The organism is Halomonas denitrificans (assembly GCA_019800895.1).
Classification (GTDB): Bacteria; Pseudomonadota; Gammaproteobacteria; order Xanthomonadales; family Wenzhouxiangellaceae.
Window position 1 is genome coordinate 633,130 of record JAHVKF010000002.1, and the last position, 57,671, is coordinate 690,800.

The window sequence follows — 57,671 nt, forward strand, 5'->3', positions numbered from 1 at the left end:
ACATCACTTCGTCGGCGCCGTCGTGGGCGGCCAGGTCGGCGGGCTTGCCGAGCTTCTCGCGGTGGCGCGAGATGTTCTCGAGCATCACGATCGCGTTGTCGAGCAACAGGCCGACGCCCAGCGCCAGGCCGCCCAGGCTCATCACGTTGAGGGTCAGTCCTGCCGCGCCCATCAGGGCGAAGGTGGCCATGACCGCCAGCGGGATCGACAGGCCGATCACGAAACTCTTGCGCAGGCTGCCGAGGAAGGCGAGCACCACCAGCATCGCCAGGACCCCGCCGAGGATCGCGGCGGCCGAGACCGATTGCACCGAGCCGCGGATGAAGTACGCCGCGTCTTCGGTCACCTTGTAGTCGATATCGGGGGGGATGAACCCCGAGGCCTTCAGCGAGGCAACCCGATCGGCGACCTGCCGGACCACGCCGACCGTGTTCGCATCGGGCTGCTTGAACACCGAGACCTGCACCGCCGGGGTCCCGTCGAGGCGCACGAACAGGCGCTGCTCGCGATAGCCGTCGCGCACTTCGGCCACTTCGTCGAGGCGGATGCGCCGGTCCGAACCCGGAACGGCGAGAAGCACGTTGGCGATCTCTTCGGGCGATGCGAAGCGACCGTCCGTCCGCGCCATCACGTCGAGGCTGCTCGACGTGACGTTGCCGGCCGCCACGTTGAGGTTTTCCTGGGCAAGCTGGTCGGCGACCCCGGCCAGGGTCAGGCCGTAGGAGCGCAGGCGCTGCTGGTCGACGATGACCTCGAGCTCGCGCTCCTGGCCGCCGACGGCTTCGACGCCGGACACGCCCTGGATCGCCTGCAGCTGCGGCGCCAGCCGATTGTCCACCCAGTCGCGCACCTCGCGCGGCGTCCTCAGTTCGGACGAGAAGCCGGCCTCGAACACCGACGAAGCGCCGGGGTCCCATTTCCTCAGGCGCGGCGGCTCGACGTCGTCGGGCAACTGGGCACGGGCCCGCTCGAGCAGCCGCGACGCGTTCTGCAGCGCGGTGTCGAGGTCGGTGCCGTACTCGAAGATCAGGCTGACGTCGGTCCGGCCTTCCTCGGCCTCCGACGACATCCGGACCAGGTCCTCGGTCGAGGCCAGCGCGCGCTCCAGCGGGCGCGTCACCTGTTCTTCGACGACCTCGGGTGCCGCGCCGGGGTAATCGACGTTGACGCGGATCAGCGGATAGACGACTTCGGGCAGCAGGTTGACCGGAAGGCGATCGACAAAGAACAGGCCGAGCACCAGAACCACCGTGGCGACGGCCGTGGTGCCGACCGGGCGGCGGATCGCCGCGTGGGTCAGGCCGCGGTAGTACTTCGTGCCACGCGCCGGATCGTTGTCGGTCGCGCCGCGGCGCGCTTCGTCGGCGCTCATCCGCGCACGCTCACGGTGTCGACCACGCGCACCGTGTCGCCCTCGGCCAGCTCCAGCGGATTCGACGAGACGATGCGATCGCCCGGCTCGAGGCCGCCGACGATTTCCCTCCAGTCGCCGCGAATGATGCCGGTGGACACTGCGCGCCGGACCAGCTGGTTGTTCTCGTCGATGACCATGACGTAGGACGGATCGCCCATACCCACCGAGCCGGCCGGCACCGCGAGCACGCCCTGCTTGTAGTCCACCAGCAGGTCGGCACGGGCCAGGAAGCCGGGGCGCACGCCCCGCGCGTAGGCATCGGGCAGCGCCACCTCGACCGTGATCAGCCGGCTCGCATCGTCGGCGGACGGGAAAATCCGGCGGACCGTACCGTCGAACGGCGGATCGTCGTCGAGGGCATCGATCCGGATCGGCACCGCATCGCCGACCCGGAGCTCGGCCACGTCGAGCTCCGAGACCCCGATGCGGGCGACCATTTCGTTCAGGTTGGCCAGTTCGAAGGCCGCGGCCAGGCGGCCGATCGCGGCACCGGGCTCGACCATGCGGCGGATGATGTGGGCATCGACCGGCGCGACGATCCGGCCGAACGCAACCCGGGTCTTCCACAGCTCGACGTCACTGCGCGCCACGTCGAGCTCGGACTGGGCGGTCACGAAGCTGGCCTCGTCGATGTAGTCGCGTTCGCGCAGCCGGCTCAGGCGTTCGAAGTTGGCTTCGGCCTCACGCAGCGCCGCCTCGGCGCGGGCCAGCTCGGCGCGTTGCTCGCTGACGTCGATCTGGGCCAGCAGCTGCCCGGCCTCGACCCGGTCACCGGCTTCGACGAAAACCTGTTCGACGATGCCGTCGGTGCGCGCGGCCAGCTGGACGGATCGCAACGGCTCGACGGGCGCGGAGACCTGGATGCGCCTCGACAGGTCGCGGCGGGCGACCTCGAAGGCGCGCACGGGCAGCGACGGACGCTCGAAGGACCGCGCCTGTGATTGCGCTTCGCCCGACTCGCCGCTGCAGCCGGCGAGAAGGCCGACCAGGAGACCGACGGCCATCACCGGGGCGAGACTCCGCAGGACTCGAATACATCGAAGGAATCTGTTCATGGCGCGGAGTCTGCGCCAAGGCGATGAATTTCCTGCGAAGTCCATCGCTCGCGGCGGACGCCCTCGCGAACCGGTCCCGAACGAGGATCAGGCCTCGTCGCGCACTGGAACGATGCGCATCAGCTCGCCGTTGCCGTGGTCCGTGACCAACCAGAGCGTGCCGTCCGGCGCCTGCTTGATATCGCGGACCCGACGTCCGATATCGAGCCACTCCTCGGCGGCCACCCGGCCGTCGTCCATCACCAGCCGGACCACCTTTCCGGTGCCCAGGCCGCCGATGAACAGGTCGCCCTGCCAGGGCCCGAACAGGTCGCCGGTGTAGAACGTCATGCCCGAAGGCGCGATGACCGGGTCCCAGTAATAGACCGGCTGGACCGTGTCGTCGGACTGCGTGTTGCCGCCGGTGACCGGGCTGCCGTTGTAGTTGATCCCGTAGGTCACCGCCGGCCAGCCGTAGTTGCGGCCGGCTTCCGGACGGTTCAGCTCGTCGCCGCCGCGCGGTCCGTGCTCGATCGTCCACAGCTCTCCGGTCCCGGGGTGGAGGTCGGCGGCCTGGATGTTGCGGTGTCCCCAGGACCAGACTTCGTCCGCCCCGGCGGCGTCGCCGACGAAGGGATTGTCCTCGGGCACGGATCCGTCGGGCCACAGGCGGATGACCGTGCCGATGTGGTTGGTCGGGTCCTGGGCCTCGGTCCGGGTCTCGTCCATGCGGTCGCCGAAGGTGACGTAGAGGGAGCCGTCGGTATCGAACACGATCCGCGAACCGTAGTGGCCGCGCGACTGCCACTCCGGCCGCTGGCGGAAGATCACCTCGGTACCGACCAGCGCATCGTTCGCCTCGCTGAGCGTGGCCGTGGCGACCGCGGTCCGGCTGGCGTCGGCGGTGGGCTCGGCGAAGGTCAGGAAGACGCGCCGGTTGGTCGCGAACTCCGGGTGCAGCGCCACGTCGAGCAGGCCGCCCTGGGCCACGGCATGGACTTCGGGCACGCCGCTCAGCGGTCCGGACACCACGCCGTCGCGGGTCACGTGTCGCAGGGCGCCCGGCCGCTCGGTCACCAGCAGCGATCCGTCGGGCAGGAACTCCAGCGACCAGGGGTGATCGAGGCCGTCGGTCACCGTTTCGACGGACCAGGCCGCGGTGAATTCGGGTCGCGGTGCGCGGGTCTGGCCCGGAAACGCCGGTTCCTGATCCTCGGCATTCGGCGGACGGGTCTCCTCGGGGCCGCGGCCCTCGACCGCGACCCGCCCAGCGGGACGGTACGGCGATCCAGCATGCGACGATCGATCGCCTGACGAACTGTCCGTCGAGAATCCGTCCTTCGAGGACCGAGCATCGGCCGTTCGAGCTTCTGCCACCGGCTCGATGACGGCATCGGCCGCGGGGTCGCCGGGCTCCGTTCCGTTCATGCAGCCGGACAGTGCCAGTAAGGCGGCGGGAAGCAGCAGCAGGGGTGTACGCATGATCGTTCTCCTTCGGCGGTTCAGGGCGACGAGCGTACGCGATCGCTCGTCGAGATCGATTGCAGCGCCTGCCGGCACTTGCGCTTGCGTGCAGTGCCTGGCCGGTCAGTCGACGCCGTCGGCGTCGCGGATGAACGCCGCGAGATCCGCTCGGTACGCGGCCAGCGATTCGTCGTGCAGGTACATCATGTGACCGGCCGGATACAGGTCGTAGCGGATTCGCTCACGCGCCTCGTCCGGAATGTCGAGCGCGCGCAGGTAGTAGCTCGTGGCCGCGAACGGCGTCGCCATGTCGTAGTACCCCTGCTGGACGTGGACATGCAGCCCGGGATTCGTGGTCATCGCCACGGACAGGTCGGGCAGCACGCTGACCGCCGGTTGGCGTCCGCCGTCGGGGCCGCGGTGGCTCCAGTCCCAGTCCAGCGGCCAGGCGCTGGTCCGGTAGTCCTCGCTGCGGCCGAAATCCAGGTCGTTGTGCAGGTAGTCGAAGAACGCGGCCGTGTAGGCCGGCCCGACCGACGGGAAGAACGGGTCGTAGTTCATCGTCTCGGCCAGCGAGTTGGTGGCCGGGCCGATGAACCGGGAATCGATCCGGCCGGTGATCAGGCCGTCGTCGCGCTTGAGCTCCTGCAGGAACTGCTGGTGGTCGACCCGCAGGTCGGCCAGCTCCCAGTAGCGCGCGGTCGTCCCCGTGTATTCGGCGAGCTGTTCGGCGATCGCGCGCTTGCGTTCGGCGTCGATCGTGTAGCCGGCCATCAGCGCCGGCAGGTAGTCGTCCATGGCGAAGGTCTCGACCTCGTCGATGAACCGGTCGAAGTCGGCCGGTTCCGGATCCAGCGCATCGTGGTACCAGGCGGTGGCTGCGAAGGACGGCAGGAACAGGGCGTGGGGAAGCTCGATGCCTTCGCCGTCGCGGCCCGCATGAACGGCCATGAACGGGGACACCAGGATCAGGCCGTTGAGGTGCATGCCGTGGGCGCTCTGCAGGTGGTGCGCAAGCCCCGCGCCACGGATGCCGCCGTAGCTTTCGCCGAGGATGAACTTCGGCGAACCCCACCGGCCGTGTTCGCCGATGTAGTCCTTGATGAACGCCGCGACCGATTCGATGTCCTGGTCCACGCCCCAGAAGTCCTTGCCTTCGCCATCGCCGATCGGGCGACTGAAGCCGGTGCCGACCGGGTCCACCATCACGATGTCGGTCACGTCCAGCACGCTGTAGGCGTTGTCGACGCGCCGCACCGGCGGCGGCGGCGCGAAATCGCCGTCGTTGATCACTGCGCGCTGCGGCCCGAGTACGCCCATGTGCAGCCAGATCGACGACGACCCGGGTCCGCCGTTGAAAGCGAACAGGATCGGGCGTTCGCGGAGGTTGTCGATGCCGGTCCGGTGATAGGCCGTGTAGCCGAAGCGAGCAACGGGCTTGTCGTCCTTTCGCTGGATCATCCAGCCGACCGTGGCCTCGTAGTCGATCCGCTGGCCGTCGATCCGGATCGAATGCGAGGTGGTCCGGGCGACCGGTTCCGGATCGCCTTCGATGCTCGTCGGTTCCTCGGAAACCGCGCCGGCGTCCTCGTGATCGTCCGCCGCAGCCGGCGTGGCGAGCAGCGAAAAAAGACAGATCAGGAACGGGAGAAGTGGGGCGGTTCGACCGGACGTGCGATCGGGCGCGAAAGCGGTCATCGAAGCCGAGCTCGAAACTGACATCGGATCGTTCATCGGGTCGGTCCTGTTCTGGCTATCCAAGAAGCATAACGCCCCGGATGCGCTGTCCGAGTCGATCGCGTTCGTTCCAGTTCGGCCCGGCGGCTTCGAGGCCGTCGAACCGACCTGGATCCGGTGCCGGAGATCTAGCGGTCGCGCCGGGTCGGCTTGCCGTGGCGCTCGACGTCGAGGACTTCTTCGTGGGGTTCGCCGTGGCGGAACTCGATGACCGTCAGGACCAGGCCGATCAGGAGCAGGGAGAACACGATGATCGCGGCGATCAGGAAGTAGGACTCACTCACGGCGCGCTCCCTTCCGGCTCATCAGGCTGGAGAGTTTGAAGTAGATGCCGAAGGCGAGAATCGAAGGGACCCAGATCGCGGTGAACAGCGCGTGCTCGGTCAGACCGTTGAACCAGAAGAAGGCCGATAGCGCGAAGGAGATGCCGACCGCGATCAGGATGAACACATCCGAGAGCTTGAACATTGCCCGGACTCCATGAATAGGTGAGACGCCACGATGACCGCAGGCCCGTACAGGTCCCGTGAACGCAGAACTGTCTTCTCGGGGAGGACGACTTCAGGGGGCGGAAGACTCCATGGGGCGGACTACAGATCGTCGACTACATGTCGTGGAAGCCGATCGCCGCGAGCATCAGGCCGCCGACGGCCACGCCGGCCGGCGTTCGAAGGCCTTCGATTCCGAACACCTCGATCATGTCCGGAATGCCGGGGACGAAACCCAGGGGAAGCCAGAGGGCGATCGGCGCGACGATGGCCAGGCCGAGCAGGCCGAGCGCGCGGCGGCTGCGCCGGCGCAGCAGGCGATGGGACGGATCGAAGTTCATGCCGGAGGCTCGAGGCGAGTGAGCGATGATCCTACCGGTCCGGCGCAAGCGGCCCGTCGACGGGCCGGATCAACCGCTCGCGCGTAGCGCCTTGTCGGCCGGCACGTAGTCGTAGCCGAGGTCCTTGGCCACTGCTTCGTAGGTCACCTGGCCGCGGTGGACGTTGAGCCCGCGCAGCAGGTGTTCGTCGTCGAGCATCGCCCGCGCCGCACCCTTGTTGGCCAGCTGGACCGCGTGGGCCAGGGTGGCATTGGTCAGGGCGAAGGTGGACGTGCGGGCGACCGCACCGGGCATGTTGGCCACGCAGTAGTGGATGATGCCCTCGACTTCGTAGGTGGGATCCTGGTGGGTCGTCGCCTTGCTGGTCTCGAAGCAGCCGCCCTGGTCGATGGCCACGTCGACCAGCACCGACCCCGGCTCCATGATCTTCAACTCTTCGCGAGTGATCAGCTTCGGCGCCGAAGCGCCGGGAATCAGCACCGCACCGATGACCAGGTCGACGGTGGCCAGATGCTCGTCGATCGCCTCGTCGGTGGAATACAAGGTGTTGAGGCGGTCGCCATAGAGTTCGTCGATGTACTTCAGCCGGGTCAGCGATCGATCGAAGATGGTGACGTCGGCGCCCATGCCCATCGCCATCCGTGCGGCGTTCAGGCCCACCACGCCGCCGCCGAGCACCATGACCTCGGCCGGCCGGACACCCGGCACGCCGCCGAGCAGCACGCCCGAGCCGCCCTGCGCGCGCTCCAGCGCGTGCGCCCCGGCCTGGATCGACATCCGGCCGGCGACTTCGCTCATCGGCGCCAGCAGCGGCAGGCCGCCGCGCGCATCGGTCACCGTCTCGTAGGCGATCGCGGTGCAGCCCGATTCGACCAGCAGCCGGGTCTGCTCGGGGTCCGGCGCCAGGTGGAGGTAGGTGTAGAGCACCTGGCCCTCGCGCAGCATCCGACACTCGTTCGGCTGCGGTTCCTTGACCTTGATGATCATCTCGGCGGCTTCGAAGATCTCCTCCGGCGTGTCGATGATCGTGGCGCCGGCGCGTTCGTAGAGGTCGTCGGTCAGGCCGATCGCCTTGCCGCCGTCCTTCTCGACCAGGATCTCGTGGCCGTGACCGGCCAGTTCGCGGACGCCGGCCGGCGTCAGGCCGATCCGGTACTCGTGGTTCTTGATTTCCTTGGGTACACCGATGCGCATGCCGTCGTCCTTGTCGATCGTTGCAAGACTGGTCGTGGAGGCCGGCGGCCGACTGCCCGGAAGCAGACGCCTCGACAACCGAGCTACCCTCCAGGCCGCCCGGTTCGTACCGGCACGAAGCGATTCTAACTCCCGGCGCCTCCCGGGCAGCGTCCGCGGTCCGTCCGTTGTCCGTGTTTCGCCCTCCGTTCCTTCGCTCGTCCTGCGGTGGTCGCACGTTTTCCGCCGAATCGTCGCTCAGTCATGCATGGGTCGAACCCGGCTTCTCAAAGAATCCCGCGAACCAGCCGTGATATTGAGAATCATTCGCGTTTGTTGTATGTTTCGCTCATGGGACAGCCTTCGTCATCCCATGCAGGCCCCAGCCAGCGTTTCGTGACGCCAGCCAGGTCCTGTCCGATCCCGCGATGCGAACGCCGAGGCCGTCGCCCGATCGACCATCCGGTGAATTCGTCGATGTACGTCGAACCCAGGACTGAAGCCACAGTGAGCCACGCTACCTCCTCCGACTCTCGCACGATCGACGCCCGGCGCTCGGGCGCGCGCGGAACCCGACCCGGCCCGGAAGAAATCGACAGCCTGCTGCTGCTCGGTTCGAGGAAGCGGGTACTGATCCAGCACCGAGGTCAGACCTACGAACTGCGCGAAACGCGGCTTGGGAAACTGATTCTGACCAAATAGCGCATAAGGATTCTTCGCGTTCGGCCAATCGCCCCTTGCCGCGCCAGGCCCTGCTCTTTCCGATCGACGAAGAACCCCGCATACGCCGAGGCGATCGGCAGGCCATCCTGATGATGGTCGGAGCGTTCAGCGCCGCCTTCACCGTTTCCGAAACGCTCTTCGAGGAACGGGGCATGCACGACCACATACGCTCGGGCACCGCCGAAGCGGTGTTTCTCGTCGAGGCCAGGAACGATCGATCCAGGTCTGTTGCGCCGGTCCGGCGCCATGCTATCTTCGCGACTCCCAACGATTGGAAGGAGAGCCCTGATGATCTCGACGATGCTCAGAAACACGGTTCTTGCCCTGGCCCTGGCTGCGCTCGTGATGCCGGCCCAGGCATCGCTGATCTCGACCGGCGACGCGCTGGCGATCGAACAGGGGCAGTTCGAAGACCGGATCGAGGCCTACCTGCTACGCGACGACGTGGCCGCGGAGCTGTCGCGGCTGGGCGTTAGCCACGAGGTTGCGATGGCGCGCGTGGCTCGCTTGAGTCCGGCCGAAGTCGAGCAACTGGCCGACGGTCTCGAAGACCTTCCCGCCGGGGAGGGCGTCGTGGTGATCGCCGGCGTGGTGTTCATCGTGCTGCTGCTGCTCGAAGCCGTGGGCGTGACCGACATCTTCAAGTCGACCTGATCGCGCGCGCCGCCCCTACTCGACCCGCCGCCCGGCGGCGGGTCGCAATGACGTTGCTCGACCCCGTTCGAATCATCCACCGCCTGGCCTTCGCCACCGCACTCGTGCTGCTCGGCGGCTGCGCCACCCTCGACGCGCAGTTTCCCGACGGGCTCGATGACCGCGTCGACCTTGCCGACGTGCCCTTCCACCCCCAGCTCGACCACCACTGCGGGCCGGCCGCGCTGATGACGGTGCTCGGCGCGACCGGGATTCGTCCCGAGTACGACCGGCTGGCCGAGCGGGTCTACGTGCCGGGCCTCGAAGGCAGTCTCCAGGTCGAGATGCTGGCCGCGGCCCGCGACTTCGGACGCATTCCCTTCCGCGTGCCGGGCTCGTTCGATGCGGTGCTCGGAGAAGTCGCCGCCGGGCGGCCGGTCCTGATCCTGCAGAATCTGAGACTGCGATCGCTGCCGGCGTGGCACTACGCGGTGGTCGTCGGCTACGACCGGCCGACGGAGCGGATCCTGATGCGCTCCGGCCAGGAGCGAACGATGTGGACGCCGGCCGGAACCTGGCTGCGCCAATGGGACTGGGCCGGCCGCTGGGCGGCGGTCGTCCTGCCGCCCGGGGAACTGCCGATCGATATCGAACCGGCTTCGGCGTTTCATGCACTGGCCGATTTCGATGAACAGGCCGATCCCGTCGAGCGCGCCGCCGCCTGGCAGGCTGCCGTCGAACGCTGGCCGGATTCGCCCATCCCGCGCCTGGGCGTGGGAAACGCGGAGTTCGCAGCCGGGCGGATCGATGCTGCCGCGGAGGCCTTCGAGCACGCGATCGCGCTGCAGCCCGACCACTGGCCGGCTCGATTGAATCTCGCCCTGGTCGATCTCGAACGCGGTCTCGAATGCGCCGTGCGCGATCGCCTCGAAGCCGAACCCCTCGAACCCGGCCACGCGCTTTCGGCCGTGTATGAAGACGCCCTTGAACGCGCCCGGTCGGCCTGCGAGGCCGAGCGGTCGAACCGGCTCGATCAGTCCTCGCCGTCGTCCGGGGCGCCGCCGGTCACGAAGACCTTGCCGGTCGACTCGGAGATCGCCGTCCGGTAACGCGCCTCCAACTGGGGTCGGCGGATCTTCAGCGTCGGCGTCAGCAGCTCGTTGTCGACGGTCCAGCGCTCCCGGATCACGATCAGCCGATCGAGTCGCTGGTGCGGTTCGAGCTCGCCATTGACCTGCTCCAGCGTCTCGACCAGCCGGGTCCGAACCTCCCGAAGCGGCAGCTCGATCTCTTCGGGAAGCTGGATCAGCGCCAGCGGCTGGTCGCGTCCGTCGCCCAGCACGCAGGCCTGTTCGATCAGTTCGTTGCGGGCCAGCAGGGATTCGATCGGCACCGGGGCGATGTACTTGCCCTTGGTCGTCTTGAACACTTCCTTGACCCGGCCGGTGATCGAGACCCAGCCGTCGGCGTCGATCGATGCGCGATCCCCGGTCCGGAACCCTTCGTCGACCATGCACTCCCGGGTCAGCGCCTCGGCCCGGTAGTAGCCCTGCATCATGCAGGGGCAGCGGATCAGCAGTTCACCGTCGGCGGCGGTCTTCAACTCCACTTCCGGCAGTGCGCGGCCGATGCTGCCGATGCGCGGCCGCTCGCCACGGCCGGTCTGGGTGCCGTAGGCGAAGGTTTCGGTCATGCCCCAGCCTTCGCAGATCGTCACGCCGACCCGGTCCCACCATTCCAGCAGCGCCGGCGCGATCGGCGCCGACCCGGACGCGAACCAGTCGGCCCGGTCGATCCCCAGCCCCTTCTTCACCTTGCGCCGGATCAGTCCCGCGACCCCCGGAATGCGCAGCAAGGTGTCGAGGCGCTTCTGGGGCAGCTTCTCCAGGACGCCGAGCTGGAACTTCTTCCACAGGCGCGGCACCGAGCCGAACAGCGTCGGACGCGCGTGCGCGAGGTCGTCCATGAAGGTCTCGACGCCCTCGACGAAGTGCAGCGTGCTGCCGGCGTGGAAGCTTCCGGCCTCGACGTAGGCGCGCTCGGTGCAGTGCGACAGGGGCAGGTAGGACAGCACGCGGTCGCCGTCGCGAACGCCGATCGCCTCGGCCAGCGCCTTGCCGACGAACAGGAAGTTGCCGTAGGAATGCATCGCGCCCTTCGGTTCCCCGGTCGATCCCGAGGTATAGAGGAGCGTGGCCAGGTCGTCGTCCGCGCGCGGCACGGGGATGAATTCGGGGCCGGGGTGGTCGATCCAGTCGTTCCACTGGCGGACGCCGTCGGCGCCCGGGTACGGCATGGCGATCGTCAGCACGTCGTCGGGAACGCCTTCGAGCTGCTCGGCCGGGTGCTCGAGCTTGCCCACGAATGCCGCACGACAGCCGCTGTGTTCGAGAATGCCCCGGATCGTCGCCGCACTCGCGGTCGGGTAGACCGGCACGCTGACCACGCCGGACAGCAGCATCGCAAGGTCGGCGAGGATCCAGTGCGCGCAGTTCTTCGAGATCAGCCCGACGCGGTCACCCGGCTCGATGCCTTCGTTGCGCAGCATCGCCGCCACCCGCTGCGCTTCCTCGACGGCTTCGGCCCAGGTCCAGGTGATCCATTCGCGATCGATGGGCTGGCACAGGTAGGGCTGGCCCGGCGTTGTCTTCGCACGATCCAGGATCAGCTGCTGCAGGGGATGGAGCATTGCGGCACTCGCGGGAACCGGACTCGAGTATGGGAGCGCGGTCGAGCTTGCGTCAAATCGTCCGGTGATCGGGCCGATTGCCGGATCGAGCACCGGGTCGTGAACTCGCCGGACTCACTTGCCGATGCAGAACGAGGAGAAGATCCGCCCGAGCAGTTCGTCCGAGTGCAGCGTGCCGGTGATCTCGCCCAGCGCCTCGGCGGCGTCGCGAAGCTCTTCAGCCAGCAGTTCGCCGGAGCGGGTCGCCGCGAGTTCGTCGCGTCCCGTTTCGAGATGGACCCGGGCCCGTTCGATGCAGTCGACGTGCCGGGCGCGGGCGGAGGTCACGGCTTCGGCCGCGCCCTCCAGGCCCAGGATTTCGGCCAGCGCGGCGTCGAGCTCGGCCAGCCCGCTCCCGGTGGCGGCTGACAGGCGGACCCGCGGGCCGTCGCGCGCCGGCGCTTCGCCGACCGCGTCGATCTTGTTGCGGATCTCGATCAACGGCCGGTCCGTCGACGGCCGCTGTTCCGGGCGCGGGTCGGTGGCATCGCGGACCCAGAGCACCACGTCGGCCTCGGCGAGTTCGGCCTCGGCCCGCCGCACCCCTTCGCGCTCGACCGGGTCCTCCGTATCGCGTAGCCCGGCCGTGTCGGCGAGCACCGTGGGGATTCCGGCGAGGTGGACGGTTTCGCGGACGACGTCGCGCGTCGTGCCTGGAATGTCCGTGACGATCGCTGCATCGCGCTTGACCAGCGCGTTGAACAGGCTGGACTTGCCGGCATTCGGGCGACCGACGATCGCGATTCGCAGGCCGTCGTTGAGCACCTGCCCGGCTCGTGCGGCCTCCAGCAGCGTGCGGCTCGCTTCGATGCAGCCGTCCACGGCCGCCGCCACTTCGCCGTCGGCGAGGAAGTCGATGTCTTCGTCGGGGAAGTCCAGCGCGGCCTCGACGTGGACCCGGACCCGCGTGATCCGCTCGGCCAGGGCCGCAACCTGTTCGGAGAAGCGACCCTCGAGGCTGCGTCGCGCCGCCCGTGCGCTGCGCTCCGACGTGGCCGCGATCAGGTCAGCGACCGCTTCGGCCTGGACCAGGTCGAGCTTGTCGTTGAGGAATGCTCGCTGCGAGAACTCCCCGGGACCGGCGCGGCGGGCGCCGAGGGCCACGCAGGCGGCGACCACGCGCTCGAGCACCACCGGCGAGCCGTGCAGCTGTAGTTCGAGAACGTGTTCACCGGTAAACGAGGCCGGGGCCCGGAAAAACAGGGCGAGGCCGTCGTCGATCACCTCGCCGGTTCCGTCGCGGACTTCGGCGCGCGCTGCCGTTCGTGGTGCCGGGCGGCGTCCGAGCAGCGCCTCGGCGATCGCGGGCACTGCGGGGCCCGACATCCGGACGATGCCGACGCCGCCCTGGCCGGGCGGCGTGGCGATCGCGCAGATGGTGTCGGTCATGGCGTTCCGGTCGGGTCAGACTCGCCGATTCGGCGAAGCGCGTCGATGCCGGGCACGTCAGGCCCGGGCGCGCGCCTCCTCGGCGTCGATCTGGCGCAGGATGATCCACTGCTGCAGCAGCGAGATGCCGCTGTTCGACGCCCAGTAGAGCACCAGGCCGGCGGGGAAGAACGCGAACAGCACGGCAAAGGCGACCGGCAGCCACTGCATGATCTTGCGCTGCATCGGGTCCATGCCGGCCATCGGCGTGAGCCGCTGGGTCAGGATCATGAAAGCGCCGTTGATCACCGGCAGGATGAAGTACGGGTCCGGCCGGCTGAGGTCGGGAACCCACAGGAAGCTGGCCTGGCGCAGCTCCACCGACTCGAGCAGCACCCAGTACAGCGCGATGAAGATCGGGATCTGGACCAGGATCGGCAGACAGCCGCCGAGCGGGTTGACCTTCTCCTTCTTGTAGATCTCCATCATCGCCTGGCCGAACTTCTGGCGATCGTCGCCATAGCGTTCCTTCAGCTGCTGGATGCGCGGCTGCAGCTTGCGCAGCTTGCCCATGGAACGGAACTGGGCCTGGGTCAGCTTGTAGAACGCCAGCTTGATCAGCAGCGTCAGCAGGATGATGGCCACACCCCAGTTGTTGACCAGGGCGTGGATCTTGTCCAGCAGCCAGAACAGCGGCTTGGAGAACACCGTGAAGATGCCGTAGTCGACGGTCAGGCTCAGGCCGGGCGCAACGTCGTCGAGACGATTCTGCTGCTTCGGCCCGGCGAACAGGCGTGCGTCGAAGCGCGCGCTGGTGCCGGGCTCGACCCGCATCGGGGTCGACGTCGACGCCAGCGCGAAGCGGTTCGGCACCACCTGGTCGACCAGGCGGGTGGTGTAGCGGTGGGCCGAGTCGGCCGGCGGGATCCACGCGGCCAGGAAATAGTGCTCGACCATGCCGGCCCAGCCGCCTTCCAGGGTCCGCTCGAAGCGTTCCTCACCGAACTCGTCGAAGGGCAGCTTGACGAACTTCTCTTCCGGATCGAACACCGCGGCACCGTTGAAGCTGATCCGCTCGGGGTTGGTGAAGCTCATCCCGTTGCCCATCCGCTCCGGCGAACGCTGCAGCTGCAGGTAGCGGCTGCCCTGCCAGGCCTGCTCGCCGTTGTTGACGATCTCCGTGGCGTGCTCGATCACGTAGTCGTCGCGGTGGAAGGTCCAGCGAACCTCGACCTCCAGCCCGTTGTCACCGCGCCAGGTCAGCGGAACCTCCAGTCGATCCGCGTCGGCCGGCATCTCGTAGTAGGTGCGGTCGTAGTCGAAGCGGGAGCGGTGGGTGGGCGCGGCGCGGTCGGCGTCGACCAGGCCGACCTGGGCCACGTGGTAGCCGATCGCCTCCTCGCTCAAGAGAGAAAACGGCCGTTCCGGCTGGTCGACGCTGACCGGGTATTCGCGCAGACGCAGGCCGACCAGCGAGCCGCCGACCGGGTCGATCTCTGCGATCAGCTTGTCGGTGACGACCTCGATCCGCTCGCCGGACCGGATCTCGGCTTCGGCCTGGACCGGCGCCGGCGTATCGGACGGCGTGCTCGACGGAGCGTCGGGCAACGCGGGGACATCGACATCGTCCGGAACGTCGGCATCGTCAGGCAGCGAGTCTGCCGTGCGCTGGTCGGCGGGGAGCGGCTCGACCGGCGCCGGCGCCTCGGGCGAGAAATCGCTCTGCCATTCGACATAGATCATGAAGCCGAGGAAGGCCAGCAGGAGGAGAAGCAGGTTACGAGTACTCATGCGTGGAAACGGCTCCAGAGGTCGTTCAGTGATTGTCGAAGTTCTGCGTTGTCGATGGCGGCTGCGCCGGGCAATGCCCGGACCACGAAGTCCAGCGCGGCAAGTCCGGGTCGCTGCAGCCGGAACGACTCCCGTATCTGGCGGCGTACGCGGTTGCGTTCAACCGCGTTGCGCGCCACGCGGCGCGACACGGTCATCCCCAGGCGCGCGGACGCGCCCGGGACGTCCGGGACGAGGTAATGGATTCGGAAGTAGCGGCCCGACCGTGCCTTGCGCGAGGCGAAGACCCGGTCAAAGGCCCGGGCCCCGGTCAGCCGGGCGTCCCGGGGCAGGCGCAGATCATTCGGCATCGGGGAGTCAACGCGAGCCGGGTGCCGAGCGCGCCGGACGGGTGTTAGGCGGACAGGCGCTTGCGGCCGCGGGCGCGACGGGCGTTGATGATGGCCCGACCCGAGCGGGTCGCCATGCGTGCGCGGAAGCCGTGCCGACGGGCACGCTTGATCCGGCTGGGCTGGAAAGTACGCTTCATGATTGCAATCCTTGGAATTCGGCTTCGAGTGCCATTCGTGTTCGATTGGTGCTTGCTTGATTCGTCGGCCCGGGCACCGCGAGGGCCGAAAAAGACTGCGAAGTATACCCCGACGCGGCGCTCGGGAGCAAGTCGGTCGCGCCTGCGTCCGTCGGGAACCGGACCACGTGGACAATTGGGCGGGGCTTGCCTAGACTGACCTGCCGGCGCGGCCTGTATCCTGACCGATTCGACACCGCCGCACGCCCGCCCTGGATCCGATCGATGCACGACGACCCGTCACAACTCTGGCACGCCTGCCTCGAACGACTCGAGCGCGAGATTCCGCTGGAGGAACTCAACACCTGGGTGCGCCCGCTGCGGCCGCTGGTCGCCGACGGTCCGGGCGTGCGCCTGCAGGCGCCGAACGACTTCGTCCGCGAGCAGGTCCTGGCCCATTACATCGGCACGATCCGGGACTTCTTCGCCCTGCACGACGTGCCCCGCGAGTCCGTCGACGTGGTGGTCGGCTCCGGCGAGGCAGAGCCGACGCCGGCACGCAGCGGCCGTCGCCGCTCCGGCGGCGGGGCGACCGGCCTGGACGACCACTACCGCTTCGACAACTTCGTTCTCGGCAAGTCCAATGAACTCGGGTTCGCCGCTGCCCAGCAGGTCGCGCAGGACCCGGGCAAGGTCTACAACCCGCTCCTGCTCTACGGAGGCACGGGGCTGGGCAAGACGCACCTGCTCCACGCCGTCGGACACGCCCTGGCCGAGCAGGACCGCGAGCGCAACGTGGTCTATCTCCACTCCGAGAAGTTCGTCAGCGAGATGATCCAGGCGCTGCGACGAGCGTCGATCGACGATTTCAAGGCGCGCTACCGGTCCGTCGACGCGCTGCTGATCGACGACATCCAGTTCTTCGCCGGCAAGGACCGCTCGCAGGAAGAGTTCTTCCACACCTTCAATGCGCTGCTCGAATCCCGTCAGCAGATCATCCTGACCTGCGACCGGTACCCCAAGGAAGTCGAGGGCATCGAGGCCCGGCTGCGGTCGCGATTCGGTTGGGGGCTGTCGGTTCCGATCGAGCCGCCGGATTTCGAGACCCGGGTCGCGATCCTGATGAAGAAGGCCGCCGAATCGGGTCTGGATCTCGACGAGGCGGTGGCCATGCTGATCGCGCGCCGCATGCGTTCCAACGTCCGCGACCTGGAAGGCGCGCTGAACTCGCTGCTCGCCAACGCGCGATTCACGGGGCGAACGATCGACGAGGACTACACCCGGGAAGTGCTTCGCGACGTGCTCGCCGTCCACGATCGACAGATCACGCTGGAGAACATCCAGAAGGTGGTTGCCGCCTTCTACCAGCTGCGGGTCGCCGATCTTCTCTCGAAACGACGCACCCGCAACATCGCCCGGCCACGCCAGATGGCGATGTTCCTGGCGAAGTCGCTGACCCAGCATTCGCTGCCGGAAATCGGCGACGCGTTCGGCGGCCGGGACCATACCACCGTGCTACACGCGTGTCGTAAAATCGAGAGCTTGTGCGAGACCGACGCCCGGTTCCGGGAAGACCGTGCCCGGCTGCTGAGGGAGCTGACGGCGTGACGGCCCATGCCGACCTCGACCTGGGCGCGAGCGACGGGGCGGCGGGTCGCGAGACAACAAGCCCGGGAGAACCGACGGGAAAAGCTGTGGATGAAACGGGCACAAGCTTCACGCCCGGAGTTATCCAGATTTCATCCACAGCTTGCGCAACCGGTGCTGCACCGGGAGAATTTCGGTAATTGGTTGATTGCAAAGGGTTTTGTGCGGTTCTCCGGTAATTCACAGGCCCTGTTATTACTGGTTTGATTAGATTTATCCAATAAACAACCGATCACCCGAATGTGATCGAACCTGCGCCCGATCGAGCGATCGACTCGAGGCCCAAGGAGCCGTGATGAAGTTTTCGATTCAGCGAGAAGCGTTGCTCGTCCCGATCAGCCAGGTCGTCGGCGTGGTCGAGCGGCGGCAGACTCTGCCCGTGCTGGCCAACTTCCTGCTCGAGGTCGACGAGGACCAGCTGAAGGTCACCGGCTCGGACATGGAGGTCGAGATGGTCGGGACGGCATCGGCCGAAGTCGCCCAGCCCGGCGCGATCACCGTTCCTGCGCGCAAGCTGGTCGACATCTGCAAGGCGCTGCCTGAGGGCGTTCGGATCGACGTCCAGCTGAACGGCGAGAAACTGGCCCTGCACGCCGGGCGCAGCCGCTTCACCCTGGCGACGCTGCCCGCCGCCGAGTTCCCGTCCAGCGACGCATCGGGCGACGCGGACCGGCTCGAAGTGGCCGAAGAACGCCTGCGCTGGCTGATCGACAAGACGGCGTTCGCGATGGCGAACCAGGATGTTCGCCACTACCTCAACGGGTTGCTGCTCGAGTTTCGCGGCGGGCTGCTGCGCGCCGTGGCCACGGACGGCCATCGCCTCGCCCTGGCCGAGATCGAGGCCAGCGTGGACGGCGACGGGCGCTCGCTGATCCTGCCCCGCAAGGGGGTAATGGAGCTGTCGAGGATGCTCGGCGACGAGGACGAGCCGGCCCAACTTGCGCTGGGACGTAATTTCGTCCAGGTCACGCGCCGGGGCCTGACCTTGACGAGCAAGTTGATCGACGGCCGCTTCCCGGACTACGAAGCCGTGATTCCGATGAGCCAGGACAAGGCCATGACCCTGGATCGCGTGGCGTTCATCCAGGCGCTCCAGCGGGCGGCCATCCTGTCGAACGAGAAGTATCGGGGGGTCCGGATCGAGTCCAACGACGGCTCGATCAAGATCGTGGCGCACAATCCCCAGCAGGAGGAAGCCACGGAAGAAATCGAGGCCGAGCACAATTACGACGCGCTGGTCGTCGGATTCAACGTCAACTACCTCCTCGACGCGCTCGGTGCCGTCGACGGCGAAGGGGTTCGCCTGTCCCTGAAGAGCGCAGACAGCTCTTGCCTGGTGACCGCTGTCGACAACCAGGACGTCCGCCAGGTCGTGATGCCGTTGAAGCTGTGATGAACGGCCCCGGCCTGTTTCCGGGGCGCTCCCGCACGAGTCGGCCGTGAGCCTGGCCTCCCTGCACCTCGAGAACGTACGCAACCTCGCGGACGTTCGCCTCGATCCCCATGAACGCATCAACTGGCTGTACGGCGAGAATGGCGCCGGCAAGACCAGCGTGCTCGAAGGCCTGCACCTGCTCGCTCGAGGTCGTTCCTTTCGTGCCGGCTCCGTGGGCTCCCTGATCCGCGACGGCCAGGAGCGCCTTCGCGTGGTGGCCGAGCGAAAAGCACCGGAGATGATCATGGGGATCGAGCGCAGCCGGGGTGGTTGGCGGGGGCGGATCGATGGTGCGGACTGCGGACGGGTCAGCGAATTCGCGCTTCGCTTGCCGATGGTGGTCGTCGAACCGGGCAGTCACCAGCTCGTGGCCGGCGGCCCGGACGTGCGCAGGAATTTCCTGGATTGGGCGTTGTTCCACGTGGAACACGACTACCTGGCGCGCTGGCGTCGGTACGCGCGCCTCCTCCGGCAGCGAAATGCGGCATTGAAGCAAGGCGCAAAGGAGTCGGTGCTGGACGCGCTCGAGCCTCCGATGGCCGAGGCTGCCGACGGGCTGGATGCTGCTCGGGGCAACTACGTCCGCCGCCTGGCCGCTGCAGCAGGCGAAGTGCAGAAGGCGACAGCGCTCCGTCTGGCCGAGCTGGAGTTTCACTATCGCCCCGCGACCGCGGACGCACAAGGCCATGCCGACGCGTTGAGGTCCGTCAGAACGCGCGACAGGGAACATGGCTTCACCTCGGTAGGGCCCCACCGGGCGGATCTGGTTCTGCGGAGTGCCGGCCGGCTCGCCGCGCCCCGCTTGTCCCGCGGGCAGGAAAAACTCGTCGCGTTCCTGCTGAAACTGTCCGAGCTGGTCACCCTCCCCGATCAGCCCTACCGGCCGGTGCTGCTCCTCGACGACCCCGTGTCGGAACTCGACTCAGACCACCTGCGTCGCGTGCTGCAGTGGCTGCAGGGTCGATCCGAGCAGGTCTGGATCACGGCCGTCGAACCCGCTCCGGAGTCCCTCGGAGCGCTGTTCCACGTGGAACAAGGCGGAATTCGCCGGATGGTATAATTCGGTGTTGATATCCGAGCCGGATTCGCAGCCCGCGAGCGCCGGTATCCACGCCGAACAACCAGGCAACCGAATGAGCGAAAACTACTCCTCCGACAGCATCAAGGTCCTCAAGGGCCTGGACGCGGTCCGCAAGCGTCCGGGCATGTACATCGGGGACACCGATGACGGAACCGGCCTGCACCACATGGTGTTCGAGGTCGTCGACAACTCGATCGACGAGGCGCTGGCCGGTCACTGCGATCACATCGTGGTGAAGCTGCACGAGGACGGGTCGGTCAGCGTGACCGACAACGGCCGCGGGATTCCCGTCGACCTCCATCCGGAGGAAGGCAAATCCGCTGCCGAAGTGATCATGACGGTGCTGCATGCCGGCGGCAAGTTCGATGACAACTCCTACAAGGTGTCCGGTGGCCTGCACGGGGTCGGCGTATCGGTGGTCAACGCGCTTTCGGAATCGCTGGAGCTGGTGATCCACCGCCAGGGCAAGCGCTGGAGTCAGACCTACCACCTCGGTGTGCCGGAGTCTCCGCTGGAGGCCACCGGGGACAGCGACCGGACCGGGACCGACATCCGCTTCAAGCCCAGCCGCGAGATCTTTACGGACGTCGAATTCCACTACGACATCCTCGCCAAGCGCCTGCGCGAACTCAGCTTCCTGAACTCCGGCGTCGCCATCGAACTCGTCGAGGAACGCACCGACAAGCGCGACCGCTTCGAGTACGAAGGCGGCATCCGGTCGTTCGTCGAGCACCTGAGCGCAAAGAAGTCCCCGTTGCATCCCAACGCAGTGCACTTCCAGGCCGAGCACTCCGACATCACCGTCGAAGCGGCACTGCAGTGGACCGACGCGTACCAGGAAAGCGTGTTCTGCTTCACCAACACCATTCCACAGCGCGACGGCGGGACCCACCTGGCCGGTTTCCGCGCCGCAGTCACCCGAACCCTGAACAACTACATCGAGGAATCGGGCCTGGCCAAGAAGGCCAAGGTCCAGGTCACCGGCGACGACTGTCGCGAGGGCCTGATCGCCGTGCTCTCGGTCAAGGTGCCCGACCCCAAGTTCTCGTCGCAGACGAAGGACAAGCTGGTTTCCAGTGAAGTCAAGCCGGCCGTGGAATCGACGCTCGCCGACAAGCTGCGCGACTACCTGCTCGAAAACCCGCAGGACGCCCGTACGATTGCGTCGAAGGCCATCGAAGCAGCCCGTGCGCGCGAGGCGGCGCGGAAAGCGCGCGACATGACGAGGCGAAAGGGCGTGCTCGATGTAGCCGGCCTGCCCGGCAAGCTGGCCGACTGCCAGGAGAAGGATCCGGCCCAGTCCGAACTGTTCATCGTGGAGGGCGACTCCGCGGGCGGTTCGGCCAAGCAGGGCCGCAACCGTCGGTTCCAGGCCATTCTCCCGCTGAAGGGAAAGATCCTGAACGTCGAAAAGGCACGCTTCGACAAGATGCTGGGGTCCGCCGAGGTCGGAACCCTGATCACCGCGCTCGGCACGGGGATCGGCAAGGACGAGTACGACGCGGACAAGCTTCGCTACCACCGCATCATCATCATGACCGACGCCGATGTCGACGGCTCGCACATCCGGACCCTGCTGCTGACCTTCTTCTACCGGCAGATGCCGGACCTCATCGAGCGCGGCCATGTCTATATCGCCCAGCCGCCCCTGTTCAAGATCAAGCAAGGCAAGCAGGAGTGGTACCTGAAGGACGAGCAGGAACTGACCCGCTACCTGATCGAGCGCGCCCTGGACGATGCGCGCCTGTACCCATCCGGCGACCAGCCTCCGGTGACCGGAGAGTCGCTCGATTCGCTGCTCACCGATTTCCACGCAGCGCGCCTGGCCGCGAACCGCCTCGAACGGCGCCACGATGCCACGGTCATCAATCAACTTGTTGATTTCGAGCCTTTTTCTACCGACCCGGGCTTCGATGTCGCTGGCTGGTCAGCGCGGTTCAAGGCGCGCCTTGAAGGCGCCTCACCGGCGGGTGTGCAGTGGACGCTCCAGCCCCTGGAGCAGGGCGGCGTCGTGATCAGCCGCCTGAGCCAGGGCATCGGCCAGGACACGGTGCTCGACCGCAGTTTCTTCGAGAGCCCCGATTACCGGATGTTTGCCCGGATCGGACGGGCCGTGCACGACCTGCTCGCCGACGATGCACGCATCGAGCGCGGGAAGCAGGCCCAGCCCGTCCGCCGCTTCGCCGACGTCTATGCCTGGTTGATGGACGAAAGCCGCAAGGGTCGTAGCATCCAGCGCTTCAAGGGTCTCGGGGAGATGAATCCGGACCAGCTCTGGGAGACGACGGTGAATCCCGACACCCGACGACTGCTCCGGGTGACGATCGAGGACGCCGTTGCGGCCGATGCGATCTTCGCGACGCTCATGGGCAACGAGGTCGAACCGCGGCGCGACTTCATCGAGAGCAACGCGCTGAACGTATCCAACCTCGATATCTAGACCGGGCACCCATCGGGGCCCGCCCCTTCGTCGACTCCGCCCGAGGCGCCCGCAGGCGCGCGTGCTTCCGACGATCAGAGTGACGCCGGTTTCGGTGGAGATCGGCGATTTTCGTCGAAATTGACAGAAGTTCAGCGAAATTGATCAGGGTGGGGAGCCGACACCGGCTTCGCTGCCGGTCGCTCGGGGCCCCCGGCCTCGCTCACGCTCCCTCGCGAGCTAGCGTACGCCGGCCAGTGCCCGGACCAGGTCGTCCGCGGATCCGGCCGTAATCACCTGCCCGACCGCATCGCGCACGGCATCCGCCATCCGGCTGCTGGCGACGACGGCGACCAATTCCTGCCGATCCGCACCGTAGCGCTCTGCGAGCTCGGTGAGTATGTCCCGCCGCTTCCGGCGGCGGCTGAACAGGCCGAAATCCAGGTACAGCACGGCGTCGAGTTCTCCACCCCCGCGACGGATCTCCCGCTCGAGTCGGCTCTGGCCCTCCAGCGCGCGATCGACGCGATTGCGCGTGGGTGCCCATCGATCCGGCCGCTCGGCCAGCAGGACCACGGGCCGGTCGGCCCGATGGAGCTCGGCCAGCGAACGTAGAACGGTCCCCGGGATCGCGGCGCCGTCCGGGTCCTCCCTGCCGACCCGGTCAGTCCGCACCCGCCCTCCTGCACGGTCCCCCTTCGGTTCCGCCCCGCGGAGTCGGTCGGCGAGCAGGCCGAGCTCGATCAGCAGCGGCGGCCTGGGCTTCATGCGCGACCGAGCAGCGCCACGTCGGCGACAGCAAGAAAGGTCGAGCGCAGGCGATGAACGAGCGCCAGCCGGTTGGCCCGCAGTGCCTCGTCTTCGTCCATCACCATGACGTTTTCGAAAAAGGCGTCCACGGCCGGCTTCAATGATGCGAGCTGGGCGAGGGCCCGGTCATCGTCGCCATCGGAAAGCGCCCGGGAAACCTCGGCTTCCGCGCGACAAACTTCATCGAACAGCATCCGTTCTGCATCCAGAATCAGCGAATTTTCACGAACTTCGCCGAAGTCATGCATTTCCGACTGGCGCAGCAGGTTGGCCGCCCGCTTGTTGGCCGCGATCAGGCTTTCCATTTCGGGGTCGTCGGCGAAGCGCTGGAGGGACCGGGCGCGGCGTGCCGACGCCGGCACCGAGCGGGCATTGCCGGCCGCAGCGGCCTTGAGCGTGTTCACGTCCAGGCCCTGGTCGACCATCCAGGCGCGCAGCCGCTCTTCGATGAATTCAACCACCTCGGCCACCACGTCGGCGGCCACTTCGATGCGATCGCGCAGGACTTCGGCCGCACGCTCGACCAGGTCGGACAACGGACGATCGACCTGCGCATCGTCGAGGATGCGCACTACGCCGAGCGCGGCGCGTCGAAGTGCGAACGGATCCTTGCTGCCCTTCGGCTTCTTTCCGGCGGCGAACACGCCGACCAGGGTGTCGAGCCGGTCGGCGACGGCCAGGGCACGCCCCGCCTCGCCCTGCGGCAGTCGCCCGCCCGCCTGGCGGGGCTGGTAATGCTCCTCGATGGCGACCGCAACCGCCTCCGCCTCGCCATCGGCCAGCGCATAGTGGCGGCCCATGGTGCCCTGCAGCTCGGGGAACTCGCCGACCATTTCGGTCAGCAGGTCGCACTTGCTGAGCCGGGCGGCTCGAAATGCGGTCTCGGGCGCGGCTTCGAAGGCGGGTGCAAGTTCGACCGCCAGTCGTTCGAGGCGTCGGGTCTTGTCGGCAATCGAGCCCAGGCGGTCCTGGAACTGCATGGCTTCCAGGCCTTCCACGCGCTGCTCCAGCGGGGTGGCTCGATCCTGGTCGAAGAAGAACCGTGCGTCGGCAAGGCGGGGCCGGATCACCCGTTCGTAGCCGTGAACCATCGCAGCCCGATCCAGGCTGTCGAGGTTGGCCACGGTGATGAAATGCGGCGCGAGGTCGCCCGCCGCGTCGTACAACGGGAAGCACTTCTGGTGGATGCGCATGGCGCTGACCAGGGCTTCGGGCGGCACCTCCAGGAACGCCGGGTCGAAGGAACCGGTGCAGGCCACGGGCCACTCGACCAGGCCGGTGACTTCGTCGAGCAGGGCGTCGTCGTCGTCGGCCTTCAGTCCGGCCCGGCCTGCTTCGGACGCGACCTGTTCTGCGATCCTCGCCTTGCGTGCCTCGAAGTCGGCAATCACGCGGGCCTTCTCGAGCACGCTTTCGTACTCGCTCGCGGACGCGATGGAGCTCGGCTCGGGCGCATGCACCCGGTGTCCGCGCGTCTCGCGGCCGGCGTGCAGACCGAACAGCTCGATCGGCAGCACGTCGTCGCCGTGCAGCACCACCAGCCAGCGCACCGGCCGGAGAAAGCGCTCGCTGCGATCGGACCAGCGCATGCTGCGTGCGCTGGCCAGCCCCCGCACCGCCTTTTCGAGCACGTCCTGCAGGACCGCGGCCAGCGTCTGGCCCTCCTGCTTGACCTCGGCGTACAACCACCGACCCTGTTCGTTCTCGATCCGGTCGAGTTGTTCGACGTCCAGGCCGACGCTGCGCGCAAAGCCCAGCGCCGCCCTGGTCGGCTGGCCGCTGTCGTCGAAGGCGGCCTGTTCCGCCGGGCCCTTGCGTTCCAGCACTCGGTCCGGCTGGCGCGTCGCCACGTCCGCGACGCTCACCGAGAGGCGGCGCGGCGTGGCGAACCAGCGCGCCTTGCCGTCGTCCGCCGCCAGGCCGGCGTCCCGAAGGCCGCTCAGCACGCCGTCCAGCAAGCCCTCGGCCTGCCCCCGCAGGGCTCGAGCGGGCAGCTCTTCGCAGCCGAGTTCGATGAGCAGTTCACGACTCATGCCGCACCCTCCTTTGCCGCCGCACACCCGGGAAAGCCGAGCGACTCGCGCCGCGCGTGGTAGGCCTCGGCGACCTGCCGGGACAGGTCGCGGATCCGCAGGATGAAGCGCTGGCGCTCGCTGACCGAAATGGCCTGGCGGGCGTCGAGCAGGTTGAAGGTGTGCGAGGCCTTGAGCACCTGGTCGTAGGCCGGAAGCGGAAGATCGTCACCGACCAGGCGGCGGGCTTCGGCCTCGAGACGGTCGAACTGGGCGAACAGGCCATCGATATCGGCCTTCTCGAAGTTGTAGGTCGACTGCTCGACTTCGTTCTGGTGAAAGACATCGCGATAGGTCACGCGCCCGTGCGGTCCCTCGGTCCAGACCAGGTCGAACACGCTTTCCACCCCCTGGATGTACATCGCGAGCCGCTCCAGCCCGTAGGTGATCTCGCCCATGACGGGACGGCACTCGAGCCCGCCGGCCTGCTGGAAATAGGTGAACTGGGTGACCTCCATGCCGTTGAGCCACACTTCCCAACCCAGGCCCCAGGCGCCGAGCGTCGGCGATTCCCAGTTGTCCTCGACAAAGCGGATGTCGTGGATGCCGGGGTCGATGCCGACCGCGTCCAGGGAACCCAGGTACAGCTCCTGGAAATCCAGCGGCGAGGGCTTCATCACCACCTGGTACTGGTAATAGTGCTGGAGCCGGTTCGGGTTCTCGCCGTAGCGGCCGTCGGTCGGCCTGCGGCACGGTTGGAGATAGGCGGCGTTCCAGGGCTCCGGACCGATGGAGCGGAGGAAGGTGGCGGGATGAAAGGTGCCGGCGCCGACCTCGAGGTCCAGCGGAGCGGTGAGGACGCAGCCCTGGCGCGCCCAGTAGTCATCCAGCGTGCGAATGAAGTCCTGAAAAGTCACGTGTCGAACCCGAACGGAGCGAACCGGGGAGTATACCGCCGGCCCCCGCGATTCCGGGCCCGAAGCCCGGGGCCGCGATGCGACCCCGGAGCAAGTCAGAATGGAAGCTTCAGCGCCGGGTTGAGAGCCAGCATCGCGTCCCGGAACTCGCCCTGGATGCGCGCCAGCGCCTCCTTGGTCTCGCCCTCGAAACGCAGCACCAGCACCGGCGTGGTGTTCGAGGCCCGGACCAGGCCGAAGCCGTCTGCGAAGTCCGCGCGAACGCCGTCGATGGTGCTGATCGTGGCCCCGGCGAATTCGGCCTTCCCGGCGAAGCCTTCGACGAAGGCGTGCGCCTCGCCTTCCTTCATCTCGACCTTCAGTTCCGGCGTGCTGACGGCCGTCGGCAGTTCGGCGAAGATCTGTCCCGGCGCGCGCGTGTCGGCGGCCAGGATTTCCAGCAGGCGTGCGGCCGAATACAGCCCGTCGTCGAAGCCGTACCAGCGCTCGCCGAAGAAGAAATGCCCGCTCATCTCGCCGGCCAGCGGCGCACCGCGCTCCTTGATCTCGGCCTTGATGAAGGAATGTCCCGTCCGCGCCATGACCGGCTTGCCGCCCGCCGATTCGATCTCGTCGGCCAGCAGGCCCGTGCACTTCACGTCGTAGATGATTTCCGCGCCCGGATTGCGTTCGAGCACATCGCGGGCGAACAGCATCATGACCCGGTCGGGGTAGATGATCTCGCCGTTCGGCGCGACCACGCCCAGGCGGTCGCCGTCGCCGTCGAAGGCGATGCCGACGTCGGCTTCGAAATTGCGCACGCAGAGCCGCAGATCCTCGAGCGTCTTCGGGTCGCCCGGATCGGGGTGGTGGTTGGGGAACGAGCCGTCGACCTCGGCATACAGCGGGATCACATCCGCGCCGATCCGCTCCAGCAGGCGCGGTGCCACCGCGCCGGCGATGCCGTTGCCGCAGTCGACCACGACCTTCAGCGATTTCTCGAGCTGGATGTCCGTGCCGATCCGTTCGATGTAGCGCGAGGTGATGCGCTGGTCGCTAAGCTGGCCTTCGCCATGGACCAGGCGGCCTTCGACGAGGCGCGTGTGCAGGTCGCGGATCGCGTCGCCGGAGAGCGTTTCGCCACCGAGCACGATCTTGAACCCGTTGTAGTCGGGTGGATTGTGGCTGCCGGTGACCATGACGCCGGACCCGCCGCCGATTTCCTGTGCGGCGTAGTACAGCACCGGTGTCGGCACCGCGCCGACCTCGATGACCTCGAGCCCGCACCGGGCCAGGCCGCGGGACACCGCCGCCAGCATCTGGGCGCCGCTGAGACGTCCGTCGCGCGCGACTGCGATCCGGGTCAGTCCACGATCGTGCGCCTCGGAACCGATCGCACGCCCGATCGACTCGGCCACCGCCTCGTCGAGCGTGTCGCCGACCACGCCGCGGATGTCATAGGCGCGGAAGATCGACGAATCGGGGACGGTCGCCGGCTCGCTTTCGGCGCCGGCCCCCGCCGCGTCGCCCCGTTCCGGGCCGTTCGCCGCACCGGTGCTCGCAGAGCTCCCTGCCTCGCCGGTCGCATCGGTCGCTGAACCGGTTGCCGCGATATCGCCCGCGTCGCCGTCATCGATCAGGGCCCGCAGCATCTCGCCCATCTCGGCCTGTTCGTCGACCGGCTCGAGATCCTGCGCCGGCTCGGCGGACCCGTCGGTCGACTGTGCATGTTCGGTCGACTCGTCGGGCTCGGACCCGTCGGCGAGCTCCGGCGCATCGAGCGGCTGGCTTGGCCCCGCCGCGCGTCGCGGCTCGCCGTCGGCGGTCAGTCCGTCGCCGCGGTCGTCCTCGCCGTCCGCGTCGCCGGCCCCATCGCCCGGAAGTTCCGTGACATCGAGGCTCGAACCGGCCGCCAGGGCCTCGTCTTGTGGCCGGTCTTCGGCGCGATCGGGGTCCTGATCGACATCCCCATCGACGTCCCGACCGATGTCCCGACCGTCGTCTTCCTCCTCGTCCCGGTCGTCGCCCTGCGAAGGGCCGACCTCGGTGGTCGGCGACGGTCGGGTGGACTCCGGATCGTGTCCGGGGTGGATTCCGGACCCGGACCGCGGCGCCTCGCCGGCGCTGTCGTCGACCTGCTTCGCGCCGGTGCGCTGCAGCATGAGCCCGCTCAGGACCAGCATCAGGACGCCGGCACCGAACAGCCCGCCGAGCTGTCCGGTGCTCATCGGCCCGAGTACCTGGCTGTGGTGCCAGGCCAGTTCGAACCGGCTGCCGGGAATCTCGATCGCCTCGGCGCCCTGGGGAACGCCCAGGCCCGTCTCTTGAAGAATGATCGGTGCGCCGGCCCCGCGCTGGCGCAGGGCGAGGCCGTCGACCCCCGCCGGCCGCTCGAGCACGTTCGTGACCACCGTCATCGGTACGGCCACCCACAGCACCACGGCCTCGTCGTTCTCGCCGAAGCGCTGAGCCAGCGCGAGATATTCGTCCGGGGTGCCCGCGAAGTGCGCCTGCGCGGGTGCGCGACCGGTTTCGCCGGCTTCCAGCAGCATGCTCAGGGCAGCGAAGCCGCCCCCGGGCAGGTCGTCGAGATCGGTGGTCTCCAGCGGCGGGCGGGCGTTGACCAGGTACAGCACGTTGCGGATGCCGTTCTCGCGCAGACTGCCGATCAGCGCCTCGCGCGATCGACCTTCCTGCTGCTCGGCGCGCGCGGCGGCGACTACGTCGTCGGAGGCCAGGCCGCGCTGGATCGTCTCGATCGCCCCGCCGACGGCCTCGGCCTGGGTCTGCGCCAGCGTCCGGGCCTGGTCCAGCGCCCGATTGGCCTGCATGGTGTTCCAGCCCAGGTAGGCGCCGACGGCGGTGGTGAACAGACCGAGCCCGAGGGCGAGCAGGGCGATCATGCGCGGCGCTGCACGACCGTGCGGGAATCGTCCCGTTGCAGGATGGAATCGCGTCATTGCGTCAATCGGTCCCCGTGTGCCCGAACCCACCTTCGGCACGTTTGCTGGTTTCGAAAGCCTCTACCGCCCGCAGTGTAACCTGCACCACGGGTACCACGACAAGCTGGGCAATGCGCTGCCCGGGCTCGACGCGAATCGGTTCGCGGCCGCGATTCCAGCAGGAGATCTTGACCGGTCCCTGGTAATCGCTGTCGATCAGGCCCACCAGATTGCCCAGCACCAGCCCCTGCTTGTGGCCCAGTCCGGACCGCGGCAGCAGCATGGCGGCCAGGCCGGGATCGGCGAGATGAATCGCCAGCCCCGAGGGAACGAGCGCGGCGTCCCCGGGGTCCAGGGTCAGCGGCTCGTCCAGCGCCGCACGCAGGTCGAGGCCAGCCGAGCCTTCCGTCGCATACTCCGGCAGCGGCCAGTCGCTGCCGAAACGCGCGTCGAGCAGTTTCACGTCCAGCGTTCTCATCGATCGCGTTCCCTGGTTTGGATGATCAGCTCCACGAGCTTTCGAGCGAGCTCGGTCTTGGGGCCCGAGGCCAGGTCCCAGCGGTCCGAGCGCGAAAACACACGCAGCGTGTTGTCGGTGCGGTCGAAACCGCGCCCCTCGCCGACCTGGTTGGCGGCAATCAGGTCGAGGTTCTTGCGCTCCAGCTTGGCGCGCGCGTTGGCGTCGAGGTTCTCGGTCTCGGCCGCGAACCCGACGGTGAAGGGCCGCGGGTTGCTGGCCGCGACCTCGGCCAGGATGTCGGGGTTGCGAACCAGGTCGACGGTCAGGCGCTCGTCGTTCTTCTTGATCTTGGAGGCGGCGGCGTCGGCGGGCCGGTAGTCGGCGACCGCGGCCACGCCGACGAACCCGTCGGCAGGCAGCGCGGCGAACACCGCGTCGTACATCTCGCGGGCGGTGGTGACGTCGATTCGCTCCACCCCGCTCGGCGTCGGCCGCTGGACCGGACCGGCGATGAGCGTGACCGAAGCGCCGGCGGCCGCCAGCGCCTCGGCCACGGCGAAGCCCATGCGTCCCGACGAGCGATTGCCGAGGAAGCGCACCGGGTCCAGCGGTTCGAGCGTCGGGCCGGCCGTGACCACGAATCGCGTTCCTTCGAGTGCGGCACGGCACTCGCCGCCGGTCGGCCGCTCCATCACCGCAGCTGCGATATCGGCCGGCTCGACCATCCGTCCGGGGCCGGTTTCGCCGCAGGCCTGGTGACCGACGTCGGGACCCAGCATGCGAACGCCGCGCTCGGCCAGCAGTTCGACGTTGGCCCGGACCGCCGGGTGCGCCCACATCACGTGGTTCATTGCCGGCGCCATCCACAGGCGTGCGCGCGTGGCCAGCAGCAGAGTGGTCAGCAGGTCGTCGGCGAGGCCGGCGGCGGCTCGTCCGATCAGGTCGGCGGTGGCCGGGGCGACCACGATGTCGTCGGCCCAGCGAGCCAGTTCGATGTGGCCCATGCCGGCTTCCGCCGCTTCGTCGAGCAGTTCCGTATGCACCCGGTGGCCGCTGACCGCCTGCAGCGTCAACGGCGTGATGAAGGCCCGGGCGCCGCGCGTCATCGCCACGCGGACCTCGGCGCCCCGGTCGGCGAGGCGCCGGACCAGTTCGGCGGACTTGTACGCGGCGACGCCGCCGGTCACGCCGACCAGCACGCGCCGGGCCCGGCCTCGAACTTCGTTGCGGTCTTCGCCGGGATCCGTCAATTTCCTACCCGTTTCGGGGTCAATCTCCGATGGCGCGATCGGTCGATCGCCGTCACGCTGGAGCTGCCCGCAGTGAACGAAACGAGGATTGTATGCGAATCAACGACTGGCCCACCGCCGAGCGTCCGCGGGAGCGCCTGCTCAGCGACGGCGCGGATGCGCTGAGCGACGCCGAACTGCTTGCGATCCTGCTGCGAACCGGGACCCGGGGTTGCTCGGCGCCCGACCTTGCGCGCCGGTTGCTGAACCGTTTCGATGGACTCCGCGGCCTGCTCGAAGCCCCGGCGGACGTCCTCGTCGACGAACCGGGTCTGGGCCCTGCGAAGGTGGCGCAGCTGCAGGCCGCGGTCGCATTGGCGCGTCGCCACCTGCGCGCCCGGCTGACCCGCGGCGACGCCTTGACCAGTCCCGACGCGACCCGGCGGTTCCTCCGTGCCGAGCTTCGCCATCGTCCGCACGAGGCCTTCTGCGGGCTGTTTCTGGACACGCGCCACCGGGTGATCGCGTTCCGGGTGCTGTTCCGCGGCACCATCGATGCGGCCCACGTCCATCCGCGGGTGGTCGTCGAGACCGCGCTGGCCGACCGCGCCGCAGCCGTGATCGTGGCCCACAACCACCCGTCGGGCGTGGCCGAGCCCAGCCAGGCGGACCTGGCGATCACCCGACGCCTGCGCGATGCCCTGGCGCTGGTCGACATCCGCCTGCTCGATCACTTCATCGTCGGCGACGCCGAAGTCGTCTCCCTGGCCGAGCGCGGCCTGGTCTGACGAATGGCAGCGGTGTTACTTGAAAATCGACGGGTCCACAGATGAACACGGATGAACACAGATCAGCGCTATCGGGGTTCAAGCTCCGGCGAGTCGGCCGGGTCGATTCCTGCCATCGCATGGCACGGCAGGAATTCGTGTCGCATCACGAAGTCGCAGGTGTAGGTGTGCTCGAGTGCGAGCGTGATGTGCCGGTCACGGGCGTCACCGGGCGACTCCTTTGTCCACGGACGAACGCAGAGGAGCGAAAAAAGCGGGCGTCTGCTGCCGCGCATTTCGCTCGGACATCAGCCCGGCGATCTCAGCAGTCAACTCTCTTCAGGGGGAACTCTGGAAGTCCAGATTCGTTGGCTTCGTGATCAAGGCCCCTCACGCAGACTTCTGGTTCAATCCGTGTTCATCTGCGTTCATCTGTGGACGCATGGCTTGTTCAGAGCACAAGCCGGCGTCGCCCGGTCGAGACGACATCGCCCGATCCGGAAACGAAAAACGCCCGGCGCGGGGCCGGGCGTTCGAAGGGGTGCCGTGAGGCGGGACGGCTTACTTGATCTTGCCTTCCTTGTACATCACGTGCTTGCGCACGACCGGGTCGTACTTCTTGAACTCCAGCTTGTGCGGAGTGTTCTTCTTCTGCTTGTCGGTCGTGTAGAAATGACCCGTCCCGGCGGAGGAGACGAGCTTGATCTTGTCGCGAGCGCTACCTGCCATGACGAATCTCCTTTAGATCTTCTGGCCCGACGCGCGCAGGTCCGCGAGCACGTTGTCGATGCCTTTCTTGTCGATGATGCGGAGGCCCTTGGTCGAAACGCGGAGCTTGATCCAGCGATTCTCGGCCGGGGACCAGAAACGGTGGCTGTGAAGGTTCGGCAGCGAACGGCGACGCGTACGGTTGTTCGCGTGGGAAACGTTGTTTCCGACCATTGGGCGCTTGCCGGTCACCTGGCAGACTCTGGACATGACGGTAATTCCTGACGGTAACTGCGAATGAAGTCGGTGCGGAACGCGTCGTGCGGGCCGCCTGAAAAATCGAGCCGCCTTTTATAGCGCAGGTTCGAGGCAATTGCAACCGTGCGAGCGCTTTTTTCGACCCCTCCCTGGTCGTTCCTGCCCGGCCGGTCCACGACAAACGGCCCGGCGCCGAAGCGCCGGGCCGGACCCGCGTCTTCCGCCTCCCTTCCCCAAGTTGAATCCGCGGCCCCTTTCAGCCCGCCCGGACCTTGCCCAAGCTGCGGGCGGGTCTCCCGGACCCGGACGGTCCGCCGGACCTCGATTGACCGACGGTCCCCACGGCCGGCCACGAAGCTCGAGTGTGATGTATATCACACTTTTTTCGGGGCGGCCAGACCTCCTTCCAACACGCGCACGGCGCCGTCCCTCCGCTATGCTCGTCGGCCCGCCCCTTCCGAGTGAAGCCGCCGATGCGATCGACGAAGCGTTCCGACCACGTCCTGCCGTTTTCCGCCCTTCTGACGGCCATCGTCCTGGCGGCCGCCCTGCCATCGACGATCGCCGCGCAGACGCTCCAGCCCGACATCGATTTCCGCGCCGGTTTCGACGCTCGACCCGGCGCGCCGACGATCGAAGCGCTGCTCGGCCATGCGATGGGCGAGGCCATCAGCGAACCGGACGAGCTCGCGCGAGCGTTCGACGGCCTCACCGCCGCGTTTCCGGAGCGGGTCCGCAAGATCCCCTACGCCACCAGCTGGCAGGGGCGCGAATTGTTCTACCTGGTCATCGGCACGCCGGAGCGCATCGCCGGCCTCGACGCCATTCGTGCCGACATCCAGACCATCGCGCGACCGGATCGCCACGACGGGTCCGCCATCGAAGCCGCCCTCGAGCGCGTGCCGGGTACGGTCTGGCTTTCCCATTCCGTGCACGGCAACGAGATCGCGCCCGCCGACGCCGCGTTGCTGGTCGCCCATCACCTGCTGACCGCTGCCGACGACCCGGTGGTCGAGCGCATTCTGGGCGACGCACTGGTGTTCATCGACCCGATGCAGAACCCGGACGGCCGGGCCCGGTTCGTGCACCGCTTCGAGGCGTCGCTCGGCGCCGAGGCGTCGCCCGACCGCCGTGCTGCCGAGCACGATGAGCCGTGGCCGTCCGGTCGGGTCAATCACTATCTGTTCGACCTCAACCGCGACTGGCTGGCGATCACCCAGCCCGAGACCGCCGGCCGGGTCGACGCCCTGCTCGACTGGTATCCGCTGGCCTTCGTCGATGCCCACGAGATGGGCGCCGATTCGACCTTCTTCTTCGCGCCCGAAGCGGTGCCGTACAACCCGCTGCTGGTCGAGGAACAACGCGAATCGTTGGCCCTGTTCGGCCACAACAACGCGCGCTGGTTCGATCGGCTGGGCCTGCCCTATTTCACCCGGGAGATCTTCGATGCGTTCTATCCCGGCTACGGCGCGAGCTGGCCGTCCTATTACGGCGCCGTGGCGATGACCTACGAGCAGGCCTCGGTCCGCGGCCTGGCGATGCGGCGCGAGGACGGCACCGAGTGGACCTACGGGGAGTCGGTCGAACGCTACGCGACCGCCCTGCTCGCGACCGCCGAAACCGTGGCGGTGAACCGCGAGCGCCTGTGGCGAGCCTTCGCCGAATACCGCCGTTCGGCGATCGAGCAGGCGCGCGAAGAGGGTCCGCGGGCGTGGGTGATCCCGGCCCAGCGCGATCAGCGCGGCGCCGATCGACTGGCCGCCCTGCTGGCTCGTCACGGTGCCGACGTGTTCGCGCTCCAAGCGCCGCGATCGGCCTGCGGCCTCGACCTGCCGGCCGGCAGCTACCTGGTCCCGGCCGACCAGCCCGCCTATCGAAAGCTGCGCGTGCTGCTCGACGACGACGTGGCCCTGCCGCAAGACTTCGCCCGCGAGCAGGAGCGTCGTCGTGCCCTCGACCGGCCCGACGAGATCTACGACGTGACCGCCTGGTCCTTGCCGGCGATGTTCAACGTCGACGTCGCGCGCTGCGCCCGGCCGGTGTCGCGCGAGGCCACGCGCACGGTCGAAGCGGACGTCCTGCCGGCGGGTCGGCGCACCGGGCCCGACGCCGCGGTCGTGTTCCTGGTCCCGGGCGGGTCGCGCGGAACCGGCGAATTTCTGGCCGCGGCGCTGCGGGCGGGCCTGTTCGTCCAGTCCAACGAGGAACCCTTCGTCCACCGGGGCCGCTCGTATCCGTCCGGTTCGCTGATCCTGCCTGCGGCCCCTCAGCCGGAGGGAACGCCCGCCACGCTCGACCGCCTGGCGGCGCAGACCGGCGTCGACGTGGTCGGCATCGACGACAGCTGGATCGATGATGGCCCCGACCTGGGCAGCAGCACCGTGCGCCGCCTCCATCCGCCGCGCGTCGCGCTGGCCTGGGATGCGCCGACCGATATCTACGCCCCCGGTGCGTTGCGGTTCCTGCTCGAGCGTCGCTACGGGTACCCGGTCACGCCGATCCGCACGGCCACCCTGGGCCGCGCGCCGCTCGATGGGTTCGACGTGGTCATCCTGCCCGACGCCTCCGGGCGCTGGGGCGGCTATGGGCGGGTTCTCGGCGACGCCGGCCGCGATCACCTGGCCGAGTGGGTCGGGAACGGCGGCGTGCTGGTCACGCTGGCCGGCGCCACCGCGTGGGCGGCCGACGCCGGGGTCGACCTGCTCGCGATCCGGGCCGAGGATCAGTTGCGCGATGGGGGCTCGCCCGGCGACGACGAGGCGGTCGATGCGACGATCGACGCAGACGGGGGTGCCGATGCGGAGGCCAAGCGGGTACCGGGGACCGAGTTGACCTCCCTGGAGGACTTCGAACGCCTCGCGCGGCCGGAGGACGAAGCGCCCGACGCGGTCGCCGGGGTCCTGGTCCGGACCGAGGTCGACACGGAGCACTGGCTGGCCGCCGGAATCAAGCCCACCCTGAACGTCCTGGTCCGGGGCGACCGCGTGTTCCGGCCGATCACCCGCGACCGGGGCCGCAACGTGGTCCGCTTCGCCGGGCCGGACGACCTCCGGGTCGCCGGCTACCTGTGGGACGAGAATCGCCGCCAGCTGGCCTTCAAGCCCTTCGTCGTCGACCAGCCGCTGGGCCGGGGACGCGTGATCGGCTTCACCGAGGATCCGACCGTCCGCGCGTACCTCGACGGCCTCGACCTGATGCTGCTCAACGCCGTGCTGCGGGCACCCAGCTATACGGGCCGGATTCGCTGACCGAGCGTCGGCAGGTAGACTGGCGCCGGGGAATGCAGCAACGAGGGCCATGCAGCCGGTGAACCGAACCCTTCGCGCGCGCTGGCGGGTGATGCCCGTTGTCGTCCTGCTATGGACGGCGGCGACGGCCGGCGCGGTCGATCGCGAGGCGTTCGGGCAGCGGCTCGAACTGGCCGCCCGACTGAACATCGAAGCGCCGTGGCGGGAGTCCCAGGCCGTGCTCGACGAGCTTCGACCCCACCTGGGCCTGGCCACCGGCGATCAGCTCGTGACCTTCCTGATGCTGGAGAGCCGGAACCAGGCGCTGAACGGTGAGATCACCGCGTCGCTGGCGACCGTCGACCGGCTCCTCGACCTCGATCTCGACCCCGATCAGCGCCTCGCCGCCCACGCGCGGGCCGCCAACGTCGGCTACATCGGACGCCAGTTCGAGCCGACCTTTCGACACCTCAACGACGCCTTCGAACTGATCGAAGCGGCCGACGGGACCGAAGGCGTCAGCCAGATCTACAGCATCGCGGCCTACGTCTACGCACTGGTCGAGGAGTTCGAGGATGCACGTGAGTTCGGCGAACAGGCCGTGGCCATCGCGCGGGGCAGCGCCTCGATCCGCGAACTCTGCGCCGCGCACGAACGGCTGGCCTTCGTCCACAAGCGATCGGGCAATTTCGAGGAGGCGGAAACCCACTACCAGGCCGCCCTCGACGCGTGCCCGGCCGGTGATCATCCCTTGATCAACGGCGCGATCGAGTACGGCTTCGCCGACCTGCTGCAGGCCGCCGGCCGCTTCGAACGGGCCCGGCCCCGCTTCGAGCGCGGGATCGACGCGATGCTCCGGATGAACTACCGCAACGGCCTGGCCGAAGCGCGCGTGTTCCGGGCCCGGATGGCGCACCGCGAGGGCGATGAATCGATGGTCGAAGCGCTGCTGACCTCCGCCCTGCCGGATCTCGACGCGGCCGGCCACGACGAATACCGGGCCGAAGCGCATCGCGTTCTGGCCGACCTCGACCATCGGCGTGGACGGCACGGGCAGGCCTACGAGCACCTGGCCGTTTCGCTGGCCGCGCGAGAGGCGCACCTTGCCGAGGTCCGGGCGCGCGAGACCTCGTTCCTGCGCGCACGCTTCGCCAGCGCGGCGAAGGAACGCGAGCTGGCCCGCCTGCGCGAACAGCAACGGATCAGCGAACTGGAAGCGCGCAGCCAGGCGCAGCAGTCGCAGCTGCGCCTGGTCGTGTCGATCGCCGCTGCGCTCCTGCTCCTGGCGGTTTCCGTGTTGTGGATCCGAGCGGCACGGGATCGGCGACGTTTCCGTCGCCTGGCGCAGCGCGACGCGCTGACCGCGCTGAGCAACCACACGCGCTTCTTCGAGCTGGCCGAGCGGACCCTGGCGCTGGCGCGGGAAAAGCGCCGACCGTTCACGCTGGTGCTGGCCGACATCGATCACTTCAAGCAGGTCAACGATCGCCACGGCCACCTGGTCGGCGATCAGGTTCTACGCCATGTGGGCACGCGCCTGCGTGAGAGCCTGGGCCGGATCGGCATCATCGGGCGCGTCGGCGGCGAAGAGTTCGCCGTCGCCGTGCCGGGCGTCGAACGAGCCGAGGTCCGGCAACGGCTCGAGCAGCTTCGGCGCGAGCTCGTGGCCGTGCGGGTCGATGGCGTCCCGGTGCCGGTCACGATGAGTTTCGGTCTGGCGTCGCCGCGGGGCGACGAGTCGCTGATCGAACTCAGGAAGCGCGCCGATCAACGTCTCTACGCGGCCAAGCAAGCGGGGCGCGACCGGATCGACGAAACGGCCGAGGCGCCCTGACGCCGCGACCTGCGGCAACCCGTCACGGGCGCCCGGCGATGAAGTCGATGTCGATCTCCCAGTCGGCGTACCAGCGAGAGCGGCCCTGCTCCTGCGCCGCAAGGTGCTCCGGGTGCTCGCGCCACGCGTCGATGGCGTCGCGCGACGCCCAGTAACACACGGTGACGCCGAGGCCGTCCTCGCCGCGCTCGCTTTCCATGCCGAGGAAGCCGGGCTGGCGGGCGGCGAGTTCGGCGATCCGCCGCGCAGCAGCCTCGTAGTCGGCCGAATCGCCCGAGAGCCGCGATCGGAAGGTCACGGCCCAGCACGGCGCACCGGGGGTGCGCCGCTCGGAGCGGGCCCGATCAGGCCTCCTGGTCGCCCGTGTCTTCTTCCCGCTCATCGGTCGATGCCTCGGCAAGCTGCGCGTGCAGGTAGGCGTAGATCAGCGCACTGAGGTAGGCCCGCTGCTTCAGGTTGGCCGCGCCGCCGTGACCGCCCTCGATGTTTTCGTAGTACAGCAGGTCGTGGCCCTGGTCGAGCATCTTCGCCACCATCTTTCGTGCGTGTCCGGGGTGGACCCGGTCGTCGCGCGTCGAGGTGGTGAAGAACGCACGCGGGTAGTCCGCGTCGGCGTCCACGTTCTGGTACGGCGAGTATTCGGAGAGATAGGCCCATTCCTCGGGCTGGTCCGGATCGCCGTATTCGGCCATCCAGCTGGCCCCGGCCAGCAGCAGGTGATAGCGCTTCATGTCGAGCAGGGGTACCTGGCAGACCACCGCGTCGAACAGGTCCGGACGCTGGACCATCACGGCGCCGACCAGCAGCCCGCCGTTGCTGCCGCCCTGGATGCCGAGGTGATCGGGCGAGGTGATGCCGCGCTCGATCAGGTCCTCGGCCACGGCGATCAGGTCGTCGTAGGCGCGCTGGCGGTTCTCCTTCAGCGCCGCCTGGTGCCACTTCGGACCGAACTCGCCGCCGCCGCGAATGTTGGCCAGCACGTAGGCTCCGCCGCGCTCCAGCCACGCCGAACCGGTCACGCCGGAGTAGAAGGGCGTGCGCGAAACCTCGAAGCCGCCGTAGGCCGACAGCAGCGTCGGGGTTTCCCCATCGGCTTCGAAGCCGGCCGGCGTGACCACGAAGTAGGGAATGCGCTCGCCATCGGCCGATGTGGCCTCGTGCTGTGCGACCTCCATGCCGTCGGCGTCGAACCAGGACGGTTCGCTGCGCACTTCCGTGTGGCGGTCGGCAGCGGCGTCGGCCTCGTAGAGCGTCGAGGGGGTCAGGAAGCCGGTGTAGTTGTAGTAGAACCGGTCCGAGCGGTCGTCGGCGGAGACGACGGAAATGCTGCCGAGCGCCGGAACGTCGAGCGACTGCTGCTGCCACTCGCCGTTGTCGAAGGTGAAGCGCAGGAGCTTCGAGACCACGTTGTCGAGGACGTTGACCAGGACCGTGTTGTCGGTCGTTGCGACGCTGGCGATCGAAGCGCGCTCACCGGGCCGGTAGACGACCGACACCTCGGGGGTCTCGGTCTCGAGACTCTCGATCGGCGCCGCGACAAGGGCCCCCTGCGGATAGGTGGTGCCGGCAACGTCCCAGTCGGATTTCAGGTTGATCAGCGCCTGGCCGTCGATCAGGCCGGCCAGTTCTGCGTCGTCCTGTACGTTGAGCCGGTGCGTCTCGCCGGCGCGGTACAGGTAGTAATGGCGCGAGAAGAAGCCGGGCGCCCGGATGATCATGTCGTAGTGGGTGTCTCCGTCCCAGAAGCGCGCACCGAACGACGCGACGTCGCCCTGTTCCCCTTCGAAGACGATTTCGGCCTGCGCCGGATCGGTGCCCCGCCGCCAGATCCGGACCGTGCGCGGGTAGCCGGAATCGGTGACCTGCTCCGGCGTGAAGGCCGGACCGTAGAACACCGAATCGCGATCACGCCAGCCGATGCTGCTCTTGGATTCGTCGAGGGCAAAGCCGCCTTCGACGAATTCGCGCGTTTCCATGTCCCATTCGCGCGTGACCGACGCGTCCGCGCCGCCGATCGACAGGCTGACCAGGCAGCGGTCGTAGTCCGGATAGCGGCAGTTGGCGCCGGCCCATACCCAGTTCTCGTTTTCCTCGCCCGCCAGCGCATCGAGGTCGAGCAACACGTCCCATTCGGGCTCGTCGTTCCGGTAGCCCTCGACCGACGTGCGGCGCCAGAGGCCGCGAACGTGATCGGCGTCCCGCCAGAAGTTGTAGATCATCCCTCCCTGCAGCGACGGGTAGGCGATCCGATCGTCGGAAGTCAGGATCTCCAGCGCCCGCTCGTGGATCGGCTCGAACAGCGCGTGGGCTTCGAGCTCGGCCTGCGACACCTGGTTCTGTCCGCGGGCCCAGGCCAGGGCGTTCGGGCCCTCGACGTTCTCGAGCCAGAGATAGGGGTCGTCGACGACTTCGGTCTGGGCCATGGGCATGGGGCTGGCGGCGATGCCGGCGCTGAGGAAAAGGATTCGGCAGTGTTTCATGGATCGGTCCTGATCGAGTGCTCGAAACCCGGCATTGTGCCCGTTCGGCTGTCGGGGCGGCGTGTGCCAGAGGTCCCCTGCATCGTTCTCGTCGTCTGCGGGACACCGTGGAACGAAACGTGGAACGGTCCGTGGAACACGTCGACGACCAACCCGGCCGTGCCGCCGAACGCCCCGCTCCGAGCAGGGTGGCTGCGGAACGCTCCCCCGTGGAACATCGGCGAAACCTCTGCCTGCCCCCGATTCCGGCTCCGATGGCGGTTGAAAAACACCCGCGCCATCGGAACGTCTACTGGTGAAGCGCAGACGCGCTGATTTCACTCGAACCAAATGGAGGGCTCGATGAGACTCCAGCATAAAAAACCGCTTTCGATCGCCATTGCATCCATTGTCTCCGCCACGCTCGCATCCGGCATTGCGTTCGCCGGCGAGTACGGCGCCAAGGACCATTCGGATTCGATGACCGGGGCCGAAACGTCGAATCAGGCCAGCATCACTCCGGACATGACGCCGGACGACGGCTGGATTTCGATCAGCGGATCGGTTTCCGATGTCGAACGTGACGAGTTCGAGTTGAACTACGGAGATGGTTCCGTAACCGTCCGGATGGACGACGGTGACCGCGACGCCGACGCCTACGCACTTCTGCCGGGCGACAAGGTCCGAGTCATCGGTCGCGTCGACGACGACTTCATGGAATCGCTGACCATCGATGCGCACAGCGTGCAGATCGACAAGCTGGATACGACCTTCTATTCCAGCGCGGCCGATCGTTCCGCCATGGATGAAAACGCGATGTGGATGACGGTCACTGCACCGATCACCGTGTCGGAAACCTTCGTCAACGGGACGGTCAAGTCGGTGTATGACGAGCACTTCACCGTCGAAACCGGTATGGCGACGCTTCGAGTCGATGTGGACGACCTGCCGAACAATCCGCTCGACGACGAGGGCTATCTCCAGGTCGATGTCGGTGACGAAGTGGTCGTGACCGGCGACATGACCAGCGGTTTCTTCGAAGGCCGCCAGCTCGACGCGGACGTCGTGGTCGAGTTGAACAGCTGATCCTCCCGCAAGACCGCTGGCGGTCCAGCCATCCGGCTGGAAACCGGCAGCGCGCAACGCGAACGCCCCGGTCGGAATTTCCGGCCGGGGCGTTCTCGTTTCTGCGCACTGGCAAGGACCCGGGCATGCGGGACCAGGCCCGACCCCCATGCTCAACGGCGTTTCGCGACAACCGATGCTCGCAAGGGCGGCGGATATCCCTCGATCGTCCGGGTCCGGTCGGGCGCGAGTGCGTGCGTGAGCGAATGAAACGGCATCCACTCCGTCGGACGTTGCTCATCGGTCGACGTCGCGGTCAGATCGACGCAGGTGGCGTCCTCGAAGCCGGTCTCCTCCAGCCAGTCGAGCAGCCGCGGGACGGTGGGCAGGCGGTGGACGTTGCGCATGTTGGCGTAGCGGTCGGGGGGGTCGAACTCGGCGATATCGTCGCCGGGCAGGACCAGGGTTTCGATCAGGGCCGTCGCGCCCGCCGCGAGGTGGCGACGGATGCCGGCGAGATGCTCGAGCGGGTCGCGCCTGTGGTAGAGCACCCCCATCGAGAACGCGACGTCGAAGGCCCCGGTCGCCGGCAGCGCTTCGAAGGCGACCGGAAGCAGATCGAGCGGCGCCGGGCCGGCGAAATGCTCGATCGCGCGGTGCTGGTACCAGAACACCAGCGTCGGGTCGCAGGCGATCACCGATGCGGAATCGCCGTCGAGCATCCGCCACGCGAAATAGCCGTTCCCGGCCCCGATGTCGAGCACGCGCTTGCCGTCGAGATCGACGTGCGGCGCCACGCGGTCCCATTTCCAGTCCGAACGCCATTCCGTATCGATCGGCACGCCGCCGAGCCGCAGGGGTCCCTTGCGCCACGGAATCAGGCCGCGGAGGCGGTCGACCAGGGCGTCGCGGTCGTCGATCGCGCCGCCGGCGACGAGCACGCCGTCGTCGATCCGCCAGCCGGGGTCCGCCGCAGGCAAGCCGTCGAGCACCGCCTGCCACTCGGCCATGCGGCCGTGCCGGCCCGCGGCCGTCGCTTTCCGGGCGGCCCCGATCACCCGTGATACTCCGTCGTCGCCGAAGGCCGCGGCCAAGCGGTCGACGCGAGCCGGAGTCGGTTCGAGCAGGTCGCTGGGCATACAATCAACTCCGGATTCGAGGAAACGGCAGGCCGATGCCCGCCGACCGATCGATGGCGCGAGACGAAATCTACCGGGAAGGAATCTACAGGAACGAGGACCGGCCCGCCGCGCCGTTCGAATTCTCCGAGGCGGTGGTCAAGGTGTTCCCGGACATGATCGAACGCTCGGTGCCCGGCTACCGGGAACTGCTCGAACACACCGGGCTGCTGGTCGGACGGGCCGTCCGGCCCGGCACCCGGATCTACGACCTGGGCTGCTCGCTGGGTGCGGCCACGCTTGCCGCCCGCCGCGCGGTCCACGTCGAGGATGTGCAGATCGTCGCGGTGGACCGGTCACCGGACATGGTGACCCGCTGCCGTGAGGTGATCGCGGCCGACAACTCGCGCGTGCCGGTCGAGGTGGTCGAGGGCGATGTCTGCGACCTGCCGATCGAGAACGCGTCGATGGTGCTCGTCTACTACACGCTGCAGTTCCTGCCCTTGGCCGAGCGCGATGCCCTCGTCCAGCGCATCCACGACGCACTGGTGCCGGGCGGCGTGCTGGTGCTGGCGGAGAAGCTGGCCTTCGAGCCGCCCGAGCGCCAGGCATGGCTGGATACGCACCACCACGACTTCAAACGATCGCAGGGCTACTCGGACCTGGAGATCGCGCGCAAGCGCCAGGCGCTGGACAACGTGCTGGTCCCGGAAACCCGGCAGCAGCATCACGCGCGGCTGGAGGCGGCGGGATTCACGACCGTGGTCGACTGGTTCCAGTGCTTCAACTTCGCGGCAATCGCGGCGGTGCGCGGCGATGACTGAGGGCGTCGAGCGCGACGAGGCCGCTGGAGTCCCGGCCGCCGTGGACGACCGGGAGCTCGACCGGATCGAGCGTCTCCGCGATCGAACCGACGAGATCGAACTGATCATCTCGGGCCTGACCACGGTGGCCCTGTTCACGCTGCCGGGCCTGCTGTTCGAGGTCGTGAGCGGTCGCACGACGCACCAGTCCCCTGCCGGATCGCAGGCCATGGAGGTGCTTCTTGTACTGGCGCCCGGCGTCTTCTATGCGCTGGGTGGGTGCTTCGCGGTTCACCTGATGATTCGTGCCTATTGGGCCGGACTCGTGGGCCTGCGCTCGGTGTACCCCGGAGGGATCGTCTGGGACCGGGTGCCTGGCATCGGCCGCCTGACTCGTGAGTACCACCAGGCAAACCTGCCGGACCTGCGCCGCGCGATCACTTCGGCGGACCACGCCGCCTCGGGCCTGTTCTCGGTGATCAGCATGATCGCGCTGGGCATGGTCTGGATCTCGGTCCTGATGGTCGGCATCCTCCTGGCCGGCCAGTGGCTGGGATCGGTCACCGGTGATCCGGATCGAGCGGTGGACCTGTCGTTGTGGATCCTCGCGCTCGTGTTCGTCGGTGCCCCGCTCCTGCTCTGGTTGCTCGACGCGGTGCTCGGCGCTCGGATGCCTGCGCTGGCCCGGCGGCCTGCCTATCGGGCCGCGGTCGCGGGCCTCATCCGCATCAACGGCTGGATCTGGCCGCAGCGCCTGATCCTGCCGGTCCAGCTGACGTTGCAGAGCAACACGCGGCCCTACCTGTTCTCCTTGCTGATCGCGCTGGGCACCGTCTGCATCCTGTTCGTCGGCTTCACGCGCTACGAGACCTGGACGCAGTTCTCCCTGTCGGAGGAGTTCCGCTACCTCGACCGCTCTGCGATCGAAGGCGGTGTCGACAGCGCCCACTACGAGAGCTTGAGGGGCGGCCCCGATCGCCTGCGGACCGTGCCGACGATCGATGATTTCGAGCAGCGCAGCGCCTTCGTCCGGGTGTTTCTCCCGTACTGGCCCCTGCGGGACAACGCCTTGCTCGACGAGCGTTGTCCGGACCCGGCGCAGGGCGTGTCCTGCCTGCAGGCGCTGTGGTCCGTCCGCTTGGGCGACCGGACGGTCGATCCGGCCTCCCTGCTGCCGACCGAGCGGCGCGACCTGAACCAGCGCGGCCTGACCGCGCTCGTGCCGCTGGCCGACCTGCCGCCGGGGCGGTACACGCTGGAGATCGTCTGGAACGGGTCCGCCGCACCGGATCACGCGCCGCCGGCCGAGCACTACCGCGTGCCGTTCGTGTTCTCGCCGGAGCAGGAACTCGGCGCGCGTGACGCCGCAGGCCGGGGGTCGCCGATCGGATTCTAGGCGCGGTCGGCTGCGCTCACGGTCGACTCGACAGCAGCCGGCGCACGGCCGGGGCGATGTGCGCGGCCAACTGGATCCGGGATTCCGGTGCATCCACCGTATCGGTGCAGACCAGCGTTTCGATTCCGGCTTCGGCCAGCGTCCTGCGGGCCCGGTCGCCGAACAGGCCGTGGACGATCGCGCAGGCCGGCGTCGGCAGCCCGGCCGCGACCAGGACGCGGGCCGCGTCGGCCAGGGTCGCACCCGAGGAGAGAATGTCGTCGACCAGCACCGGCCGGTGCCCAACCAGGCCATCGAGGTCCGGCGCGGTGATCCGGACATCGTGGTCGCCGAAGCGTTGCTTGGTCATGATTCGCCAGGCCAGGCCGCGCGCTTCGGCCACGGCGCGCACCCACTGCTCGCTCTCCTCGTCCGGTCCGATCACCAGCGGTCGATCGATCGCGCCGGCGATCCAGTCGGCCAGCGCCGGCGCCGCGGCGACGACCTCGGATGGAATCGAGTAGACGGCGTCGAGCGTCGGGTAGCGGTGCAGGTGCGGATCGACGGTGACCAGCCAATCGAAGGCGTCCGACAGGCGCCGCGCGAAGCTGACGGAGGTCAGCGCCTCGCCGGGCAGGAAGCGCCGATCCTGCCGCATGTAGGCCAGGTAGGGTGCGACCAGGCCGACTCGCCCCGCCCCGAGATCGCGCGCCAGGTCGGCGGCGAACAGCAGCGGGACCAACTTGGGGTCGGGCCGGTCCAGCGACGCGACCAGCACCACGTCGAGGTCATCGAGCTCGGCATCGATGCGCAGGTAGCACTCGCCGTCGGGGAAGCGCCGGTGCTCCAGCGCGATCCGCTCGACGCCGAGCTCGGCCGCCAGGCGCTCGGCGCGTTGCTCGTCGCCCGGCATCGCGATCAGCACGGGGTCGGTCACGGCACGGCCTCGAAGGCCACGATGTCGCCGTTGGCACCCGCGAATTCGCGCGCGTAACCCAGTTCGCCGTCGGTCTCGGCGTGGATCGTGAACAGCGGCTGGTCCGCTTCGACCCGGTCGTCGAGATGGACGTGAAGCTCCAACCCGGCGGCCGGCGCGCCGGGAGCCCCGGCGAGCTTGGCCAAGCGGGCCAGCCGCCGGTTGTCGAAGCGAACGACCCGGCCCGCATGCGACGCGGTGACCACTTCGCGGCGGCGGGCCCGTGGCGGCGTGCGTATCCCGCCCTGCGCTTCGCAGATGGCCTCGAACTTCGTCCGGGCCCGGCCCGACTCGAGCGTCCGAGCCGCGGCGGCCGCGCCGTCGCCGGGACTGGCCCGCCCGCCGAGCTCGAGCAGGATGCCGGCCAGGCGAATCGCGCGTTCGCGCAGATCGGCCGGCGCATCCCCGGCGCCGTCGAGAATGGCCAGCAGGTCGCGCGCTTCCAGCGCCGGACCGATGCCGCGGCCGACCGGTTGGCGGCCGTCGGTGATCACGATTTCAGCGGTCAGGTCGAAGCGCGCGGCGGTGGCTGCGAGGCGAGCGCCGAGCCGTTCCGCCTCGTCGCGGCTGCGAATCTTGGCGGTGGTTCCGACCGGCAGATCCAGCACCACGTGGGTCGCGCCGGCGGCGATCTTCTTCGACAGCACCGAGGCGACCAGCTGGGCTTCCCCGTCCAGTTCCATGACCCGCGCAACGCGGATCAGCACATCGTCGACCGGACTCAGGCCGACCGAACCGCCCCAGACCACGCATCCGCCCTCGGCTTCGACGACCCGCTGCATGTGGCCGAGGGTGAGATCGACGGGCGCCAGCGTTTCCATGGTGTCGGCGGTGCCGGCCGGCGAGGTGATGGCTCGCGACGAGGTCTTCGGCATGACCAGGCCGTTGGCGGCCACGATCGCGACCACCAGCGGGGTCGTGCGATTGCCCGGCAGTCCGCCGACGCAATGCTTGTCGAGGCGCATCGCATCGGCCCAGTGCAGCCGCTCGCCGACCCCGACCATGGCGTCGGTGAGCGCGTACAGCTCGTCGTCGTTCAGCCTGCGGGCCGCGATCGCGGTCAGCAGCATTGCCAGCTGGATGTCGTCGTAGCGGCTGCGGGCCACGTCGCGCAGGATCGTGCCGAATTCGCCGGCGCGTAGCGTCCGCCCGTAGATCTTGCCGCGCACGCTTGAGATCGATTCCAATGGTCGCGGGTGGCTGACATGCACCTCCTGCCCGTCGCGCACCTGGAGTGCGCGCCAGGCAGCGGTGGAAAGGCCGATCTGGTCGCCGGCCAGCAGCTCGGATCCGGTCTGGTACAGCGTCGCGACCACCGAGCCCTGCGGGCTCTCCAGCCGGATCCGGGCGTGGGCGGTGAACCCCTCGGAGCGGCAGACCGGTGAGTCCTTGCGCAGCAGGGCGATCGGCTTGTCGCGCGTATCCAGGTCCAGGCAGCGGACCCGCAGCCGGTTGCTTCGCTCGTCCGTATCGCCCGCAGTCATCTTCGCTGCAGCGCGACCTGCTCGCCGTGCTCGGGCACCCGCGCCGGCCAGCCCAGACGCTCCTGGATCGCGTGCCGCAACGCATCGGCGGCTTCGGCTTCCCCGTGGACCACATAGACCTGCTTCGGTGGCCGGGCCATGGCCGACATCCAGTCGAGCAACTCGTCGCGGTCGGCGTGCGCCGACAGCATGTCGAGGTTGCGCACCTGGGCGCGCACGTCCCAGTACTGCCCATGAATCTTGATCGATTCGACCCCGGCGAGCATCTTCGATCCGCGGGTTCCGCCGGCCTGGTAACCGGTGAACAGAACGGTGTTGCGCCGGTCCGGCGCGTAGGTCTTGAGATGGTGCAGGACGCGCCCGCCGGTGGCCATGCCGGAGCCGGCGATGATGATCTTGGGCATCGGATCGGCATCCAGAGCCTTCGATGCCTCGACATCGCGGACGAAGCGCGGCAGGCCGCACACATCGCGCGCCTGCGCGATCGTCAGGCGGTGGTCGTTCGGGTGGTCGAGAAAGACTTCGGTGGCGTTGATGGCCAGCGGGCTGTCGAGGAACACCGGCACCGGGGGGATGCGCTGTTCGCGGGTCAACTTCTCGAGGTAGTACAGCAGCAGCTGGGTACGGCCGACCGCAAAGGCCGGCACGACCAGCGTGCCGCCGCGTCCGACCGTGTCGCGGACCACATCGACCAGCTCGTTCTCCGGGTCCTCGTCGTTGCGTGTCCGGTTGCCGTAGGTCGATTCGACGACCAGTACGTCGCAGTCCGGCGGCGGATCGGGCGGCGGCACGGTCGGATTGCCGTGGTGGCCCAGGTCGCCGCTGAACAGGACGCGGGTCCCGCCGATCTCGAGCCGGATGCTGGCCGCGCCCAGGATGTGCCCGGCGCGCGAGTAGCGCGCGGTCATGCCGTCGACCGGCTCGAAATCACGCATGAACGGGGCGTCGCGGAAGCGCTTCAGGCTGCGCTCCGCATCGGCCCGGGTGTACAGCGGCTTCGCCGGGCGGTGACGGGCGAACCCGTGCCGGTTGGCGAATTCCGCGTCCTTTTCCTGGATGAAGCCCGAGTCGGGCAACAGGTGACTGCACAGGGCTCGCGTCGCTGCGGTGGCGAACACCGGTCCATCGAAGCCGTCGCGGACCAGCACCGGCAAATAGCCCGAGTGGTCGATGTGGGCGTGGGTAAGGAGGACCGCGTCGAGGTCCGCGGGCGTGAAGGGCAGCGGCTGCCGGTTTCGTGCGCGGAGTTGCTTGTACCCCTGGAACAGGCCGCAGTCGACGAGTACGCTGCGGCCACCGGCCTGGGCAAGAAACCTGGAACCGGTGACCGTGCCGGCCGCGCCGAGAAAGCTCAGCGTGGGACCGGCGGAGCGATTCACCGCTGGTCGCCCTCGAAGCCGTCGGCATAGATGGTGCCGAACAGTTCGACGACCTCCGGCGCGACGATCCGCAGGACGAACAGGCCGCGGTTGATGTCCGAGACCAGCACCGTGCCGTTGTCGAAGAACGGATAGACGTTCCAGGCGCCCTGGAACGAGTTGCCGTCGCTGGCCGGGTAGGTGTCGAAGTACGCGACCTCGGTCAGGTCCGCGGTCGCGGGGTCGTCGAGGCGGAGGATCCGGAGACCGCGGCGGTAGTTGGCCTGGAAGGTGTAATTGCCGAGGACGTACTGGTTGTGGTCGATCGACGGGCCGTCGGCGATGTACTCGGCCGGTGCCGGCACGCTGTCGAGGAGGGCGACGTCGAAGACCAGCGTCCGCGTGCCGGGCAGGCCCTGGCGGGTCTCGTCGAGTTCGTCGTCGGTGACGAACCAGCGCTGGTCCGGCGTCAGCCAGCCCTGGTGGGTGTATTCCGAGCTGGCGTAGGTATGGCGGCCGAGCTGGACCGGGCTTTCCTTGTCGCTTACATCGACGATGGTCAACGAGTCCTCGTTGCTTGCGAAGCAGATTTCGCGTCCCGTGTAGCGCTCGTCCGGGCCAGAGTAGACGACGCACTGCACGTCGTGCGTGTAGCCGTCGGCGGAGAAGCAGCCGGCGAACTCGGGCTGGGTCGGAGTCCGGATATCGATCATGTGCAGGCCGCCCGCGCAGGTATTGCCCCCGGTCGTGTAGGCAAAGCCCGAGGCGGTGTTGATCGCGATGTTGTGCGCTTCGTGGTGCGTTCCCGGACTGCCGTTGGCAAACTCGAAGTTCAGGTACTGGGCGTCGGCGGAGAACGTGACCGGTGGGGTGGCGACGTCGCGCAGGCGGGTCAGGTCGAACACGAGCATGCCGTGGTTGTTGACCGAGTCGGCGACGATGAAGGCATGGTCCTGGTAGGTCTTCAGGTCGGTCCAGACGCTCGAGCCCACGCCGGCCGGACGCGGCAGGTTGCCGATGTAGATGGGGTCGGCGGGGTCGGTGATGTCGACGAAGGCCACGCCGTTGGAGCGGCCCATCAGCGCGTAGTAGCGGCCGGTCTGCTCGTCCTTCCAGCCCCAGGAATCCGAGCCCGACCCGCCGCCGAGCTCGGGCAGTTCCAGCCAGCCGGCCAGCTCGATGCCGTCGCAGGGGAAGATGTCGGACATGCCGTTGATGCAGCCCGCCGGTCCCCGGTAGGCGTACTCGATCGGTTCGGCGGCGTGCATGGCGTGGGCCAGGTTCTCGAACTCGATGTCGGGATGCAGCACGCCGAGCACGGCGGCGCGCTCGGACGTGAAGCAGGCCCAGGCGCTGGTGACGACGAGCGCCGGCGCGAGGCCGGCCAGCAGTCCGTGGCAAAACAGTCGTTTCATGATTCGAATCCGTCGGAAAACAGGGTCAGGGGCAGTCGGGCGACCCGGGGCAGGCCGCTCTCGCCGCCGGCGTCGATCGCGGTCACGAACAGGCGACCGTTGGGGGCCGGCGATGCACCGGCGGGCAGAACGACGTTGAAATCGGCCACGGGCGCCGGGACCGGTAGCGAAAAGTCCCAGCTCGGCGCCCCGGTCTCGGCCGGCGCGCCGGAGGCGACGCGAACGGTCACGACGTCGGCGATCGGATCGGCCGCGGGGGGCTCGGGGGAGTTGCCCCGGAAATAGCGGGTATCGTCGGCGGTACCGACCAGCCGGACCGCGCCGTTGTCAAGGCTCACGCCCAGGGCGGTGATCGCCGGACCCGCCGGTTCGCGGTACGGTCGCCGTGCCGCCTTCGCGGCCAGCAGCAGCGCGTTCCGGTTGTCCGGCCACACGGTGGACTCGAAGCTGGCGCAGGATTGCTGGAAGGTCGTGCCGACCTCGAAGGTATAAGCCGCCACACCGGTTTCGTAATAGGCGAAGTCGACCATCGTGCCGCCCGCCGGGCCGAGCGAGAACCAGCGGCTGACTTCGTAGTCGCCGTGCCAGGCCATCCGGCGGCCCAGCACGGTCAGCGCATCGTGGTTCGGCGCATTGTTCTCGTTCTGCCCACCGAGCCCCTCCCAGGGCAGCAGCACGAGCTCGCCGAAGGAATGCAGCGAAATGAACAGGCCTTCCGTGTCCGGCGGCGCGGGCGTGGTCTGGTCGCCGGGACGCTGGTCGGCGAACACGTCGAGCAGGTAGGCCTGGAGCGCCTGGGTCTCGGGCTCCGAGGCGACCACGGGGCCGCGATAGGTCTCGGAGCACGTACTGCCGGACGAGGCGTTGCCCCAGAAGTGCGTGCTGTTGCGGTTCAGGTCCACCCCGACCGGTCCGCCCGGACAGGCGGTTTCGTTGTGGTTCTTGCGCCAGAACGATTCGCCGGACTCGACCTGTCGACGTCCGTCCGGGTTCTGCTGGGCGATCACGTGGATCTCGCGGTGATCGAGCAGCCACTCGATGTCCGGGTCGTCGTCGGGGTTCTCGACCAGCAGCTCCGCCCATCGGGTCGCGATCTCGGCGGTGGCCAGTTCGCGGGCGTGCTGGGCGGCCATGAGCACGAGCGGCGCCCGGGGATGGGACGAGTTCTCGTTGCCGATGACCACGGCGAAGATCGAGCTGCCCGGCACCGATCCGTTGGCGGCCTGCCAGCTGTCGCCGATGTCGACCCACTGCGCGCGATCGGGATGCTGGGCAGCCAGCGCGCCGAGGTCCGCGTGGGTCTGGGTCACGGTGCGGTAGCACGGAAAGCCGGGAATCGTGCCGGGATCGCCGCGGCCGAAGCCCGTGCGGTCGATCGCGTTCCAGCGCTCGAGGTCGCGCTGGCGCGGCCGATCGGCCTCGATCCGGAAGCCGGTTGCCTCGAGGCGCGCCCGGTCGGCGGGGTCGAGGTCGAACACCGCATAGCCGGCGCGCCAGTCCACGCCCCAGAAGTCGTACTCGGCGCGAAGCGTGCCCAGCTCCGCCGGCGACAGGTCGTGGATGCGCACGACCTCCGGCAAGGCCGGTGCCGCCGTGAACAGGGCCAGCAGCGCGGCGGCCGTGCGAATCATGCGGCTGCAGCGCGCCGAGCGCCCGCGACCAGCGCGCCGAAGCCGGCCAGCAGACCGGGTCCGACCGTGTCGTCGATGACGCCGCGGACCAGGGCAGCGGGATCCTGCCCTTCGGCAGCCAGCGGTACCGCGCGGGCCTGGATGTAGGCGCGCATCACGGCGCGACCGAACTCGGGATGGAACTGCACGCCCCAGGCCCGGTCGCCGAAGCGCAGCGCATGGTGCGGGTCGTGGGCCGCTTCTCCGACCACGCGGGCGCCCGCAGGCGGCTCGAGGACCGATTCGACGTGGCTGACGTGGAAGGCCGCGGCCGGCGCGTAGCGGCCGAGCACGGGGTCGTCGGGGTCGAGCACGCGGGTCTCGAAGCGCCCCATCCGGCGTCCGTTCGGGTTCGGTCCGACGGTCCCGCCCAGCGCGTGGGCGATCAGCTGGTGGCCATAGCAGACGCCGAGCATCGGAAGCCCCGCACGGAACGCCGCGGCCAGCCACTCGGCGGTGCGTTCCGACCAGGGTTCACGGCGGCTCACCATCGCCGGCGAGCCGGTGACCAGGACGCCGGCCAGGGGTTCACGGGACCCGCCCTCCGATCCGTCCGCAGTCCGCTCCGTCGTCTCCAGGTCGGGCAGCGGTTCGTCGCGATCGACCCGTACCGTGACGTAGTCGAAGCGCCCGCGCCCGAGACCGGCGATGAACCAGTCCTCGAAATCGCTTTCGGTGCCGTCGAGGCCGCGGGCCTCGGGCACGGCCCGGCCGGTCTTGACGATCAGGAATCGCGGGCGGGTCGATCGATGGTCCACGCGGAAGTCTCCGGCATTCGGTGGTTTCGGGCAGGAACGTGCGCTCGGGCGCTCCCGACGGCTCGGTTCATCACACCACAAAACGGGCCCGATTGCACCCTTGGACCGGACGCTCGCGGCACCGTGCGATGATCGCATCCTTCCCATCCACCGCTGGAGAACCCGATGAAACCCATCCATGCCTACGGCGCCGAGTCCGAGACCTCCGGCGTTCACCCGATGACCGTCGAGCGCCGGGACCCGCGGCCCGACGACGTGCTGATCGAGATCGACTACTGCGGTGTGTGTCATTCGGACCTGCATTTCGTGAACAACGACTGGGGAATGACCGACTACCCCGTCGTGCCCGGGCACGAGATCGTCGGCACCGTGACCGCGGTCGGCGACGACGTGACCCGCTTCGAAGTCGGCCAGCGCGTCGGCGTCGGCTGCCTGGTCGATTCCTGCCGCGACTGCCCCTCGTGCGACGAGGGCCTGGAGCAGTACTGCCTGAAGGGCTTCGTGGGCACCTACAACGGCGAGGACCTGCACGACGGTCGCAAGACCTACGGCGGGTACTCCGAGCGCATCGTGGTCTCCGAGCGCTTCGTGCTGGACATCCCGGACTCGCTCGACCCGGCCGCGGCCGCCCCGCTGCTGTGCGCCGGCATCACCACCTATTCGCCGCTGCGCCACTTCGGCGTCAAGGCCGGCGACCGGGTCGCGATCGTCGGCATGGGCGGACTGGGCCACATGGGCATCAAGTTCGCCCGGGCGATGGGCGCCGAGGTCACCGTGTTCTCGCGATCGGAGGGCAAGCGCTCGGAAATCGAGCGGCTCGGCGCGCACCACATGGTGATCTCCACCGACGAAGAACAGATGGAGGCCGTCGCCGGCCGGTTCGACTACATCCTGAACACGGTGCCGGTCCAGCACGATCTGAACCCCTATGTGGCCGCCCTCAAACCGGACGGCACGATGATCCTGGTCGGCCTGCTCGAGCCGATCGAGCCGGCCCTCGAAGCCGGTCCGATCGTGTTCGCGCGACGGCGCCTGGCCGGTTCGCTGATCGGCGGGCTGCCCGAGACCCAGGAGATGCTCGACTTCTGCGCCGAACACGACATCGTCAGCGACATCGAGATGCTCGACATCAAGAACATCAACGAGGCCTACAAGCGGATGCAGGACAGCGACGTGCGCTATCGCTTCGTCATCGACATGAACAGCCTCAAGGGCGACTGACGGCCGAGGGATCGTGCGCCGGTCTCAATAGTAGGCGCGGGTGCGGAACAGGGGCTCGAGCGAGCCGCCCCACTCGCCGTCGTGGAGCGCCAGCAGTTGGTCGGCCGGCGTCATGCCGGTTTCGACCGTGACGTGCAGCGGTTCGAGGAAGCCGGTCTCGTCGTCGCCGGCGGCGTTGAGCCGCTTGCGGTTGCGCAGTCCGTCGCGGGCCAGCTCGAGCAGGTCGCCGGCGATCTCGCGCACGCTCCGGCCGTGGATCGTGGCCCGAATGCCATCGCGCGCCACATCGTTTCGCAGTGTCGCCAGGTCGTCCGTCGACCAGTCGGCGACCAGCTGCAGGCAGGCGTCGAGGCTGGCGCGGTCGTAGAGCAGGCCGACCCAGAACGCCGGCAGCGCGCACAGCCGCTTCCAGGGCCCGCCGTCGGCGCCGCGCATCTCGAGGAACTTCTTCAAGCGGACTTCGGGGAAGGCCGTGGTCAGGTGGTCTTCCCAGTCCGACAGCGTCGGCCGCTCGCCCGGCAGCGCCGGCAGTCGGCCGGCGAGAAAGTCGCGGAAGGACTGGCCCGAGGCATCGATGTAGCGACCGTTACGGCGCACGAAGTACATCGGCACGTCGAGCATCCAGTCGACGTAGCGCTCGAAGCCGAAGCCGTCCTCGAACACGAACGGCAGCTGGCCGGTGCGCTGCGGATCCGTATCGGTCCAGATGTGGCTGCGGTAGCTGACGAAGCCGCTGGGTCGTCCTTCCAGGAACGGCGAGTTGGCGAACAGCGCGGTCGCGATCGGCTGCAGTGCGAGGCTGGCGCGAAACTTCGCGACCATGTCCGCCTCGCTGGAGAAATCGAGGTTGACCTGCACGGTGCAGGTCCGGGTCATCATGTCCAGGCCCAGGGAGCCGACCTTGGGCATGTGGGCGCGCATGATCCGGTAGCGCGCCTTGGGCATCCAAGGGATGTCCTCGCGCTTCGCGGTCGGGTGGAAGCCGAGACCGAGGAATCCCAACCCCATCGGTTCGGCCACGGAGCGGACCTCGGCGAGGTGCGAATTGACCTCGTTGCAGGTCTGGTGCAGGTGGTCGAGCAGGTCGCCCGAAAGCTCGAACTGGCCGCCGGGCTCGAGGGTGATGGAGCAGCCGTCGCGTTTCAGCGCGATGATCTCCCCGGCCTCGAGCTCGGGGGTCCAGCCGTAGCGGTCGGCCAGCCCCTGGAGCAGCGCGCCGATGCCGCGCTCGCCCTCGTGCGGCGCCGGGGACAGGTCATCGAGGCGGAACCCGAACTTCTCGTGTTCGGTGCCGATCTTCCACCGGTCGGCCGACCGGCACCCGGACTCGAGGTATTCGACGAGCGTTCGCGTGTCCGCGATCGGCGGCTGGGCTTCGGTGCGAGAGTCGGACATGCGCGGTACCGGTCGACGTCGAGAGGGGTCGGAAGGGGCTGGAAACCGGAGGCATTATCGCCCATCGCGGTGCAGAGGTCGCCACGCCCGCCCTACACTAGCGGCATGCCGCTCGCCCGTCGCCTGTCCGCAGTCTGCTGTGCCGCCCTGCTGCTGGTCAGCGCCGCCCTTCGCGCCGACGGTCCCGTCATCCACCGCGGCCTGGGACCGTCCCCGGACACGCTCGACATCCATCGCGCCCAGGGACTGTCGGCCTTCAACCTGCTGCGCGACCTGCACGAGGGCCTGCTGACGCGCGATGCCGCCGGCCGACCGGTTCCCGGCATCGCCCGCGCCTGGACCGTCGAGGACGACGGCCGCCGATGGCGCTTCGAGCTCGATCCGGACGCGCGCTGGTCCGACGGAGAGCCCATCGTCGCGGCCGATTTCGTGCGCGGCTTCGAGCGGGCCCGCGACCCGGCCACCGCGTCGCCCACCGCCGATTGGTTGGCGCCGATCGCCGCGATCCGTGCGCACGGCGAACGCGACCTGGAAATCCGACTCCAGCGGCCGCTGCCGTGGTTCGAGGAACTGTTGACCCTGCCGGTGACCTTCCCGTGGCCGGATGAAGGCCGCGACGTCTTCAGCGGCCCGTTCCGCCTGGTCGAGCGCGTGCCCGGGTCCGTGTTCCGCCTGGCCCGGAACGGCCACTATCGCGAAGCCGATCGGGTCGAAGCGGGCGGCGTGACCTGGCACGTCACCGAGGACCCGTCGGCCGAGCTGGCCCGGTTCCGCGCCGGTGAGCTGCACGCCACCGAAACCGTGCCGCCGGGGCGCATCGACTGGTTGCGCGAGCAGCTCGGCGACGCGCTGCGAGTCAGCCCGTACCTGGGCAGCTTCTACCTGGTCTACAACCTGCGCCAGGCGAAGTTCGCCGACCCACGGGTCCGCGAGGCACTCTCGCTGGCAATCGACCGGCGGCTGCTGACCGAGCGCGTGCTCGGGGCCGGCGAAGTCCCGGCCGAGGGGCTGGTGCCGCCCGGCCTGCCCGGCTGGCCGGACGCCGCGCTGGACGGCATCGACTTCGACGCCCGCCTGGCCCGGGCGCGCACCCTCCTGCGCGAGGCCGGGCACGGGCGAGGCAATCCGCTGGAGGTCGAACTGCGCTTCAACTCCTCCCTGGCCCACCGCCGGCTCGCGGTGGCCGTCGCGGCGATGTGGAAACAGCACCTCGGGGTCCGCACCCGCCTGACCAACGAGGAGTGGAAGGTCTTCGTCACCAACCGCCGCCACGGCCGGATCACCGAGATCGTCCGCGGCGGATGGATCGCCGACTGGGCGGACCCGGCGAACTTCCTCGACAATTTCCACAGCGATTCGCCGCTGAACTACGCCTTCCTGTCCGACCCGGACCTGGATCGCCTGCTCGAGTCCGCGCGCGGCCAGCGCGGGCCGTCGCGCACCGCCACGCTGGTCGACGCCGAGCAGCGGTTGCTCGACCGCCATGCGATCATTCCCCTCTACTACTATGTATCGCGTCACCTGGTGGACCCGGACCTGCGCGGCTGGCAGGACAACGTGATGGACATCCACCTGTCTCGCTGGCTCGACCTGGAGAATTGATGACCACGGCCCGCACGCGCCCCGCTGTTCGCTTCCGGTCGTTGCTGGCCGTGGCGTGGCTGGGGGTGCTGGCCGGGTGCGGCGGCGACCCCGACGCGCCGCCGACGCCGATCGACCTGCCGGAGCCGGTCTCGCCGTGGCTCGACGACGACGGCACGCCGCTGGCCGACGCCTTGGCCGACGTGCAGGAACTGCATCGCGGCAACGGCGAGGAGCCGCAGACGCTGGATCCGCATCGCGCCGACGGCGTGCCCACGCTGAACATCCTGCGCGACCTGTTCGAGGGCCTGACCACGACCGCGCCCGACGGCCGGATCGTTCCCGGTGCCGCCGGGCGCTGGGACATTTCGCGCGACGGGATGACCTACACCTTCTACCTGCGCGACGACGGCAGCTGGTCGAACGGCGACCCGCTGACCGCCGACGATTTCGTGTTCAGCTTCCGCCGCTCCGTCGACCCCGAGACCGCCGCCGCGTACGGTCGGATGCTGGCCCCGATCGAGAATGCGGTGGCCATCCTGGCCGGCGAACTGGCGCCCGACGCGCTGGGCGTCGAGGCGCTGAACGAGCGCACCGTGCAGATCCGCCTCGACGATCCGACGCCGTACTTCCTCGGCCTGCTGACCCATGCCTCGACCTATCCCGTGCACCGGCCGTCGCTGGAGGCGCACGGCGCGGACTTCGTCCGGCCGCCGAACCTGGTCTCGAACGGCGCGTTCCGACTCGTGGAATGGGTGCCGCGCTCGCGGATCGGGCTCGAGCGCAACCCGCACTTCCACGGCGTCGACGACGTCGTCCTGGAACGCGTCGTTTACTACCCGATCGAGGACGAGAACACGGAGTTCCAGCGCTTCCGCGCCGGCGACTTAGACTGGACCGACCAGGTCCCGGCCAACCAGTTCCGCTGGTTGAACCAGAACCTCGCACCGGCGCTCTCGGTCTCGCCCTGGTTCGGCACTTACTTCTTCGGCTTCAACCTGACCCGGCCGCCCTTCGAGGACGACCTGGAACTCCGCCGCGCCCTGACGCTTGCGATCGACCGCGGCATCCTTACCGAGAAGGTGACGCAGTTCGGCGAGATCCCGACCTTCAACCTGGTGCCCGAGGGCCTGCCGGACTATCCGCCACCCGTTCCCGAGCACGCGGACTGGACCCAGGAAGCGCGCGAGGCGCGCGCGGTCGAGCTGTACCGGCAGGCCGGCTACGACGAGGAGCGGCCGCTGACCGTGGAGCTTCGCTACAACACCTCGGAGAACCATCGCAAGATCGCCGTGGCCATCGCCGCGATGTGGAAGCAGGTGCTCGGCGTTCAGACCCGGCTGATCAACGAGGAATTCCGCGTGTTCCTGCAGAACCGGCAGCTCAAGCGCAACACGGAGGTGTTCCGCGCCGGCTGGATCGGCGACTACCAGGACGCGTTCACCTTCCTCGAACTGTTCCACTCCGAGCATCGACGCAACGATTCGGGCTACGCAAATCCTCGTTACGACCGCCTGCTCGATCAGATCGCCGAAGAACGCATCCCCGCACGACGCCGCAACCTGATGGTCGAGGCCGAGAGAATGCTGCTGGCCGACCAGGTCGTCCTGCCCGTCTACACCTACGTCACCAAGCGCCTCGTCGATCCCCTGCTCAAGGGCTGGGAAGAAAACGTCATGGACTTCCACCCCAGCCAGCACATGTTCTTCGTGCGGGCCGCCAACGCCGAACCTGCCGCTCCCGCGCCTTCCTTCGACGAAAGCGAATCCGAAGATGCCGAGCCCGACTCGGAGGACGGCTAGAGGATGAACGCAAAGACGCGAAGGAGCGAAGGAGCGCGAAGGAAAGGCTACGGAGTAACAGAGG

General features: G+C 68.4%; 48 protein-coding genes (1 of these 48 running past the window's edge). 16 read left to right on the forward strand and 32 right to left on the reverse strand.

What is annotated here, in order from left to right; genetic code table 11:
- From KUV67_06830 to ald, 8 genes are all read right to left on the reverse strand, one after another.
- Window positions 1-1,372, reverse strand: partial view of an efflux RND transporter permease subunit gene (locus tag KUV67_06830; GenBank protein ID MBY6204590.1) — the beginning only. Its footprint begins 1,862 nt before the window's first position; the window shows 1,372 of its 3,234 coding nt (coding positions 1-1,372); the start codon lies at window positions 1,370-1,372; its stop codon lies off the left edge, out of view.
- Window positions 1,369-2,418, reverse strand: coding sequence for an efflux RND transporter periplasmic adaptor subunit (locus tag KUV67_06835; protein MBY6204591.1), 1,050 nt, complete (start codon window positions 2,416-2,418; stop codon window positions 1,369-1,371). Before KUV67_06835 ends, KUV67_06830 begins: the two co-directional genes overlap by 4 nt.
- Window positions 2,419-2,556: 138 nt before the next feature.
- Complete coding sequence (locus tag KUV67_06840; protein MBY6204592.1) at window positions 2,557-3,930, reverse strand: PQQ-dependent sugar dehydrogenase; 1,374 nt, start codon at window positions 3,928-3,930, stop codon at window positions 2,557-2,559.
- A gap of 105 nt (window positions 3,931-4,035) precedes the next feature.
- Window positions 4,036-5,610 (reverse strand): hypothetical protein, encoded by a 1,575-nt coding sequence (locus KUV67_06845; GenBank protein ID MBY6204593.1) that lies wholly within the window; start codon window positions 5,608-5,610, stop codon window positions 4,036-4,038.
- A 167-nt stretch (window positions 5,611-5,777) separates the two neighbouring features.
- A complete protein-coding gene (locus KUV67_06850; protein MBY6204594.1) occupies window positions 5,778-5,933 on the reverse strand; it encodes a hypothetical protein in 156 nt (51 codons plus the stop codon).
- Window positions 5,926-6,117 (reverse strand): hypothetical protein, encoded by a 192-nt coding sequence (locus KUV67_06855; protein ID MBY6204595.1) that lies wholly within the window; start codon window positions 6,115-6,117, stop codon window positions 5,926-5,928. The genes KUV67_06850 and KUV67_06855 overlap by 8 nt, the downstream gene beginning before the upstream one ends.
- A 136-nt stretch (window positions 6,118-6,253) precedes the next feature.
- A complete protein-coding gene (locus tag KUV67_06860; protein MBY6204596.1) occupies window positions 6,254-6,478 on the reverse strand; it encodes a hypothetical protein in 225 nt (74 codons plus the stop codon).
- Between the two features lie 69 nt (window positions 6,479-6,547).
- Complete coding sequence (gene ald / locus KUV67_06865) at window positions 6,548-7,672, reverse strand: alanine dehydrogenase (protein ID MBY6204597.1); 1,125 nt, start codon at window positions 7,670-7,672, stop codon at window positions 6,548-6,550.
- A 456-nt stretch (window positions 7,673-8,128) separates the two neighbouring features.
- Between ald and KUV67_06870 the strand changes: the two genes are divergently transcribed.
- Window positions 8,129-8,353 carry a hemin uptake protein HemP gene (locus KUV67_06870; protein MBY6204598.1) on the forward strand — a complete coding sequence of 75 codons (225 nt, stop codon included), beginning with the start codon at window positions 8,129-8,131 and terminating at the stop codon, window positions 8,351-8,353.
- On the opposite strand, the gene KUV67_06875 is transcribed toward KUV67_06870, so the two are convergent.
- Window positions 8,305-8,622, reverse strand: a complete 318-nt coding sequence (locus tag KUV67_06875; GenBank protein ID MBY6204599.1) for a hypothetical protein — start codon at window positions 8,620-8,622, stop codon at window positions 8,305-8,307. The two genes, KUV67_06870 and KUV67_06875, sit on opposite strands and share 49 nt — an antisense overlap.
- A gap of 40 nt (window positions 8,623-8,662) precedes the next feature.
- Here KUV67_06875 and KUV67_06880 point away from each other — a divergent pair, with 40 nt between their 5' ends.
- The gene (locus KUV67_06880; protein ID MBY6204600.1) at window positions 8,663-9,028 is read left to right on the forward strand and encodes a PA2779 family protein; all 366 of its coding nucleotides are present in this window, start codon (window positions 8,663-8,665) and stop codon (window positions 9,026-9,028) included.
- Between the two features lie 47 nt (window positions 9,029-9,075).
- Window positions 9,076-10,116 carry a PA2778 family cysteine peptidase gene (locus KUV67_06885; protein ID MBY6204601.1) on the forward strand — a complete coding sequence of 347 codons (1,041 nt, stop codon included), beginning with the start codon at window positions 9,076-9,078 and terminating at the stop codon, window positions 10,114-10,116.
- Here the strand turns inward: KUV67_06885 and KUV67_06890 are convergent.
- The 5 genes from KUV67_06890 to rpmH all read right to left on the reverse strand — a co-directional run bounded on the left by KUV67_06890 (window position 10,041) and on the right by rpmH (window position 15,423).
- A complete protein-coding gene (locus KUV67_06890; protein ID MBY6204602.1) occupies window positions 10,041-11,696 on the reverse strand; it encodes an AMP-binding protein in 1,656 nt (551 codons plus the stop codon). The two genes, KUV67_06885 and KUV67_06890, sit on opposite strands and share 76 nt — an antisense overlap.
- A gap of 114 nt (window positions 11,697-11,810) precedes the next feature.
- Window positions 11,811-13,124, reverse strand: a complete 1,314-nt coding sequence (gene mnmE / locus KUV67_06895) for a tRNA uridine-5-carboxymethylaminomethyl(34) synthesis GTPase MnmE (GenBank protein ID MBY6204603.1) — start codon at window positions 13,122-13,124, stop codon at window positions 11,811-11,813.
- A 57-nt stretch (window positions 13,125-13,181) separates the two neighbouring features.
- The gene (gene yidC / locus KUV67_06900) at window positions 13,182-14,894 is read right to left on the reverse strand and encodes a membrane protein insertase YidC (protein MBY6204604.1); all 1,713 of its coding nucleotides are present in this window, start codon (window positions 14,892-14,894) and stop codon (window positions 13,182-13,184) included.
- The gene (gene rnpA / locus KUV67_06905; protein ID MBY6204605.1) at window positions 14,891-15,244 is read right to left on the reverse strand and encodes a ribonuclease P protein component; all 354 of its coding nucleotides are present in this window, start codon (window positions 15,242-15,244) and stop codon (window positions 14,891-14,893) included. Before rnpA ends, yidC begins: the two co-directional genes overlap by 4 nt.
- A 44-nt stretch (window positions 15,245-15,288) precedes the next feature.
- Window positions 15,289-15,423 (reverse strand): 50S ribosomal protein L34, encoded by a 135-nt coding sequence (rpmH, locus tag KUV67_06910; protein MBY6204606.1) that lies wholly within the window; start codon window positions 15,421-15,423, stop codon window positions 15,289-15,291.
- Between the two features lie 264 nt (window positions 15,424-15,687).
- On the opposite strand from rpmH, the gene dnaA reads away from it, so the two are divergent.
- From dnaA to gyrB, 4 genes are all read left to right on the forward strand, one after another.
- Entirely contained in the window at window positions 15,688-17,010 is a 1,323-nt protein-coding gene (gene dnaA, locus KUV67_06915; protein MBY6204607.1) for a chromosomal replication initiator protein DnaA, read from the forward strand.
- 334 nt (window positions 17,011-17,344) lie between these two features.
- Window positions 17,345-18,442, forward strand: a complete 1,098-nt coding sequence (dnaN, locus tag KUV67_06920; protein ID MBY6204608.1) for a DNA polymerase III subunit beta — start codon at window positions 17,345-17,347, stop codon at window positions 18,440-18,442.
- Between the two features lie 46 nt (window positions 18,443-18,488).
- On the forward strand, window positions 18,489-19,544 hold the full coding sequence (gene recF / locus KUV67_06925) for a DNA replication/repair protein RecF (GenBank protein MBY6204609.1): 1,056 nt from the start codon (window positions 18,489-18,491) through the stop codon (window positions 19,542-19,544).
- Between the two features lie 73 nt (window positions 19,545-19,617).
- On the forward strand, window positions 19,618-22,005 hold the full coding sequence (gene gyrB, locus KUV67_06930) for a DNA topoisomerase (ATP-hydrolyzing) subunit B (protein MBY6204610.1): 2,388 nt from the start codon (window positions 19,618-19,620) through the stop codon (window positions 22,003-22,005).
- A 219-nt stretch (window positions 22,006-22,224) separates the two neighbouring features.
- Here gyrB and KUV67_06935 read toward each other — a convergent pair whose 3' ends face one another.
- From KUV67_06935 to coaBC, 6 genes are all read right to left on the reverse strand, one after another.
- On the reverse strand, window positions 22,225-22,659 hold the full coding sequence (locus KUV67_06935) for a hypothetical protein (protein ID MBY6204611.1): 435 nt from the start codon (window positions 22,657-22,659) through the stop codon (window positions 22,225-22,227).
- 89 nt (window positions 22,660-22,748) lie between these two features.
- Window positions 22,749-24,827, reverse strand: coding sequence for a glycine--tRNA ligase subunit beta (glyS, locus tag KUV67_06940; GenBank protein MBY6204612.1), 2,079 nt, complete (start codon window positions 24,825-24,827; stop codon window positions 22,749-22,751).
- Window positions 24,824-25,723, reverse strand: a complete 900-nt coding sequence (glyQ, locus tag KUV67_06945; protein ID MBY6204613.1) for a glycine--tRNA ligase subunit alpha — start codon at window positions 25,721-25,723, stop codon at window positions 24,824-24,826. The genes glyS and glyQ overlap by 4 nt, the downstream gene beginning before the upstream one ends.
- A 95-nt stretch (window positions 25,724-25,818) precedes the next feature.
- The gene (locus KUV67_06950) at window positions 25,819-27,354 is read right to left on the reverse strand and encodes a phosphomannomutase/phosphoglucomutase (GenBank protein ID MBY6204614.1); all 1,536 of its coding nucleotides are present in this window, start codon (window positions 27,352-27,354) and stop codon (window positions 25,819-25,821) included.
- Window positions 27,355-28,666: 1,312 nt separating this feature from the next.
- The gene (gene dut / locus KUV67_06955) at window positions 28,667-29,122 is read right to left on the reverse strand and encodes a dUTP diphosphatase (GenBank protein ID MBY6204615.1); all 456 of its coding nucleotides are present in this window, start codon (window positions 29,120-29,122) and stop codon (window positions 28,667-28,669) included.
- Window positions 29,119-30,303, reverse strand: coding sequence for a bifunctional phosphopantothenoylcysteine decarboxylase/phosphopantothenate--cysteine ligase CoaBC (gene coaBC, locus KUV67_06960; protein MBY6204616.1), 1,185 nt, complete (start codon window positions 30,301-30,303; stop codon window positions 29,119-29,121). The genes dut and coaBC overlap by 4 nt, the downstream gene beginning before the upstream one ends.
- Before the next feature lie 143 nt (window positions 30,304-30,446).
- On the opposite strand from coaBC, the gene radC reads away from it, so the two are divergent.
- On the forward strand, window positions 30,447-31,121 hold the full coding sequence (radC, locus tag KUV67_06965; protein MBY6204617.1) for a DNA repair protein RadC: 675 nt from the start codon (window positions 30,447-30,449) through the stop codon (window positions 31,119-31,121).
- A 540-nt stretch (window positions 31,122-31,661) separates the two neighbouring features.
- Here the strand turns inward: radC and rpmG are convergent.
- Window positions 31,662-31,829 (reverse strand): 50S ribosomal protein L33, encoded by a 168-nt coding sequence (rpmG, locus tag KUV67_06970; protein ID MBY6204618.1) that lies wholly within the window; start codon window positions 31,827-31,829, stop codon window positions 31,662-31,664.
- Between the two features lie 12 nt (window positions 31,830-31,841).
- Window positions 31,842-32,078: a 50S ribosomal protein L28 gene (rpmB, locus tag KUV67_06975; protein MBY6204619.1), complete on the reverse strand. Its 237-nt coding sequence runs from the start codon at window positions 32,076-32,078 to the stop codon at window positions 31,842-31,844.
- A 461-nt stretch (window positions 32,079-32,539) separates the two neighbouring features.
- On the opposite strand from rpmB, the gene KUV67_06980 reads away from it, so the two are divergent.
- Both KUV67_06980 and KUV67_06985 read left to right on the forward strand, forming a co-directional pair.
- Window positions 32,540-35,314, forward strand: coding sequence for a hypothetical protein (locus tag KUV67_06980; protein ID MBY6204620.1), 2,775 nt, complete (start codon window positions 32,540-32,542; stop codon window positions 35,312-35,314).
- Between the two features lie 58 nt (window positions 35,315-35,372).
- Complete coding sequence (locus tag KUV67_06985) at window positions 35,373-37,127, forward strand: GGDEF domain-containing protein (protein MBY6204621.1); 1,755 nt, start codon at window positions 35,373-35,375, stop codon at window positions 37,125-37,127.
- Between the two features lie 22 nt (window positions 37,128-37,149).
- Here KUV67_06985 and KUV67_06990 read toward each other — a convergent pair whose 3' ends face one another.
- Window positions 37,150-37,509 carry an antibiotic biosynthesis monooxygenase gene (locus tag KUV67_06990; protein MBY6204622.1) on the reverse strand — a complete coding sequence of 120 codons (360 nt, stop codon included), beginning with the start codon at window positions 37,507-37,509 and terminating at the stop codon, window positions 37,150-37,152.
- On the reverse strand, window positions 37,472-39,550 hold the full coding sequence (locus KUV67_06995; protein MBY6204623.1) for a prolyl oligopeptidase family serine peptidase: 2,079 nt from the start codon (window positions 39,548-39,550) through the stop codon (window positions 37,472-37,474). Before KUV67_06995 ends, KUV67_06990 begins: the two co-directional genes overlap by 38 nt.
- A gap of 399 nt (window positions 39,551-39,949) precedes the next feature.
- Here KUV67_06995 and KUV67_07000 point away from each other — a divergent pair, with 399 nt between their 5' ends.
- A complete protein-coding gene (locus tag KUV67_07000; protein MBY6204624.1) occupies window positions 39,950-40,672 on the forward strand; it encodes an OB-fold nucleic acid binding domain-containing protein in 723 nt (240 codons plus the stop codon).
- Between the two features lie 152 nt (window positions 40,673-40,824).
- Here KUV67_07000 and cmoB read toward each other — a convergent pair whose 3' ends face one another.
- Window positions 40,825-41,790, reverse strand: coding sequence for a tRNA 5-methoxyuridine(34)/uridine 5-oxyacetic acid(34) synthase CmoB (cmoB, locus tag KUV67_07005; protein MBY6204625.1), 966 nt, complete (start codon window positions 41,788-41,790; stop codon window positions 40,825-40,827).
- Between the two features lie 53 nt (window positions 41,791-41,843).
- On the opposite strand from cmoB, the gene cmoA reads away from it, so the two are divergent.
- Window positions 41,844-42,593, forward strand: a complete 750-nt coding sequence (gene cmoA / locus KUV67_07010) for a carboxy-S-adenosyl-L-methionine synthase CmoA (protein ID MBY6204626.1) — start codon at window positions 41,844-41,846, stop codon at window positions 42,591-42,593.
- The gene (locus KUV67_07015; protein MBY6204627.1) at window positions 42,586-43,968 is read left to right on the forward strand and encodes a hypothetical protein; all 1,383 of its coding nucleotides are present in this window, start codon (window positions 42,586-42,588) and stop codon (window positions 43,966-43,968) included. Before cmoA ends, KUV67_07015 begins: the two co-directional genes overlap by 8 nt.
- 16 nt (window positions 43,969-43,984) lie before the next feature.
- Here KUV67_07015 and KUV67_07020 read toward each other — a convergent pair whose 3' ends face one another.
- Genes KUV67_07020 through KUV67_07045 form a run of 6 tightly spaced genes read right to left on the reverse strand, consistent with a single transcriptional unit; the run spans window position 43,985 to window position 51,608 of the window.
- Window positions 43,985-44,860 carry a ribose-phosphate diphosphokinase gene (locus tag KUV67_07020; protein ID MBY6204628.1) on the reverse strand — a complete coding sequence of 292 codons (876 nt, stop codon included), beginning with the start codon at window positions 44,858-44,860 and terminating at the stop codon, window positions 43,985-43,987.
- Window positions 44,861-44,880: 20 nt separating this feature from the next.
- Window positions 44,881-46,407, reverse strand: a complete 1,527-nt coding sequence (locus KUV67_07025) for a thymidine phosphorylase family protein (protein ID MBY6204629.1) — start codon at window positions 46,405-46,407, stop codon at window positions 44,881-44,883.
- Complete coding sequence (locus KUV67_07030; protein ID MBY6204630.1) at window positions 46,404-47,762, reverse strand: MBL fold metallo-hydrolase; 1,359 nt, start codon at window positions 47,760-47,762, stop codon at window positions 46,404-46,406. Before KUV67_07030 ends, KUV67_07025 begins: the two co-directional genes overlap by 4 nt.
- A 20-nt stretch (window positions 47,763-47,782) precedes the next feature.
- Window positions 47,783-49,180 carry a choice-of-anchor B family protein gene (locus KUV67_07035; GenBank protein MBY6204631.1) on the reverse strand — a complete coding sequence of 466 codons (1,398 nt, stop codon included), beginning with the start codon at window positions 49,178-49,180 and terminating at the stop codon, window positions 47,783-47,785.
- Window positions 49,177-50,811 carry a hypothetical protein gene (locus KUV67_07040; protein MBY6204632.1) on the reverse strand — a complete coding sequence of 545 codons (1,635 nt, stop codon included), beginning with the start codon at window positions 50,809-50,811 and terminating at the stop codon, window positions 49,177-49,179. The genes KUV67_07035 and KUV67_07040 overlap by 4 nt, the downstream gene beginning before the upstream one ends.
- Complete coding sequence (locus KUV67_07045; GenBank protein ID MBY6204633.1) at window positions 50,808-51,608, reverse strand: glutamine amidotransferase; 801 nt, start codon at window positions 51,606-51,608, stop codon at window positions 50,808-50,810. The genes KUV67_07040 and KUV67_07045 overlap by 4 nt, the downstream gene beginning before the upstream one ends.
- Before the next feature lie 165 nt (window positions 51,609-51,773).
- Between KUV67_07045 and KUV67_07050 the strand changes: the two genes are divergently transcribed.
- On the forward strand, window positions 51,774-52,829 hold the full coding sequence (locus KUV67_07050; protein MBY6204634.1) for an NAD(P)-dependent alcohol dehydrogenase: 1,056 nt from the start codon (window positions 51,774-51,776) through the stop codon (window positions 52,827-52,829).
- Between the two features lie 24 nt (window positions 52,830-52,853).
- Here the strand turns inward: KUV67_07050 and KUV67_07055 are convergent, their stop codons facing one another.
- The gene (locus KUV67_07055; protein MBY6204635.1) at window positions 52,854-54,224 is read right to left on the reverse strand and encodes a glutamate--cysteine ligase; all 1,371 of its coding nucleotides are present in this window, start codon (window positions 54,222-54,224) and stop codon (window positions 52,854-52,856) included.
- Between the two features lie 105 nt (window positions 54,225-54,329).
- On the opposite strand from KUV67_07055, the gene KUV67_07060 reads away from it, so the two are divergent.
- Together KUV67_07060 and KUV67_07065 are read left to right on the forward strand one after the other, a co-directional pair.
- Window positions 54,330-55,826 carry a peptide ABC transporter substrate-binding protein gene (locus KUV67_07060; protein MBY6204636.1) on the forward strand — a complete coding sequence of 499 codons (1,497 nt, stop codon included), beginning with the start codon at window positions 54,330-54,332 and terminating at the stop codon, window positions 55,824-55,826.
- Window positions 55,826-57,607 carry a peptide ABC transporter substrate-binding protein gene (locus KUV67_07065; GenBank protein ID MBY6204637.1) on the forward strand — a complete coding sequence of 594 codons (1,782 nt, stop codon included), beginning with the start codon at window positions 55,826-55,828 and terminating at the stop codon, window positions 57,605-57,607. Before KUV67_07060 ends, KUV67_07065 begins: the two co-directional genes overlap by 1 nt.
- Window positions 57,608-57,671 lie beyond the last annotated feature (64 nt).

Coding starts and splice junctions, on each gene's coding strand:
- KUV67_06835 (MBY6204591.1), bottom strand. CDS start 2,418: ATGGCCGTCGGTCTCCTGGTCGGCCTTCTCGCCGGCTGCAGCGGCGAG.
- KUV67_06840 (MBY6204592.1), bottom strand. CDS start 3,930: ATGCGTACACCCCTGCTGCTGCTTCCCGCCGCCTTACTGGCACTGTCC.
- KUV67_06845 (MBY6204593.1), bottom strand. CDS start 5,610: ATGACCGCTTTCGCGCCCGATCGCACGTCCGGTCGAACCGCCCCACTT.
- KUV67_06855 (MBY6204595.1), bottom strand. CDS start 6,117: ATGTTCAAGCTCTCGGATGTGTTCATCCTGATCGCGGTCGGCATCTCC.
- KUV67_06860 (MBY6204596.1), bottom strand. CDS start 6,478: ATGAACTTCGATCCGTCCCATCGCCTGCTGCGCCGGCGCAGCCGCCGC.
- ald (MBY6204597.1), bottom strand. CDS start 7,672: ATGCGCATCGGTGTACCCAAGGAAATCAAGAACCACGAGTACCGGATC.
- KUV67_06870 (MBY6204598.1), top strand. CDS start 8,129: ATGTACGTCGAACCCAGGACTGAAGCCACAGTGAGCCACGCTACCTCC.
- KUV67_06875 (MBY6204599.1), bottom strand. CDS start 8,622: ATGGCGCCGGACCGGCGCAACAGACCTGGATCGATCGTTCCTGGCCTC.
- KUV67_06880 (MBY6204600.1), top strand. CDS start 8,663: ATGATCTCGACGATGCTCAGAAACACGGTTCTTGCCCTGGCCCTGGCT.
- KUV67_06885 (MBY6204601.1), top strand. CDS start 9,076: ATGACGTTGCTCGACCCCGTTCGAATCATCCACCGCCTGGCCTTCGCC.
- KUV67_06890 (MBY6204602.1), bottom strand. CDS start 11,696: ATGCTCCATCCCCTGCAGCAGCTGATCCTGGATCGTGCGAAGACAACG.
- mnmE (MBY6204603.1), bottom strand. CDS start 13,124: ATGACCGACACCATCTGCGCGATCGCCACGCCGCCCGGCCAGGGCGGC.
- yidC (MBY6204604.1), bottom strand. CDS start 14,894: ATGAGTACTCGTAACCTGCTTCTCCTCCTGCTGGCCTTCCTCGGCTTC.
- rnpA (MBY6204605.1), bottom strand. CDS start 15,244: ATGCCGAATGATCTGCGCCTGCCCCGGGACGCCCGGCTGACCGGGGCC.
- rpmH (MBY6204606.1), bottom strand. CDS start 15,423: ATGAAGCGTACTTTCCAGCCCAGCCGGATCAAGCGTGCCCGTCGGCAC.
- dnaA (MBY6204607.1), top strand. CDS start 15,688: ATGCACGACGACCCGTCACAACTCTGGCACGCCTGCCTCGAACGACTC.
- dnaN (MBY6204608.1), top strand. CDS start 17,345: ATGAAGTTTTCGATTCAGCGAGAAGCGTTGCTCGTCCCGATCAGCCAG.
- gyrB (MBY6204610.1), top strand. CDS start 19,618: ATGAGCGAAAACTACTCCTCCGACAGCATCAAGGTCCTCAAGGGCCTG.
- glyS (MBY6204612.1), bottom strand. CDS start 24,827: ATGAGTCGTGAACTGCTCATCGAACTCGGCTGCGAAGAGCTGCCCGCT.
- KUV67_06950 (MBY6204614.1), bottom strand. CDS start 27,354: ATGCTGCGGGCCCTGATCGATGACGGCGACGCGGGCGATATCGCGGCA.
- dut (MBY6204615.1), bottom strand. CDS start 29,122: ATGAGAACGCTGGACGTGAAACTGCTCGACGCGCGTTTCGGCAGCGAC.
- radC (MBY6204617.1), top strand. CDS start 30,447: ATGCGAATCAACGACTGGCCCACCGCCGAGCGTCCGCGGGAGCGCCTG.
- rpmG (MBY6204618.1), bottom strand. CDS start 31,829: ATGGCAGGTAGCGCTCGCGACAAGATCAAGCTCGTCTCCTCCGCCGGG.
- rpmB (MBY6204619.1), bottom strand. CDS start 32,078: ATGTCCAGAGTCTGCCAGGTGACCGGCAAGCGCCCAATGGTCGGAAAC.
- KUV67_06980 (MBY6204620.1), top strand. CDS start 32,540: ATGCGATCGACGAAGCGTTCCGACCACGTCCTGCCGTTTTCCGCCCTT.
- KUV67_06990 (MBY6204622.1), bottom strand. CDS start 37,509: ATGAGCGGGAAGAAGACACGGGCGACCAGGAGGCCTGATCGGGCCCGC.
- KUV67_06995 (MBY6204623.1), bottom strand. CDS start 39,550: ATGGCCCAGACCGAAGTCGTCGACGACCCCTATCTCTGGCTCGAGAAC.
- KUV67_07000 (MBY6204624.1), top strand. CDS start 39,950: ATGAGACTCCAGCATAAAAAACCGCTTTCGATCGCCATTGCATCCATT.
- cmoB (MBY6204625.1), bottom strand. CDS start 41,790: ATGCCCAGCGACCTGCTCGAACCGACTCCGGCTCGCGTCGACCGCTTG.
- cmoA (MBY6204626.1), top strand. CDS start 41,844: ATGGCGCGAGACGAAATCTACCGGGAAGGAATCTACAGGAACGAGGAC.
- KUV67_07015 (MBY6204627.1), top strand. CDS start 42,586: ATGACTGAGGGCGTCGAGCGCGACGAGGCCGCTGGAGTCCCGGCCGCC.
- KUV67_07020 (MBY6204628.1), bottom strand. CDS start 44,860: ATGCCGGGCGACGAGCAACGCGCCGAGCGCCTGGCGGCCGAGCTCGGC.
- KUV67_07025 (MBY6204629.1), bottom strand. CDS start 46,407: ATGACTGCGGGCGATACGGACGAGCGAAGCAACCGGCTGCGGGTCCGC.
- KUV67_07035 (MBY6204631.1), bottom strand. CDS start 49,180: ATGAAACGACTGTTTTGCCACGGACTGCTGGCCGGCCTCGCGCCGGCG.
- KUV67_07040 (MBY6204632.1), bottom strand. CDS start 50,811: ATGATTCGCACGGCCGCCGCGCTGCTGGCCCTGTTCACGGCGGCACCG.
- KUV67_07050 (MBY6204634.1), top strand. CDS start 51,774: ATGAAACCCATCCATGCCTACGGCGCCGAGTCCGAGACCTCCGGCGTT.
- KUV67_07055 (MBY6204635.1), bottom strand. CDS start 54,224: ATGTCCGACTCTCGCACCGAAGCCCAGCCGCCGATCGCGGACACGCGA.
- KUV67_07060 (MBY6204636.1), top strand. CDS start 54,330: ATGCCGCTCGCCCGTCGCCTGTCCGCAGTCTGCTGTGCCGCCCTGCTG.
- KUV67_07065 (MBY6204637.1), top strand. CDS start 55,826: ATGACCACGGCCCGCACGCGCCCCGCTGTTCGCTTCCGGTCGTTGCTG.